Raw genomic sequence first — 56,338 nt, forward strand, 5'->3', positions numbered from 1 at the left:
CGTCAGCCTGAACTGGATGCTGTACGACTTTGGTGGCCGGGAGGCGGGACTCGCGAACGCGAACGCGCTGCTGGAAGCCGCGCGCGCGACGCAGGACGCCACACTGCAGGATTTTTTTGCATCTGCCGCTAAGGACTACTACGCAGCGCAGGCGGCGCTCGGCGAGTTGCAGGCCGCGCAGGACGTGGAAGCCATGACGCGCGAGGGCATGGTGGCGGCGCAGGCGCGCGCGGACAAGGGCGTGGCCCCCATTACCGACGCGCTGCAGGCGCAGACACAGCACGAACAGGCGGTGTTCAGCCTGACAAAGGCGCAGGGTGAGGCGCAGAAGGCGCTGGGCACGCTCGCCTCGGACATGAACCTGCCGCCCGATGTGCCGCTGGAGGTGCCCCCCGTGACAGCGGGCGCGATGACGGGAAAGGCGTTCAGCGAGCCGGTGGCGCAGATGATCCGCGAGGTGGAGGATGCGCATCCGTCGGTGCGGGCGGCGCGGGCGCAGTACGAGGCGGCGCAGGCGAAGGTGAGCCAGACGCGTGCGCAGGGGCTGCCGAACATCAGCCTGGTGGCGAAGTACAGCCAGAACAACCAGCCGCAGAGCCTGGGGCTGGGCCTGGCGACGTTTCCAGCGACGGGGCATGAGGCCTATATCGGCGTGCAGGTGAGCATTCCGCTGTTCGAGGGGTTCGGGCGGCATTACCAGATCGATCAGGCGAAGGCGCAGGCCGAGCGTCAGGCGGATGCGGTGGACGAGGCGAAGCAGAAGGTGGCGCTGGATGTGTGGACGAGCTACCAGACGCTGACCGGTGCGACGCAGAACGCGCAGAACAGCGCGAACCTGATCGACATTGCGCAGCGTTCATACGAGGCGGCGCGCCATCGGTATGACGCGGGCGTGGGGAACATTCTCGAACTGCTGAACACGCAGGCGGCGCTGGCCAGCGCGAAACAGCGGCGCGTTCAGGCACTCGCCGATTGGAATGACGCGAGAGTGGATCTGGCAGCGAAGCTGGGGACGTTGGGGCGGGAGGATTTGCCGTAACAGGAATTGGGGTGGCTCCAGATTAGCCAGGCCATAACCACGCAATTCAATTTGCAGTCCGGAAGTTCCATGGTGGCGGAGCTTCCTTAACAGGTCCGGACATTCGGGCCGCATTTCAACGCTCAACTTGATACAGGAGTATTCATGAGCACGTATAACGTTACGCAACCCAACGTCAAGGTCGCAATGGACAACGCGACGTTCGATGTACAGGCTGGCGCATCGCTCAACCTGACCGGATCGTGGGACACCGTTACGCTCGAGAACGGCACTCAAGGACTCACGATCAACGGCAACGACAACCAGGTCAATGCCGGCAGCATGCCTGCGACTACGGAGATCGACGTGTACGGCAGCGCCAACGCTGTCAACGTGGCATCCCTCGGCGCGTACGCTTCGGTCAACGACTACGGCGTCGGCGACACGTTTACGCTCGGCGCGGGTTACGGCCTCAATCCTAATGGTATGACTTCGTACTTCGACGAAGAAGGCACCAATGGAACCGTTTACGCGCTGCAAGGCGGCGTGTCTATCACTGCCGATGGCGCGGGCGGCACCTATTACGCCAACAACGACAGGTTCTGGCTGACCGGCGCCGTCACTTCGACGATCAGCGGCAACGGCAATGTCCTGTACGGCATGTCGAGCGGCAGCCAGCTCGTCAACCTGAGCGGCACGAACAACACTGTCGCGCTGAATTCGGCGATGCAGGTCGCCACGTCGGGAGGCACGGTGACGGACAACAACAACGTTCTCGTTCTGACCGGCAATATCGCGGCAAGCGGCGTGACGCTGACGGGCGGAGTGGCGTCGGTGCAGCTGGGTAATGGAAACGTGGCGACTTTGTCGGGCGTGGCGTCCGGCTCGCAGATCGAGTATGTCGATGCTTCGGGCCATGCGACGTGGACGACGCTGACGGATTCGGGTCTGAGCCCGGCTAATCAACTGACAGCGGCCATGGCTTCGTATTCGAATGGAGCCGCGGGTGCTTCGTACAGCACCGTCGGGCAGCCGGCTGTCGAGTCGTCGCTGTTCGCCTCCGCGCACCAGTAAGTATGTGATCAAAGCCGGCATGGAGTAAGTATGCCAACCGGCTTTGAAAAGGCGGCGTGCGGCGATGTAGTCTGCGCCGCCTTTATCGTGACGACCACGTGTAGGCATCGCCATAACCGGACGAAAAAAGCCGCCCATCGGTCATCAACCGTGTCGAAGCGGCGTTGAAGGAGCTTTGTCGCGATAAATTCGCAGCGGGCCGATGACGTGGGGCGTGCCGGTGAGCGTGCGGTGCGCTGCCTGACTAGAGGCCACGGCGTAGAAGCTCCGCCGCGACCGGCTTGCAATACCACGCTGGCGCCGAAAGACACAACGTCAACTGCGCGTCGCGGGCTGGCGGAATTTCGCGGCCAGTTCACTTGCGCCGCGTGCGAGCAGCGACACGTCGCTGCCCACGGCAACGAACGTTGCGCCCGCTTCGAGATATTCGTTCGCAATAACCGGATCGGCCGCGAGCACGCCCGCGCCCTTGCCTTGCGCGCGCACCGCGCGAATGCCGTTGCAGATCGCCTCGCGCACCTGCTGCGAGCCCGGTTGACCCAACAGGCCCATCGAAGCGCTCAAATCGGCGGGACCGAAGAACACGCCGTCCACTCCATCCACGTTTGCGATGGTCTCTAGCTGCGCGAGCGCGCTTGCCGTTTCCACCTGGACCAGCACGCACAGTTCTTCCGCGGCGTGATGCAGATAATCGGCCGAGCCGTTCCAGCGCGAGGCGCGCGCGAGCGCGCTGCCCACGCCGCGCACGCCATGCGGCGGATAGCGCGTTGCTGCGACGGCGGCACGTGCCTCGTCGGCGTTCTCGATCATCGGCACGAGCAGCGTCTGCGTGCCGATGTCGAGCAGTTGCTTGACGATGGCGGCGTCGTTGCGCACGGGGCGCACGATCGGGTGCGTGGGGTAGGGCGCAACAGCCTGCAGTTGTGCGAGCGTGCTGCGCAGATCGTTGGGCGCATGCTCGCCGTCGATCAGCAGCCAGTCGAAGCCCGTATTCGCGAGCAGTTCGGTCACGTAGGAATCGGCCAGCGCGGCCCACAGGCCGATTTGCGGGCGGCCTTGCGCCAGCGCGCGCTTGAACGGGTTGGCGGGAAAGGTCATTCGTATGGAATCCTGATCAGACGAAATTGAAGCCGATGCCGCCGAGCGGGCCGTAGTCGGCATGGAACGTATCGCCCGCGCGCGCGGGAATCGGAGCCGTGAACGAGCCGCTCAGTATCACGTCGCCGGCTTCGAGGCGCTCGTCGTGGCGCGCGATCTTGTTGGCGAGCCACGCGACGCCGGTGGCCGGATGGTTGAGCACGGCGGCGGCCAGCCCGCTTTCTTCCACGGCGCCGTTCTTGTAGAGCAGCGCCCCGACCCAGCGCAGGTCCACGTCGAGCGGCTTGACCGGCCTGCCGCCCAGCACGACGCCCGCGTTGGCGGCGAAGTCGGAAATCGTGTCGAACACCTTGCGCGGCGCCCTGGTGTCGCGGTCGAACTGCTCGATGCGCGCGTCGATGATCTCGATGGCCGGCGTAACGTACGCCGTTGCGTCGAGCACATCGAAGAGCGTCACATCAGGCCCTTGCAGCGGACGGTTCAGCACGAATGCCAGTTCCACTTCCACGCGCGGCGCGATGAAGCGGTCCGCGCGAATATCGCTGCCTGCCGGGATGAACATGCTATCCAGCAGCGGGGCGTAGTCGGGCTCGTCGATCTGCGACGAGCGCTGCATGGCGCGCGAGGTGAGGCCAATCTTGCGGCCCTTGATCGTGTGGCCCGCGGCGAGCTTGAGTTTGACCCATGCTCGCTGGATCGCGTAACCGTCGTCTACCGTCATGTCCGGATGCGAGCGCGAAAAATGCCGCAGTTGCGTGCGCGTGCGCTCCGCCTCGTCGAGTTGCGCGGCCAGTTCGCAGATGGTTTGCTGATCTAGCATCGTGAATTCCAGTGCGCTCAGGTTTCGAGCCGCGCGTGCAGGTTGTTGTGTTTCCACGCGCCTTCCTCGCTGAACTCGACGATTTCAAGCGAGAGCGCGAGGCCGTGTGACGCGAAGGCTTGTTCGAAGTGCTGCTTGATCGCGTTAAAGAGTGCGTCGCCGGTCGCCCGGCGTACCGCTTGCGAGCGGCCCGCGCCGATCTTCAGGCAGCCATGCAGGAAGGCATTGCCGGGATTGCCATCGGCAACGAAGTACTGATCGCAGCGCAGCGCGCGCGTGCGAATGCCGCCGAGCGGGTACACGCGCGCGCCGTTTTCGTCGCGTTGCGCATCGAGCACGCGAGCCAATGATTCGCATAACTGAGCGATGCTGTTCGCATCTGCGAGATTCGCGCTGTATTCGAGCGTGAGATGGGGCATCCCTGGCTCCGTTTGGTTAAGCCGGCAGCGGCGTGACGGGCAATATGGCGTTGATCTGGCCGGTGCCGGAACTGCCGAAATACGGCGTGACGACTTCGGCGCGGCCTTCGTAGCGATCCCAGCCGAGCGCGCCGAGCACCATGGCGGTGTCGTGCATGCCGCCTTCGCCCCAGCACTTCTCGTTGTACATCGGCAGCATGGCGCAGAAGGTTTTCCAGTCGCCGCGCTCCCACATCGCCACCACGTTGCGATCGGTCGCTTCGAGGAACGGGTCCCATACCTTGTGCATGAATTGCTCGGCCGTGCCGTTGTTCGCGAAGTGGTGGCTGAGCGAGCCGCTCGCGAGTATCGCCACCGTGCCGTCGTAGCGCTCCTCGATCGCGCGGCGCACGGCGAGGCCGAAGCGCGCACTCGTGGCCAGGTCGTGCCACATGCACCAGCCCGCCACCGAAACCGCGCGGAAATGCTCGTCGCCGTTCATATAGCGCATGGGCACGAGCGTGCCGTATTCGAGGTCGAGCGTCGTTTCGCTGTGCGCGCGCGTCTTCACGCCCAATTCGTTCGCCACGTCGGCGATCAAATGACCGAGCTGCGGATTGCCAGGGTACGCATACGGCATGTTCTTGATGAAGTGCGGCAACTCGTTGCTCGTGTAGACACCCTCGAAGCGAGGCGCACAGTTGATGTGATACTCGCTGTTCACGAGCCAGTGCACGTCGAACACGACGATCGTATCGACGCCCAGTTCGCGGCAGCGTCGACCGATTTCGCGGTGACCGTCAATGGCGGCCTGGCGACAGCCTTTATGCGGGCCATCCAGTTCCGAGAGATACAGCGAAGGTACGTGCGTAACCTTCGCGGCGAGCGCGAGTTTGCCCATTACACGCCCCAATGAGGAATGTGATGCGAGCCGAGCGAAACACACACGTTCTTCGGCTCGAGAAACACTTCGTAGCTCCACGTGCCGCCTTCGCGGCCCACGCCCGAAGCCTTCGTGCCGCCGAACGGCTGGCGCAGGTCGCGCACGTTCTGGCTGTTCACGAAGCACATGCCCGCTTCGACGGCGGCGGCCACGCGCAGCGCGCGGCCCGTGTTCTCGGTCCACACGTAGCTGGAGAGGCCATAGGCGATGTCGTTGGAAAGGCGGATCGCGTCCGCTTCGTCTTCGAAGGGAATCAGGCACGCAACCGGCCCGAAGATCTCTTCCTGCGCAATGCGCATGCGGTTGTCGACATCGACGAAAACAGTTGGCTGAACGAAATTACCCTTCTTGACGGCGTCCGGCAGCGAGGGCGCATCGAGACCGCCGCACGCGAGAGTCGCGCCTTCCTTCGGCCCCAGTTCAATATAGCTGCGCACCTTCGCGAGATGCCCCTGACTGATCATCGGGCCGACGATGGTTTTTTCGTCGAGCGGATCGCCTACGCTGATGCGTTTCGCGCGCTCGATAAAGCGCTGCGCGAACTTCGCGTAGATCGAGCGTTGCACGAGAATGCGCGAGCCTGCCGTGCAGCGTTCGCCGTTGTTCGAGAAGATCATGAACACGGCGGCGTCTAGCGCGCGTTCGAAATCGGCGTCGTCGAAAATCACGAACGGCGATTTGCCGCCCAGTTCCATCGAGAACTTCTTGAGGCCCGCGGCCTGCACGATGCGGTTGCCCGTAGCCGTCGATCCCGTGAACGACACCGCGCGCACGTCGGGATGCGCGACGAGCGGCTCGCCCGCTTCCTTGCCATAGCCGTGCACGATATTGAGCACGCCCGCCGGAATGCCCGCGTCGAGCGCGAGCTGGCCGAGCATCGAAGCCGTGAGCGGCGATAGCTCGCTCATCTTCAGCACGGCGGTATTGCCGAACGCGAGGCACGGCGCGACCTTCCACGTGGCGGTCATGAACGGCACGTTCCATGGCGAGATCAGTGCGCACACGCCGACAGGATGAAACAACGTGTAGTTCAGATGCGTGGAGGTGGGATACGTGTGGCCGTCCACGGCGGTACAGACTTCGGCGAAGTAGCTGAAGTTGTCGGCGGCACGCGGCACGAGTTGCTTGCCGGTTTGCGAAATGGTTTGACCCGTATCCCTCGTTTCCGTTTGCGCGATTTCGGGAACATTCTTCGCGATCAGTTCGCCGAGCTTGCGAATGACCTTCGCGCGCTCGGCGGCGGGCTTCGCGGCCCATGCGGGGAAGGCGTTTTTCGCGGCGCGCACCGCGAGTTCGACCTCCGCCGCGCCGCCACGCGCGACTTCCGCTAGCACGTCCTGGTTTGCCGGATTCACGGTTTCGAAGTAGTCGCGCCCGGTGTGCGCGCGACCGTCGATGAGATGTTCGATTCGCATAGCTAACGTTTTCCGTGTTCGATTCGTTGCCGGGTCAGCGCCCGTAGTCGGCATCGCTCGCGATGGTGTTGACGAGACGGCCCAGACCGTCGATCTCGCATACCACTTCGTCGCCCGCATTCACGTTGACGACGCCTTCGGGCGTGCCGGTCAGGATGACGTCGCCGGGTGCGAGCGTCATGAAGCCGCTCAGATACTCGATGAGTTCCGCGATGCCGGTGACGAAATCGCGCGTGTTGCCGCTTTGCTTTAGCTCGCCGTTGACGTAAGTGCGCAGGCCGAGCGTGTTGACGTCTGCAATATCGGCGGCGTCGACGAACCAGGGGCCCAGCACCGTGCCGCCGTCGCGGTTCTTCACGCGCAGGTTAGGGCGATAGTAATTCTCCAGATAGTCGCGTATCGCGTAGTCGTTCGCGATGGTGTAGCCGGCCACGTACTGCATGGCTTCCTCGCGCTTCACGTTCTGCGCGGTGCGGCCGATCACGACGGCAAGCTCGCACTCGTAATGCATGAACGTGACGTCGGCGGGGCGGCGCGTGGTGCCGCGATGGCCGATCACGCTGCCCGGACCTTTGAGGAATACGAGCGGTTCTTCCTGCTTCGAGAACTGCAACTCCTTCGCGTGCTCAGCGTAATTGAGCCCGAGCGCGAAGATCGTGCCGGGTTCGAACGGCGCGAGCCACACGACCTCGTACTCTTCGCGCACGCGGCCATCGGCGAGGCGCACGCGCTTTCCTTCGGGCATGGCTTCGTGAATCGCGCCTGCGTAGGCAACGCGTCCGCGCATCATGCTGGTTCTCCCTGCGCCGGGCCTGCCGCGACGAATTCGATGCCGAGCGGCGCCCAGTCGCCGATGGCGATCGTTGCGCGCGCACCGGCCTGCACCACGGGCGCGCCATGGGGAACGCCGAGCGTGATGACGTCGCCTGGGGCGAGCGTCATGAAGTCGGTGACATCGGCGAGCAACTGGGCGACACCGCGAACGCTCCTGGCCGTTGTTGCGTTGAAAGCGGCGCCGCCCTCGACATTTACCGCGATGGCAAGCTGATCGGGATCGGCCACATGACGGCGCGCGACCACGGCGGGGCCGATCACGCAGAAGTTGTCGCGCGCGCGAAACCGCACCGAGGGACGATAGACGCTCGCATGCGGCACGCTCAGATCGGCCACGAGCGTATAACCCGCAATGTAATCCAACGCTTCCTGCGCGGCGACGCGTGCAGCGGTGCGCCCGATCACGACGCCGAGCGACGCGCCCACCTGCACGCCATCGCCGCCGGGTACGATCACGCGCGCACGGTGCCCGGCGTGGGTATTGCGCGGCTTCAGGTAGAGAATGGGCGCGCGCGGCGGCGCTTTGTAAGGGGCCGCGTTCACGGCGTCGCCCAGCGCTTCGAGCGCGTGGCGGTCGTTGAGCAGCGTGCCGTAGATAGCGCCGCTCACGGGAGCCCGGCAGCGCGCACCCGCGGCGAGCAGCGCGCGCACGTCAGCGGCGCTTACGTCGCGCGGCAACGCCTCGCCTTCGACGTGCAGCAGATGATCGGCAACGGAAAACATGGCTTGGATTCGCTTCACGGAAACACTAATATGTGAGTGATAGTGCGCTTGCTATGATCCGTCGTCAATCGCCGATGGGAATTTTTCGGGTTTCCCCTGGGGCGCGCTCCTTCCTCGAATTCCTCGTTTAGCTCAAACCGTCATGTCCGATACTTCGCGTCCGACCACTCGCGTTGCGCATCGCAACCTGCCCATGCTGCTGCTGCGCGCGCGCGAAAAAATGATGGAGCGCTTTCGTCCGCTCATCACGTCGCACGGCCTCACCGAACAGCAGTGGCGCGTGATACGCGCGCTCAATGAAGGCGGCCCGCTCGAACCGCGGCAGATTTCCGACTTGTGCACGATATCGAGCCCGAGCATGGCGGGCGTGCTCGCGCGCATGGAGGCGCTCGGCCTCGTGACGAAGGAGCGTTTCGCCGACGACCAGCGGCGCGTGCTCGTCTCGCTCACGAAGAAAAGCCACCAGCTTGTGAAAGCGATATCGAAGGAACTGGAGGCGCGCTACAAGGCGCTGGAAGCGGAGGTGGGGCCGGAGGTGGTCGAGCGCGTGTATCGCGCGATCGACGATCTGCTGGCGGGGCTCGAGGAGTAAGCGCCGGCGTGCAAAGGTGAGGCTTTTCGGGAGCGGTCCGCGCGGATAGTTCGGACCGCGTAAGAGGACCTGGCGCGACTACGAGAGCGCGGCGAATGCCGCGTCGAGTTCGGCGGCGTTCTGTGGACGCACCACGCGTGCGACCTCCACGCCGTCGCGCAGAAAGACGAGCGTGGGCCAGAGCTTCACGCGAAACGAGCGGCCCAGCGGGCGGCCCGGTCCGTCTTCCACCTTCAGGCGGCGGACCTGCGGATTACGCTCGAACGCCGCGCCTATCAAGGGTTGCGCGCCCTGGCAGTAGCCGCACCAGTCGGTGCCGAACTCGACGACGGCGGCCCCGCTGAGCGAGTCGATTTCCTTGCGGGCGGGCGCATTCGTTGCGTAGCTCATCGTGTGATTCCTCGCGTTGGCATCTGCGGACAATTCCATACGATACCGCATCGCGCGTCGTCGTTCAGGCCTCGCTCTTTTTGGCATGCAGATGAAGATTCGCACGAGAGGTGAGCCTTTTCGGGAGTGAGTAGGGCGGCGCTCGTTCACGCACCTTGAACAGCGTTGCGCGAGCACGTAGTTCGTGCAGCTACGTGAAAAAGTACCTTGAAAACAAGGGAAAAACGCGAAATCAGCGTGCGATGCGGTGAGTGCGGCACGCTCCGCAGACGCACTCGAAGCCGCGTGAATCCGTACTCCAAAGCACAAAGGTGAGCGTTTGCGGGAGAGGCGGGTACGCCGGCTTCGGGACGTTGCGAAGCGCGCCGCGGCTTGCGCCGATTCGGCGGGGAAAAACCACTTTAGCCTTGATTTCAAGGCATTTTCTTGCCGCCGCGAGCAACGCGGCGGCAAGCCGTCGCGCCCGCGATCGCTGTGCGCAGGCGGCAAAGGTGAGAAGATTCGGGAGCGCGCTTTGCGGTGCCTCTCGCGCCACGGGGCCTCGAATGGACGCCTGCGCGCGATGGGTATATAACATTGAAAAAGTGCGGAATTCTTCTGACTACTGCTCACCAAGGGAGATCGACATCATCATGACGAGCGACAACACGCAAAAGCAGGACGCTCAAAAGCCTGGCGCCGGTTCATCGCAACCGGATCTGGAAAGTCTGAACGCCGCCTTCAGTCACGTCGACGAAGGCGTGAGGTCCGGCAAGCTCGCGGCGGGCGCGGCCAAGGGCCTCGTATTCAGTCTTGTCGAAACGCTGGGCGCGCTGGTGGGCGACCCCGACCTGCCGCAGCACGCGCGTTCGGGCTACGAAGGATTGCTCGAAGCCGCGCGCGAACTGCGTGCCAAGCTGGAGCACTAATCGGCACGCTCACGCAGCCAGCAGGGCGGCCGCAAGGCCGTCCGGCGCCGTGCCGATGCGTAGCTCCGGCGTGCCGTGCCAGTGCGCGCAACGCTGCAGCGCCCGGCGCAAGTCGGCCACCAGACGGCCGCTCGCGCGCACGCCGGGCTCCAGATGCAGCGACTTCACCTCGAACACCTGCTGCGCGCGATGCGCCTTGGCGTCGATACGCCCGACAAGCCGCCCCCGATTCAAGATCGGCAGTACGAAGTAACCGTACCTGCGCTTCGCAGCCGGCACATAGCACTCCATGGCGTAGTCGAAATCGAATAGCGCCAGCGCGCGCTTGCGATCCCACACCACCGGATCGAAGGGCGAGAGCAGGGTCGTGACCGTGGAGGCGAGCTTGCCGCTCACCGCTTCCTCGACGAGCGCGGCGTGCTCGCGATGCACGAACGCATCGTGTTTCCAGCCTTCCACGCGCACCGGCAGCAACTCGCCCGCGTCGGCGAGCGCGTGCAGCGCGTCGGCATACGGGCGGCGCGGCAGGCGGAAGTAGTCGGCGGCCCAGTCCGCGCGGATCACGCCGAGCGCGCGGCAGGAGCGCAACAGCAGTTCGCGTTCGGCTTGCGCGCGCGGCGGCAGGTCGCGCGCGTCGTTCCAGTGCGGCAGCACGCGCTCGGCCACGTCGTACACGCGCTGGAAGTTGTGCCGCTGTGCCACCATCAGCGCGCCGGTTGCGAACAGCACTTCCAGATGCCGCTTCTCCGGCTTCCAGTCCCACCAGCCGCTGCCCTTGTTGCCTTCCGCGCGCGCAAAGTCGGCGGAACGCACGGCGCCGCCGGCGCGAATGCGCTCCAGAAGTGCGTCGATTTCGTCGCGGTATTGGGCGTGCCAGTCGGCCGCGTATTTCCAGCCCATGCCCGAAGGATCGAGCATGCGGTGGCGCATCAGCCCGTAGTCCTCGATCGGCAGAAAGCAGGCCTCGTGCGCCCAGTATTCAAACAGCCGCCCTTGCGCGAGATGGGCGTCGAGCCAGGCCGGCTCGAACGCGCCAATGCGGCTGAACAGCACGAAATAAGGACTGCGCGCGACCACATGAATCGTGTCGATCTGCAACTGCGCCATGCGGCGGATCGCGTCGAGCACGTCGTCTTGCGTGGCCTTGCGGCGCGGCGGCGCGAGCAGCCCCTGCGCCGCGAGGTGCAGCGTGCGCGCCGCCGTGAGCGGCAGCGTCAGCGAAGAAGAACGGACTTCGGCAACCGTAGGCGCTTGCGCAGCGTCCTCGCCGCGCTCACGCATGGACGCCCGCAGCCACCGTCACCGGCCGCAGCGCAGCCAGCCGTTGATGGATCTGCGCGACGACGGCCGCGCCTTCGCCCACCGCCGCGGCCACGCGCTTGGTCGAGCCCGCACGCGCGTCGCCGATCGCATAGATGCCTTCTACCGACGTCGCGAGGCTGCACGATTCGTTGTCGCCCGTCAGCACGAAGCCGTGCGGGTCGAGCTTCACGCCGCACTCGCGCAGCCAGCCCGTGTTCGGATCGGCGCCCGTGAAGAGGAACAGATGGCGCGAATCGAAATGGTCGATGCCTTCCGGACACGGCGTCTTCAGACGCACCGACGCGAGGCCGCTGCCGTCTTCACCGAGGCCGCCGATTTCGCTGTGTCCATGCACGCGCACGTTCGCGAGCGACGAGACCCGGTCGATCAGATAGCGCGACATCGTCGATTCGAAACCGGCCTTGCGGATCAGCACGTCGATCTGCCGCGCATGCGTGGAGAGATAAACGATGGCCTGCCCCGCGGAATTGCCGCCGCCCACGAGCACGACGTTCTCGTGCTTGCAGAGCTTCGCCTCGACCGGCGAGGCCCAGTAGTAGATGCCGCGCCCCGTATAGCGGTCGATGCCTTCGATGGCGGGCTTGCGGTAGACGGCGCCGCTCGCGATGACCACGGTATGCGCGCGCACGTCGCCGCTGCAGGTTTCGAGCCGGCGCGGTTCTTCATCGCAGTAGAGCTTGCGCACCGACACGGGAATCGCCACGTGCGCGCCGAACTTCTGCGCCTGCACGAATGCGCGGCCCGCGAGCGCCTGGCCCGAGATGCCGGTGGGAAAGCCAAGATAGTTTTCGATGCGCGAGCTGGCGCCCGCCTGGCCGCCCGGCGCGCGCGCATCGAGCACGATGACCGAAAGGCCTTCGGAGGCCGCGTACACCGCGGTAGCGAGACCGGCCGGCCCCGCGCCCACCACGCAAACGTCATAGACACGCTGGCCGTCGAGTTCGGGCAGGATGCCGAGGCACGTAGCCAGTTCGGGCGCGCTGGGATGGCGCAGCACCGAGCCGTCGGGGCAGATCACGAGCGGCAGGTCCTCGCAGCGCGCGGCGAAACGCTCGATGACGCAGAGCATGCTTTCGTCGCGCTCGTCGAGCACCGAATACGGATGGCCGTTGCGCGAGAGGAAGCCTTGCAGCGAAACGAGAGCGGGATCGTTGTGCTTGCCCACGAGAATCGGGCCGCCCGCGCCTTTTTCGATCAGCGAGACGCGGCGCAGGATCAGCGCGCGCACGATGCGCTCGCCGAGTTCGGCTTCGGCGACTATGGCCGCGCGCAGTTGCTCGGGCGGAATCAGGATCGCTTCGACGGGTTCGAGCGCCACGCCGTCCACGAGCGCCGGGCCGCCCGAAAGCTGGCCCACTTCGGCGAGGAAATGGCCGCGCCCATGCTCGACGATCAGCCGCTCGCGGCCGAGTCCGTCGCGCTGGAACACCTTGACCGAACCGGAGAGCAGCACGAACATGCCGGGGCCGGTTTCGCCCGTGCGAAAGAGCAGTTCGCCCGCCGCCCAGTGGCGTTGCTCGCCGAAGCGCGCGAGGCGCGCGATTTCGTCGTCGGAAAGCTCGGGAAACATCTGGTGACGCCGCGTGGAAAGCGACGAGAACGGCGCTTCGGCGGGTTGCGGCTGCGTGTCGGAGTGGCGGCTCGCGGAAGGAAGGTCCGCGGATTCGGGAACCTCGGCTTCGGTGATCGTGCCCATCTGGCGGTTCTCCTCGTGCGGACGGCTCGGGAGCGGGCCGCCCGGATCAGACAGCTTTCGGCGTGATGTTGACGGTGACTTCGGCGTGGGCGTGCACCTGGAGCGACTCGAGCGTGCGGCCGGCGTCGCGCCACGCGTCGAGGCCGCCGAGGAGCGGCACCACGTCGGTAAAACCGGCCTCGACGAGTTTCTTCGCCATCCAGGCCGCGGAAATTTCATTGGGGCACGAGCAGTAGATCACGAGCTTCTGGTCGTTCGGATACTTGCCGACGATCTCGTCGAGCCTGCGCTCGTCGGCGAATAACGCGCCCGGAATGATGTACGGATCGAGCTTGCGCTTTTCTTCCGAGCGAATGTCGAATACCACGGGCGGCGGCTTGCCGGCCATCGCGTTGTAGAGGTCGTCCACCGTGATGCGCGCGTTCGCGAGCTTCTTGAGAAGCTGGCGCCGGCGCTGCCAGCGGTAGGCGCAGTAAAGGAACAGCAGCACGACCAGCACGACGAGGGCGAGACGGCCGAGGCGGCTCGCGCCGCTCATCAGCATGTCGATCTGCGGGGCGAATATCACGCCGATGAGCAGGCCGGTGCCGGACCACAGCGCCGCGCCGATCCCGTCGAAGCCGAGGAACTGTCGGTAGGGCACGCCCATGGCGCCCGCCATCGGCACGGAAACCAGCGACAGCCCCGGCACGAACTTGGCGACGGCGAGCACGCGCACGCCCCAGCGGCCGAAAAAGCGCTCGGTCTTTTTTACGCAGGTGTCGCGCGAGAGCGAGAGCTTGCAGAGCGTCTTGAGCGTGTTGCCGCCGTAGAGGCGCCCGGCCAGGAACCATACGCTGTCGCCCGTCAGCATGGCGACAATGGCGAGCCCGAGCACCGGCGCGACCTGCTGTCCGATCGAACCGGGATGCATGGCCGCCATCGCGCCGAACAACACGAGCGCGGGCATCGCGGGCACGGGCAGCCCGAGCGACCCGGCGAGCACATTGATGAACACCAGCGCAGGCCCGTATTGCGCAATGAGGTCATGTAGCATCGGCTTACTTCCGTTGCGCGTTTAAGCGAGGAAGGGGGAAAGACAGGAGGGTAACGTAAAGATTATGGACGCATTTCGAAGCCGTGCAAGCGTCCCCGCTATGAGCGTGAAAATGCCTGCCAGTGGGCAGGCATGGTGAAAAAAGCGCCGGATTGAAAAGCGCTTAGCGCGTGTGTGATTCCCCGGGCAGCTCGGCGCCTTGGGCGCGAATTGCCGCGATCAGCTCGGCCGGCGTGATTTCGTAACGCACTTCGCGATGGATGCCCGGCTTGCGCTCGTCGACTTCGACCAGCAAGAGGCTTTTGCCGTCGGCCGCCGATTCGAGGCGCAGTGAACGCAGTTCGCGTCCGGTCGCGTCGTCATGCTCGGTGAGCAGGGTCATGTTTCCGGAAGACCCGGTCGTGCGCATTGATATTGTCCTCGTGCGTTGGGTGTTCGAACCATTGTACGGGGTCGGCTGCGCGGCGTGTTTATGCAAGTGAGCGCCGACACACACAGCGAGATCGCCATGCCGCGACCCTGGCCAGCCAGTTTAACGCGACTCGCCGCCGCCAAGCCCGTTTTTGCGCGCGCTGCAACGGGCCATGCGAAATGCGTTGCGCGTTGCACCGCTGTCATGGTTGCGAAGTAAAGCGATGCCAGGCGCCGGCGCATGCAGCAGAAAAAACGGCTCACCCAGGCAGGCCGGGTGAGCCGTTGAAACGCCGTTGTTACTCGGGTCAGCCAACCGGGGTACGGCCTGCTGACGGTTTTCATGGTGCCGCCCGGGCCCCGCACTGTCGAGATGGGACTAACGCCGATCTCTCAGACCAATTGGACGCTACGGGGAAGAGAGGGACGGCTTCGTTGAGCGCGTCGGCCTGTTCGGCGAGGCGCTGCGCCGTGGCGGCGGCCTGCTCGAGAAGGCCCGTCAACTGTGGCACTGGTGATCCGGTTCAGAATTCGAAGTTCACGTGCCGATTTTCCCTAACGACTACACGCGATGAGCTGGTGCAGTACATCGTTACGCCTGGAGCCCAAGCCTACGATGTTGCCGAGCAGACCGCGAAGCTCAAGGCGCGCATCCGGGACACTTGACTCGCGCTTGTGCACCGCCGGGAGCGGGGCGCGAATTCGCCCGTTGCCGCCGCGCTGTGTACCTGGATGAACTCAGTGTGACTCGCTGTCACTTCATCCGGGGCACGACGTCCTCAAGACGAGTCATCGTTGGGTGATTGCTTCGTTATGAAATTGATTCAAGTGACTTGCGGGCTGGCGCGCCGCCGTTGTTGTGCATCAAGCTTTTCGGTGTTTGTGTAACCGGCGCTGCCTCATATGCCCTACTTTCCCGGTGGTGGCAATGGGCGGATGCCTGAAACACTATCCGCCAGTCTGAAACAGGGAGAAGGCATGGCGGCGTTCGATCCATTGTGGCCCGGTATCACGGGCCGTCAGGCGTATCACCTGCAAGTTCCCGGAACGGCCAGCGCATCGGAACTGTCGGTCGTGTCGTTCACGGCCACCGAGGCGATGGGTGAGCCGACCACTGTGATGATCGAGGCAACGCACCCCGAACGGTTGCCCCGTGAGGAATATCTGAATCTCGACGCCGTTTTCACCGTCACGGCGGAAGACGGGAGCCTGAAGAGGTTCTCAGGCTACCTCGAACGCGTCTCGGTCATCCAGAAGACGCACGACCTTACGAAGCATCAGTTTGTCCTCAAGTCGCGTTTCGGACGGCTGGCGGCAGTCACCACGACCCAAACCTATCAGCGTCAGTCGGCACCCGACATTATCCGGGCCGTGCTGCGCCGCCACGGCATCAAGGATCATCAGATGGCGTTCCGCCTGCGGCGTCAGTATCCGGTGCATGCGTGGCGCTTCCAGCACCAGATGACCGATCTGGCCTATGTCCAGATGCTGATGCAGAAAGAGGGCATCTACTCCTTTATCCAGGAATCTGAGTACGGCGATCAGGTCGTATTCGCGGATGACATCGACCATTATCTCTACGACGAACCGCAGCGCCGGGTGCGCTACCGTGAGGCAGCGGGGCTGGAAGCGGGGGGCGTGGAGGCGGTCACGGCACTGAAGACCCACGCGGAGACGGTGCCGCAGTCGTACCTGGTTGCCGACTACAACCCGGAATCGGCCTGGGAGAGATTTAGAGACAGCGCCAACCTCGCTCCGCAGGACCCGACGACGTATGGGCAGCCGTATGTCTATGGAACCCATCACCTCGACCAGACCGGGGCAAAGTGGGAAGCGCAGCTTCGCCACGAGGCGGCACTTGCACGGCAGATCATCTACGAGGGCGAGAGTAACGTACTGGCGTTGCAGTGCGCAAGCGTGCTCGAGACGGATCTTGTCCTGCCCGATGCACCCAAAGGCCAGGTCGCGATCGAGGTCAGGCACAGCGGTGCGCGCGACCAGCCCTATACGAACCGCTTCAGGGCCATTCCCGCTGACCGGCGTTTCCGGCTCCAGCTCAAACCGGAAACCTGGGCTCGTATCCCGGGCACACTCAGCGCGCGGATTTGCAGTCCTGACAAATACACCTATGGCTATCTGAACTCTGTCGGATATTACGTAGTCCGTCTGGATGCTGACTTCGGCATCTGGCCGAAGGGTGGCGAGAGTGTGCCGCTGCGCCTGGCCAAGCCCTTCGCGGGCAAGTTGCAGACCGGTATGCACTTCGTCGCGCTGGACAACGATGAGGCGGTAATCCGATTTCGAGATGGGGACCCTGACAAGCCGGAAATTTGCGGGTTTCATCACCACAGCCAGGCACGCGACCTCATCACGAATGACCGGCGCTGGCTCTCGCGCAACATGATCCGCACGCAGAGCAATAACAAACTGCGATTCGAGGATTGGGCGGGCCAGGAAGGGGCAAAACTTAGCACGGAACACTCGGGCAAATCGCAACTGAATCTCGGTTATCTGGTTAACAACAAACTCGAATACCGGGGTGAGGGCTACGAACTGAGGTCCTCGGGCTGGGGGGCACTTCGCGCAGGCAAGGGCGTCATGGTCACGACCTACGACCGGCCCGCTGCGAGCGGCAAGCAGCTCGACATGCAGGAGACCATCGCCGAGCTTGAGAGCGCACTGGCGACCGCGAAGGCGCTGGCCGGGTCTGCAACGAGCGCGAAGGCGGAACCTGCCGACACGGACGCGCACCAGCAGATGAAGGAGGATCTGGACGGCCTGAAGAAGCCTGGGCTGCTCATGAGCACGCCAGCCTCGGCGGGCATCGTGGCGGGTGGGGGTATCCAGTACGCAGCGCAGGAGAATATCAGCACGGTGGCCGGGAAGAATGCCGACTGGAGCGTGCTGAAACGCTGGACCGTCGCGGGGGGTGAAAAGATTTCACTGTTTGTGCAGAAAGCTGGCATCAAGATTTTTGCGGCGAAAGGCCCGGTCGAGGTGCAAGCGCAGAGCGACGCCATGTCGTTGATCGCAGACAAGGACTTGAGCGCTGCGAGCGTCGACGGCAAGGTCAAAATATCGGCCGCAAAGGAAATCATTCTGGAGTGCGGCGGCGCGTTTATCCAGATGAAGGACGGCAGTATTACCCTGGGCGGCTCTGGCGATCTGTTCCTCAAGACCATTACCGTGCAGAAGCAGAGCAAGGCGTCCATGTACGGCGTCACGCCATGGTCAGTACTCCCGCAGCCGTCTATCTGTCTCGAATGCATGATCCACGCCGCCGAAAGCGGCGCATCTATCCTGGAGCGTTGATGACTCCCGCATCTGTCAATGAGCAACTTCGCAAATACCGCAGATTCCACTACAGCGGCCACGTCCTGGCACTCGTTGACGGTCTCCAGTATCAGCAGCACACCGGCCAGCAACTTACGTCCGAAGATGACGTGGTGGTTTCACTATTCGCGGGCACGAAAGAGATTGCGCTCGCGCACGCGGGACCGTGGTTGATTGACCTGAAGGCAGCGCGCGATCGTATCGCAGACCTTGGAGAACTGGAGCAGGTCCGCCCCGGTGTGATCTGGCTAATTACCTCAGAGAGTCTGGAAAGGCAGGCCGAAAAGCTACGCCCGCACCTGGATATCCGGTTGCCTGACAGACGCTCTGCACTGCTGCGTTTCTGGGATCCCAGGGTGTTGCATGCGCTGAATGCGATATGCCAGGACAAGGCCAGCCGCGCGCTATTCAGGACCGCTCACGCATGGCAATACCTCAACGAAGGACAACGGTTCACGATTAACGACAATGCAACTCACTGATGAGCAATGGAAACTGCTGAAAGTCTATGAAGACCGTAACTACGTGGACTCTATCCGTGGGCATATCGTGCGCGATTACCCCACACTGGCCGACGACCCGACCTTGCGTGAACGGCTCAACGCAGCCTATGCAGAGACGAAACAGTTAGGCTTTACGCATGATGTACCGATAGGCGATTTCCTCTACATGGAGGCGAGCGAACCGGCCTTTTACAAAATGCCGGTTGTAGCTGCTTGGTTGAATAAACCGGGAGTCCCCGCCGAACAGCGCTTTGAAATGCTGCTTCAGGTAACACGAAGGAAACAACAGGACATGAAGGAGAAGCACTGATGGTCGGTATATTTCCACCGGGGCTTGGCGCGGCAGGGCAGGCGCTTGGTCAGGCTGTTGCTACGCCGCTTCCGCTGCCATTGCCTGCCCCCTCTGTCGGGCCAGTTGGCAGTGCGGGCGCGAACGCAGATGGTGGATTGGGTTCGCTCCCACGCGACCGATCTCGTGAACGCGAAAGGTCGTGCAAGTGCCCGCCGGAAAAAGGAGATCAAGTCGAACGCAAGTACGGAATGAGCCCTAAGGCACGGCGCTATCAAGCCCGTATAACTGGAATGGCATACGGAATCGATACAGACGCCAAAGGCCGCGAGACTCGGGGTGGCTGGAACAAGGAGTGGGCGTGGCTTGGAACTGATTTCGATGGCTTCGTGAAGGCACAGTGCCTATTGCAGGAAGCAAAAGATGACTACGATCAGTTCTTGGACGAAGATGATGAACCGATCTTCTGGTTTACGGGGTTCAAACGTATGGCTGATACCATCGCAGAGCAGGCGATAAAGGTGCGAGCTAATCCCCCATCGAAACTGATGTGGTATTTCGGGACGCCTCGTGCAAGAGACTACATGATGCCCACGCTGGTCAAAAATGGCGTCCCTTCTGCCTACCAACCTTGAGATCGAAATGAATCTATTTGCGCAATATAAGGATGCTCCTAATTTACCAAGTGCTGATTTCGAATTTCATCTGCATCGATTAAGACCCGTCATTGATGCGCTTGCGAGTCAAGATGCGATGCTCAAGGAGTGGTATATCCAAGGGGGCACCGCTGAGGAAGCACTTCAGTATCGTGTTTACGGAGACGACCATCAACCTTTGCCTGCGGCCATTGACGAGATGACCAACGAATACAAAGGAAAATCTAGGGACGATCCGAAATCAATTGGAATCTGGAATGGGGTGGCGCAGAGCGATGGTGCTTCATTCATGATTTCCCTCGATGGGGGAGATAATTTTTCTCAGCAATTCGATTTTAATGCAAAAGAAAAGTCGAGGTCATCATCCAGGCTTGGAGGTTACCATTCCGTAGCACAGATTGTTAGGAAGGTTGTGGAGGTATACGCGCCGGCTTATGTTATCTATGGCCCGCGCAAATACTTTACGGAGTCGGTTTTCGATGATCGACCCGGCGTAAGCTGGATGCTCTACCTGCCAGACGTCCTAACACCCGCACAGGTTCCCGAAGCGCGCGCCCTGATTCCGGTCATGCGCGACGGCGCACAACTAGGCACGATCATTGTCAGCGTGACGGATGACGTGTTTGACGTGAACAACCGCGCGCATGTCAAAGTGGCAAACGATATCGAAATCCGCCTTGCAGACCAGGACCTGTTGCCGAGATTCGTTGATCTCTAAGGCTGTGTGCATTGCCCCGCTTTTGCGGGGCTCGTCATTCGGGCGTGAGCCTCGTCTACCGAAAAAAAATCATAGCGCGTGATTCCTGACTGGAAGGGGCAGTCACCATGGCAGAACGAGAAAACGGAAATATCAGTAATCCCGCATGCTTCCATGAGACACCGGTCTTTGTGCTGGTGCAGCCACGTGCAGATGGTTTGCTGGACACAGCGGCGAGTATGACCGCAGGTGGGCGGGCAGTCGTATGCCATCTGTCGTTTGTGCACGCCTTGATTGACTTGGCATACAGGAGCAGTCGGGGCAAGCACTACAGCGTCTGCGAGGCGAGCCTGATCGGTCCTGAAGTATTCACCAACGCTGAGGGGTCGGGATTGATTGCGCAGTTGCGGCTGGCATGGCCAGCGAAGAACCGGAAAGTCGTGCTGGCACAGGATGGCAACACGGCGACCTGTGCATACCTTCTTCGGCACCCTATAGTCATCGCGCCACGAGCGCCGTGGGGGAATCTCCAGGACTCTCCCGCACCGTGTGCAACGCAGCTTTTTCCCCGCACATTGCCCGCGAAGGCGTGTGCCAAGGGATTCAAGGCTGTGGGGGAATACCTGTCCCCAGCTTTTTCCCCATCAACTGTGGACAAGTTCGGTGCCTCCAAAACGTGCAACTTCTCTGTTGTGTGGGGCATTGATGTTTGCGATCAGTGACTTAGGTTCGCTGTCCAGCGGTTGTGCACAGGGCTACCAACAAAAACTGTGGAAAAGCCGGGCGGGTTTCGAGGCCGCCCGCGCTTGCATTGCCGCAATTGAGCACCCAGCGGATTAACCGAAACACATCAAGCACTTGTTACGGTCTTCCAAGGGTTACACACAGGGCTACTCACTAAATTTGTGGACAAGTCGCGGCGCGCAGAACCGTTCGCCTTGCCAACGAACCCTGCCTCGTCAGCCGCGCACGTTTTCGGGATGCGCTATTTCGAACCGGTGCGAAGATAGCCGCCCCCTCTTCTGGCCGCTGGTCCCTGCAATGAAACTTCCCCTGCTATTCAAGTCGCTGTTCGATTTCGAAGCCGAGAACCCCGCGCTCGATGCGGCGCCCGAACCAGTGGCCGAATCCCATCCGCAGCCGCATCCGCGAGTCCAGTCCGTGGAGGTCGAAGAAGCGATTCCCGAGTCCGAGCCCGAACCGCTGCTCGACAGCATCGACGCTCTCGGCAAGATCGTGCTGGCGCTCGACGCGCAGCTTCGCGCGGAGCGTTCCAGGAGCGCTGAACTGCGTAGTTGTCTGAATGACGAGTTGTCGGCGCTCCGAACGGCGCTCGATCGCTAGCGACTTAACCTTGAGTTATGTCGATGTAACCGATTTCAATTGCCACCTCGCCGCGAGGCATGAATACTCGGGGGCGGCGCACGAAGCGCCGAAGGACCATCTGGAGGAGACTAAATGAGAAAAGTTGCAACGCTTGCAGCGGTCGTCGTGGGATGCGCGTATCTCTCGCCAGTAGAGGCGCAAGACGCCACGAGCGCTACCCTCAAAAAAATCCGCGATACAGGCGTGATTTCCCTGGGCGTGCGGGAATCGTCGGTGCCGTTCTCTTACTACGACAGCCAGCAACGCACGATCGGCTATGCGCAGGACATCGCGCTGAAGATCGTCGATGAAGTGAAAAAGGAACTGAAGCTCGACAAGCTCACGGTCAAGGAAATTCCGATCACTTCGCAAAACCGCATTACGCTGGTGCAAAACGGCACGATCGATATCGAGTGCGGTTCGACTACGCACACCAAAGATCGCGATAACCAGGTGGCGTTCACGAACAGCTTCTTTCAGTACGGCGTGCGCCTGATTACCAAGAAGGATTCGGGGATCAAGGATTTCCCCGATCTCGCGGGCAAGACGGTCGTGACCACGGCGGGGACGTCGGAGGACCGGCTGCTGCGCGAGATGAACAACGACAAGAAGATGGGCATGCAACTCATCGCAGCCAAGGACCACGCGGAGTCGTTTCTCAACGTGAAGACGGGGCGCGCGGTGGCGTTTGTCATGGATGAACCGCTGTTGTACGGCGCGCGGGCCAAGGAGGCGGACCAGCAGGACTATTTGATTACCGGCACGCCGCCGCTCTCCGAGGTTTATGGCTGCATGGTGCGCAAGGACGATCCCGCTTTCAAGAAACTGGCCGATGGCGTGATCGCTCGCATGCAAACTTCGGGTGAAGCGGAACGGCTGTACACGAAGTGGTTTACGCAGCCTGTTCCGCCCAAGGGGATGAACCTGAACTATCCGTTGTCGAAGGAGAATCGGGAGTTGTTTGCGCGTCCGAATGATCGGGCGCTGGATTGATCGCATGATCGCTGTTTAGCGACGCGGCCGCGCCCAAGCGGCCGCCGCGCCAACGAGCGCGTGTTTCGCATCCCTGCATGGTTATAAAAATTAGAATTACTAACTAGCTGGCGAGCGTTTCGAAAAAAAAATCCGGCATCGGATGAAATCGATCAGGTGAACCGCCCCAGGCCAACCCGATGAATTCGATCGGGAAATTACCTCTTCCTTCCGATGCGCCGCCTTCCCCAGCGTCGCGCCGAATTGTTGCCCCGATATCAAAACCAATTGAAAGACATGGCAACATGTGGAATGATATCGATTCTCATTATCGCGGAATTTTCCGCGGCCAAACAACAAGACCCAGCCAGCCTTGGCGTCGCTTCCCTCGGTCCTCTCGGGGCGGCCCAGCCAGCCAGTCCACCTGCGTCGTCCGCGCCCTTTGCGCGTCGCACGGCCGGGTCATACGCCTTCACACGGCCCTTATGTTGAACCGGACGCCGCTCGCGAGCGCCCTCGCGCCGACCTTTGCCGTACCTTTCGCTTCGTCCGCACTTGCGCAAGGCGCACCTGTTGCCGCCATTGCGGCAACCGCCGCTTCGGGGCTACCACAATTTTTTGCGACTCTGGAGTGAACATGAGTTTTTTGGATACCGCCGAGATCGACGCGCCGGCAACGCCGCGCGCGCGTCTCGACGCCACCCAACAAGACGAGCGCGCGAAGCGCTCGCGCCGCGCGACTTTCATCAAGTGGCTGCGCAAGGTGCACGGCTGGGTGGGTTTGTGGGGCGCGGCGCTCGGCCTGCTGTTCGGCGCGACGGGGTTCGTGCTCAACCATCGCGCCGAGCCGCTGCATATTTCTCCTGGCGCGCCGCAAGTTTCGACGGTGCAGATTGCCGTGCCGGCCCCCGCGCCCAAAACGCCGCGCGAGTTGGTCAAGTGGTTGCGCTCGCAACCGGATTTGAAGCTGCCCGCCCGCATGGGCCGCGTGCAGAAGGAGCCCGAACACGAGGTGGCGTGGGGCGATCGCAAAATCGTGCAGCCCGAGCATTGGCAAGTGATGTTCACGTCGCCCGGCGAAATTGTGATGGTCGAGTACTGGGTGGGCAACGACAAGTTCACGCTCAAGCGCAACGACAATTCGCTCGTCTCGACGATCACGAACCTGCACAAGGGGGTGGGCATGAGCGTGGGCTGGGTGCTGTTCATCGACAGCTTCGCCGGCGCGCTCATTCTGCTTTCGCTCACGGGCGTACTGTTGTGGACAGAGCTGAACAGGCGCAAGACGGTGGGCGCCGTGTTGTTGTTCGGCTCGATTATCGTGGCGGTGGGCGTGGGGCTGGCGTAATCAGTCCTTCACGCCGCGCTTGAGCAGCAAATACGTGTCCATGATCCATCCGTTCGCCTCGCGCGCCTGTGCGCGAACGCGGACGATTTCGTTTTTCACGTCCTCCAGACGGCCCGACATCAGGATCTCGTCGGGCGTGCCGACATACGCGCCCCAGTAGATATCCAGGTCCTCGCCCGCGAGCTGCGCATACGCGTTTTGCGCGTCGAGCATGACCACGGCGCTTTCCGCGTCCTGCGGAAAACCGCCTTCCGCAAGCCGCCTTCCCGTCGTAATGCTCACCGGCTTGCCGATGAAGTTGAGCGGCACCCGGTGCTTCGCCGCGAGCGCCTGCACGCTGCTAATGCCGGGAATCACCTCGAAGTCGAACGCGAGCCGCGCTTCGGCGAGGATCGAATCGAGAATGCGGATCGTGCTGTCGTAGAGCGACGGGTCGCCCCATACGAGAAACGCGCCGCATTGCCCGTCCGTCAATTCTTCTTCGATCAGGCGTTCGAATACGCGCTGTTTGTCGCGGTTGAGTTCGTCCACGGCGGCCTTGTAAGCGAGGCCTTCGTCGCGGCGACGCTCGGGGCTCGTGGCTTCCACGATGCGATAGTCGTGGTCCTTGATAAAGCGCGCGCAGATCTCCTTGCGCAGCGCGACGAGCTTCTCCTTGGCCGCGCCCTTGTCCATCACGAAGAACACGTCGGCGGCGTTGAGCGCTTCGATGGCCTGTACGGTCAGGTACTTCGGGTCGCCCGCGCCGATGCCGATGATGAGGATCTTTTTCACGTTGCAGTTCCGGAAATGGAGTCGCCAGTGCGGCGCAATGATAGCGCGAGTTCCCGCCCAAGCCATGCAGCGCCCGCTGGCATGGGCAATTTTCTTCAATACGCATGCGGCGCGCGCGTCTACCCTTCACGCTAACTGATCGCCCGTGAAGCGTAGCGAGGAAAACCGTGAGCATTGCCTTGTCGATGGCCGCCTTCGCGCTGGCCACTTCCATCACCCCTGGACCCGTCAACATCGTCGCGCTAAGCGCGGGCGCCCGCTACGGGCTACGCGCGAGCCTGCGCCATGTCACTGGCGCGACCGCTGGCTTCACGTTGCTGTTGCTGCTGGTCGGTCTTGGCATGCACGAATTGTTGGCGCGCCTGCCGTTTCTCACGCGCGCGATCGAATGGGCCGGTGTCGTTTTTCTGCTGTACGTCGCGTACCGCCTCGCCACCGACGACGGTCGCATCGATTCCCCCAACGCGCTGCGCGGTCCCTCGCTGATGGCAGGCGCCGCGATGCAGTGGCTCAATCCCAAGGCGTGGCTTGCCTCCGTGGCGGGCATGGGCTTATATGCGGCTTCCGGCGAGAATGCACTCGTCTGGCAGTTTGCCGCGATCTACTTTGTGGTGTGCTACGTCTCGATTGCGTGCTGGGCCTGGGCGGGCGCGTCGCTGCGTCAGGCGTTGCGCGAACCCTCGCGCGTGCGCTTCGTAAATCGCGGGATGGCGTTGCTGCTGGCGGGCAGCGCGGTTTGGCTCGTGCTTGCCTGAACGCGCGACGACCGCGCTAGCCGCGATATTGGCCCGGCGTTGCGGCAACGAACTGGCGGAATGCGCGCTGCAAATGCGCCTGATCGGCGAAACCGGCCTGCGCCGCGACATCGGCAATGGCGTGCCCGCGGCGCAGTTGCGCGCGACTGAACTCAATACGCCGGTTCACCACATACGCGTGCGGCGTCATGCTGTACCGTTCGCGAAACGCGCGTATGAGATACGAGGGCGAAAGATCGGCGGCGGCGCAAATCTCTTCGAGCTTGAGCGCGCGAGTGTAATTGCCGTCGATGAATTCTGCCGCGCGCGCGAGGCGCTCGTTCGGTTCGCGCGCGCTGGCGGGTGCAGGGTTCAGCGACTGCTGAAGCCTGGAAAAATAAGCCACGGCCGCGCATTCCTTGCGCAACGCCGATTCGTCTGCATCGACGAGCAGTGCGTATAGCGCATTGAGCCCGTCGAACAAGGCGCGCTCCCAACTTAGTGTCTGTTCGAACGGGTGGAAACCTTCGTGCGCGCCGAAGCCCAAATCGTGTTGCAGTTTCGCGAGCCACGCCGTGTCGAGATAAAACATGCGGTAGGCCCAGGGCTCGTCCGCGGCGGGGTTACACGCGTGGACCACTTCCGGGTTGATGACCACCACCGCGCCCGCGCTGATATGCGAAAGCGTGCTTCCGTTCAGATAGGTGCTGCGCCCGCCCGTGACCGCGCCGATCGAGAATGTGCTGTGCGCGTGCCGGCCGTAGCGGACCTTGCGGCCATCGGCGATTGCGCGCACTTCGATGAAAGGCAGGTCTGCGTCGCGCCAGAAATAAGGCTGTGCGTCGGGCGTTTGGCTTTGCGGCATGAGGAACCTCGGGACGATGCTGCGCGAATGAAACGCGCGCAGGCGTTCCATCTTAGCGTAAGGCGAGAAAGGCGGGGGACATGATAGGCTTGGGCGAATCGCGTGGGTCATTCCCTTTCTATTGCCAGGCACTGCACATGAACGAAACGAAGTCAGGAGATATAACGATCCGCCCGCTGAACGAGCACGATGCCGAGGCGTTTCACGCCATGCGTTTGTACGCAACCCAGAACTATCCCGCCGGCGTCGTTCCCACCTATGAAGAAGAATCGAAACGCACGCCCGAAGAAAGCAGGGGCGTGGTGCGCGCCACGGACGACCGCATCGTATTCGGCGCGTTCGCGGGCGACAAGCTCGTGGGAATCACGGGGCTCATGCGCGATCCGCGCCGCAAGCTCGCGCACAAGGGCCTGGTCTGGGGCGTGTTCGTCGATCCCGAATGGCGGGGTGCCGGCATTGCAAGACAATTGATGGACGCCGCCATCGCTCGTGCGCGCGTACTAGGCTTGCTACAGGTGCAACTGGTGGTGAGCGTGTCGAACCCCCGCGCACAGGCGCTTTATCGCTCATGCGGCTTCCTGCGCTACGGCGTCGAGCCGCGCGGCCTGTGCATCGACGGCGAGTACGCCGACGACGAACTCATGGTGCGCTTTCTCGACGGACCGATGCGTAACTGAGCGCGAGCGTCAAGTGCGGCGTAACGCGCCGTGCACTCAGCCGAATCACGCGCAGTCATCATTTCGTCATACCTAAGCGTCGATAATCCACGGCGAATAAATTGGCCAACGTGCCCCGAGCCGCGCAACCATAGCGCGGCCGGCGCGCCCAAGGCTCGGGGATTTCGACATGACCATTCGTCACCGCATCACGTTACTCATCGTCCTGATGTTTGTCGCGTTGTCCGCCATCGGCGGCTACGCGGCCTGGCAGGCACGCCGCAGCGCCACCGACGTCCGCCAGGTGACCCAGGGCGTCGTGCCGAGCGCCCTCGCATCGTCCGACCTCGTTTCGCTCGTCAAGGATGTGCAGCTCGCCACCATGACGCTCGTCTACGCACCCGACGCCACGGTGGCGTCGCTCGCGCAAAGCGAACTCAAGGACAAGGAAGCCGCGCTGCGCGCCGCGCTCGACTTGCAGCGCAAGGCGGCAGCGAGCCACGCGCAGGAGGGCCTCGTTTCGCAGGCGCAGGAAAGCCTCGCGAACTACTTCTCGGCGATCGACGACACCGCGAAGATGAAGGCGAGCGGCAAGAACGAACTCGCGCAGGCGTATCTTTTCGCGAACGTCGCGCAGTATCGCGACGAACTCGAAGGCATCGTCACGACAATGCGCGTGGAAAAGAACCGCCAGAAGGACGACGCGATCCGCACGCTCAACGGCGCGCTCGACACCACGACGAGCGCCATTGCCGGCGTGACGGGCGGCGCGGTGCTGCTGCTCACGCTCATCGGCGCGCTGCTGTACCGCCAGATCACCCGGCCGCTCTCGCGCATGCAGGCCATGATGAGCGAAATCGCGTCGAGCCAGGACTTCACGCGCCGCGTGCCCGTGGCCCGCATGGATGAAATCGGTCATTCGATCGTCGCCTTCAACGGCATGATCGAGAAGATCCAGCATAGCTCCGCGCAACTCAAGCGCAAGACCGCCGACATTCAGGCGATGCTGCAGAACATGCAGCAAGGCATTCTCACGGTGGTGGAAGGCGCGACGATCCACAACGAATATTCCGCGTATCTGGAAGCGATCTTCGAAACCAGCGAGATTGCGGGCGCGTCGCTCATGGATCTCGTGTTCTCGCATACGGACCTCGACGCCGACACGCTCGCGCAAATCGATGCCGCCGTGCACGCGTGCCTTGGCGAAGACGACGTGAACTTCGCGTTCAACCAGCACCTGCTCGTGAACGAAATCACGCGCACGCTGCCCGATGGCCGCGCGAAGGTGCTCGACCTGAGCTGGTCGGCGATCACCGACGAAAACGATGTCGTCGTGCGGCTCATGCTGTGCGTGCGCGACGTGACGGAGTTGCGCGAACTCGCGGCCGAAGCGGGCGAGCAAAAGCGTCGCCTCGAAATGATCGGCGAAATACTCGCGGTTAGCGAGGAGAAGTTCCAGCATTTCGTCGATAGCTCGACGAGCTTCATTCACGAGAACGAGCACATCATTCGCCAGCACGACTGCGCCGATACGAGCGCGATTGCCGCGCTGTTTCGCAACATGCACACGATCAAGGGTAACGCGCGCACGTATAGCCTGCAGCATCTCACGGGCGTCGTGCACGAGGTCGAGCAGCGCTACGACGCGTTGCGCCGCGAAGACGCGAACCACGCGTGGGACCAGCAGGCGCTCATCGCCGATCTGGCGCGCGTGAAGGCGGCGCTCGAGCACTATTCGAACATCAACGAAGTGAGCCTTGGGCGCGGCGCGCGCGCCGCTGGCGCGCAGAACGGCACGGCGCCCCTCACCGTCACACGCGAAGCGATCGAACAGACGCTTCGCATCGTCGATCGCGCCGACGACAACGACCTGCCCGCGCTGCGCGCGATGCGCGCCGAACTGCGCACCACGTTGCGCGCCATCGGCACCGAGCGCGTGGCCGATGCGCTCGCGGGCGTGACCGGCTCGCTGCCCTCGCTGGCGCGGGAACTCGGCAAGGCCGAACCCGTGGTGAATATCGAGGACAACGGTTATCGCCTGCGCAGCGAATCCGCGAGCACGGTGAAGAACGTATTCATGCATCTGCTGCGCAACTCGCTCGACCACGGCATCGAAATGCCGGCGCAACGACGCGCAATCGGCAAGGACGAAGCGGGTCATATCGACATCGACGTGAACGTGCACAACGGCGCGTTGCAATTGACGCTCGCCGACGATGGCAGGGGCCTGGCGCTCGCGCGCATTCGCAGCATCGCAGTAGAGCGCGGCTGGCTTCAGGCGTATGAAGCGGCGACCGACGAAACGATTGCCGCGTTCATTTTTCGTCCCGGCTTTTCCACGGCGGCGAACGTGACCGAAGTCTCGGGCCGCGGCGTAGGCATGGACGCGGTGCGCGATTTCCTCGAACGCGAGGGCGGTGCAATCGAACTGTGTTTCACCGACGAGCACACGGGCGCCGATTACCGGCATTTCCAGACGGTAGTGCGTTTGCCGCAGCAGTGGGCCGTAGAGACGGCGGATACAACACAAGCTAAGCAAGAAGAAGCGCTGGCGGGCTAGCACATGGCGGGGGTGGCAGTGGTCTTACCGTATTTGATGGAAGGCGCGGCGCTCGTCGCGTTGGCGGCCGGCGTGATGGCGGCGTGGCACAAGCGCGTGCAAAAGCAGGCAGCGAACACGGCGCGCGAGCGGAGCGCGGCGCACGCCGGCGCGCTTGCTCAGGCCGAAGCGCGCCATGCGGCGCAGCAGGAAGACGCCGCGCGAGAACACGCGGCGCTGGCTGCGCAGATCGAATCGCTGCGCGCTGAACTCGCGCAGCGCCGGTCCGTGGCCGACGCACTCGAAGCGGCGCTCGCCAGCGAGCGCGCGCAGCGTGACGACGCCATGCAGCACGCGGCGCGCATTGCAAGCGACGCCTTGCGGCTGAAACTCATGTCGTCGACGTTCGAGCGCTGGCACGAGCAGATGATCTCGCTGATGGCGCAGAACAACGACATGCACAAGAAGAACCAGGAGCTGTCGTCGATCGTGAGCCATGTGCTCATCGTCTCGCTCAATGCGTCGATCGAAGCGGCGCGCGCGGGCGCGGCGGGGCGCGGTTTCTCGATCGTCGCGGGCGAAGTGCGTTCGCTCGCCACGCGCTCGCAGGAGCTTTCGAAGAGTTATCGCGACAGCCTGAATCGCAACGACCTCATTACGGCCGCGACGTTTCAGGACATCCAGGCAGGCGGAAAGATGATCGCGGCGACGCTCGCAAGCGTGGAAGCGTCGTCGCAGCAGTTGCACCGGCAACTCGAGGCGACGCGCGCCGGAGCGCAGGCATGATCGGCTCGCACGCTAAGGAAAGCATCGAGCGGATCTTCTTCGCGGCGGCGCGCATGCGTCTCGTGACGGACGCGCTGCACCGTTGCGAAATCGAGCCGCGCGCGGACGAGGCGCCGCAGGGCGAGAACCTGGTCATCCTGACCATTTCGTCGATGCAGTTCCGCCTGCTCCTGCTCCTGCACTTCGAAGACGACGAGCGCATGCGGCGCTACTACGTGGGCGACGCCTCGCGCACGCTCACCGAATGCTTCATGGAGTTCGGCAACCTGTGCTGCGGCGCGATGAACCAGCGGCTGGTCGAGCATTTCCCCGACCTCGGCATGTCCACGCCCTATGCGCTCAGCAGCGGATGCCTGCCCTATCTGCGCGAACTGAAGCCGGATTACGTGCAGTCGTATGCGCTTACGATCGACCATGACGTTCGGCTCGGCGCCACGTTGTGCGTATGCACGCAGGCGCCGCTCGATTTCGTGGCGGGCACGGCTGCCGCCGAGGAGCACGACAGCGCGGGTGAACTCGAACTGTTTTGATCAAAGAGGCGCCCTGTGCGGCGCGAAGGAGAAGAACAACGTGGCAAAAATTCTGGTGGTGGACGATTCGAGCACGGTGCGCGACGAAGTGGCCGGCTTCCTGCGCAAGAACGGTCTCGACGTGGACACGGCGGTGGACGGCAAGGACGGCCTCGCGAAGCTGCGCTCGGACCCGGGCGTCAAGCTCGTGGTGAGCGACGTGAACATGCCGAACATGGACGGTCTCACGATGGTCGAAAAGATACGTGGCGAACTGGCCAATACGGCGGTGAACGTGGTGATGCTGACCACGGAAAGCAGCCCGGCGATGAAAGAGCGCGGTAAGGCGGCGGGCGTGCGCGGCTGGATCGTGAAGCCTTTCAAGGGCGAAGCCGTTCTGGAAACGTTTCGAAAGCTAGCTAACTGATTTCTTGCGGCGCTGCATTTCACCGCATTACATTCCCTAACACCGGCGGCGCATGTTGACGTGCGCAAAGCCGCGAATGTTACGGCGTTAAAAAGCCCAATACATTACCCATTGTTGCCGCGTGATCGCACTGCTCTAATCCGCCGTCCCTTGTGTACGGAGCGCGCGGATGTTTGGCGAATCACAAGCGATCGCAGGCTGGGCTGTTCCGTTGTGGGCACAGCGCGCTCTAGGCGCGCCGCCGCTCGCACTGGAGCGTCAGTGGCTGCTCTCGCAAAGCGGCAACGAGGTGTATCGCGCCTGCATGCCCGACGGCAGTTCTCGCGTGCTGCGAATCAGCCCGCATGCGCGCGCGTTCGTACACACGGGAGCGAATCTCGCCGTACTGCGTGAGCTCGGTTTGCCCGTGCAGACCGTGCTCGCCGAAGGCGCGACGCCAACGGGCGCGGCATTTATCGTGCTTGACTGGCTGCCGGGGCGCGACCTTTATTACGCGTTGCCGGAACTGAGCGGCGCGCAGGCGGCGCGAATCGCGGCGACCGTCACGGATTTCCAGCGCCGCGTTGGCGCGCGCGAGACGCCGGCGCAAGGCGGATTCGGTTGGGTTTCGTCGTTCGGCGCGCGTCGCCATCGCGCGCGCTGGACCGATATCTTCGGAGAGCCCGCGCCGCGCGACGTTCACGTCGAGATGCGCGACCGCCCCGGCGCCACGCCGCTCGATCATTGCCGCGGGCGCCTCGGGTTGTTGCGCGCCTCGCTGGAAGACTACTTCGCCACGCTCGCGCCCGTCTGCTTTCTGCACGATCTGACGATCAAGAACGTTCTTGTTCAGGATGGCGAACTAAGTGGCCTGATCGATTTCGATTCCGTTTGCTATGGGGACCCGCTGATGGTGCCTGGCGTCACGCTTGCGCATCTCGAAGCCGATGTGGGCGAGGCCGGGCGCGCTTACGGCGAAGCGTTGATGCAATGCTGGCGCCCGCAAGGGGCGCAGATGCGCGCGACGGCGTTCTACGCCTCGCTTTGGGCGACGGGCTTTCTCTCCATCGCGCACGACGCGGGCGACGCCGAGCGCGTTCGAGCGCTTGTGCCGGTTGTCGAGCGGTTCCTTTCGCTGGGCGAAGGAGCCGCGTAGATGTCACGTAGAGGTCACGCAGAGGTCACATCGGCAGGGCCCTTCAGGCCGCCGCGAGCGCCGCGTCGGCTGATACGCTCGCCTTCGCGAGGGTCAGCAGCACCGGAATCGACTTCGAAGTCGGCGTGCCCGCGCCATCGGCGACGGACGAAAGCGGCACGAGCGGATTGGTCTCGGGATAGTACGCGCCGAGGCACCCGCGTGGAATGTCGTACTCGACCAGCATGAAGTCCTCGACGCGGCGCTCCACGCCGTCGTCCCACACGCTCGTGATGTCCACGTGCTGGCCCGGTTCGAAGCCGAGCATCGTCATGTCCTCGCGGTTGGCGAACAGCACGCGGCGCAGGCCGTACACGCCGCGATAACGGTCGTCCAGACCGTAAATCGTTGTGTTGTACTGATCATGCGAACGCGTGGTCATGAGCGTCATGAGCCGCGGGCCGTGTTCGGCGCGCGCGCGATGAATGGGCGTATCGAGCGCGATGGAGTGCACGACGAACTGTGCCTTGTTGCTGGGCGTTTTCCACACGCGCTCGCGCGAGGCCACGCCCAGGTGGAAGCCGCCCGGCTGTTTCAGCCGCTCGTTATAGTTCTCGAAGCCGTCGAACACTTTCTCGATGCCGTCGCGGATCTTCGCGTAGTCGGCGGCGAGGTCGAGCCAGTCCACCTTGTCGCTGCCGAGCGTGGCGTGCGCCATGCGCGCGACGATCGCGATTTCCGAAAGCAGGTTCGTCGAAGCGGGCCGGTTCATGCCGTACGAAATGTGCACCATGCTCATCGAATCTTCGACGCTCACGCCTTGCGGCACGCCGTTCTGCAGGTCGATTTCGGTGCGGCCGAGCGTGGGCAGAATGAGCGCGTCGCGGCCGTGAACCAGGTGGCTGCGATTGAGCTTCGTGGTTACGTGCACCGTGAGCGCGCACGCGCGCATCGCTTCCCACGTGCGCGGCGTGTCGGGCGTAGCGATCGAGAAGTTGCCGCCCAGGCCGATGAACACCTTCACGTGGCCTTCGAGCATCGCGTGAATCGTTTCCACGACGTCGTAGCCGTGCTCGCGCGGCGGCTCGAAGTCGTAGGCCTTGCCGAGGCGGTCGAGAAACGCCTGCGTGGGCTTTTCCTCGATGCCGACCGTGCGGTCGCCCTGCACGTTGGAATGGCCGCGCACGGGGCACAGACCCGCGCCGAGGCGGCCGATGTTCCCGCGCATCATCATGAGGTTCGATAGCAACTGGATCGTCGCCACCGAATTCTTGTGCTGCGTGAGGCCCATGCCCCACGTCGAAATGACAGCCTTGCCCTTCACGTAGATATCGGCGAGCTTGAGCACGTCTTCGATCGGCACGCCCGCCTCGGCCACGATGGTGTCCCAAGACTCCGCGCGCAGGTCGGCGGCAAAGGCTTCGAAGCCCACGCAGTGCCCGGCGATGAAATCGACGTCGAGCACGCGTTCGGTGCCGTTCGCGAGCGCTTCGTCGTCGAGTTCGATCGTGCGCTTGGCCACGCCCTTGATGAGCGCGAAGTCGCCGCCCACGCGCGGGCGGATGAACACCGAGCTGATCTGCACGCCTTTGGGCGAAAGCATGTCGAGCGTGTGCTGCGGGCTCGCGAAGCGTTCCAGCCCGCGCTCTTTCAGCGGATTGATCGACACGATGGTCGCGTCGCGCTTCGCGCATTCGCGCAACTCGCCGAGCATGCGCGGATGGTTCGTGGCCGGGTTCTGGCCGAAGATGAGGAGGGTGTCGGCGTGCTCGAAGTCGTCGAGCGTGACCGTGCCCTTGCCGATGCCCACCGTGCCCGGCAGGCCGCGGCTCGTGGCCTCGTGGCACATGTTCGAGCAGTCGGGGAAATTGTTCGTGCCGTACATGCGCACGAAAAGCTGATAGAGGAACGCGGCCTCGTTGCTCGCGCGGCCCGAGGTGTAGAACGCGGCGCGATTGGGGTCGTCGAGCGCGTTGAGATGCTTCGCGATCAGCTTGAACGCGTCGTTCCACTCGATGGGCACGTAGCGGTCCTGCTGCGCGTCGTAGACGAGCGGGTCGGTCAACCGGCCGTGCTGCTCCAGTTCGTAGTCCGATTGCGCCATCAACTCGCTCACCGTGTGCTCCTGGAAGAACCGGGGCGTCACGCGCTTGCTGGTCGCCTCCGCCGCCACGGCCTTCACGCCGTTCTCGCAGAATTCGAACGTGGACGCGTGCTCGCGGTCGGGCCACGCGCAGCCGGGGCAGTCGAAGCCGTCGGGCTGGTTCTGCTTGAGCAGGGTGCGGTAGTTGCCGCCCGTCACCTTCTCCTTGATGAGGTTGATGGCGACCTGCTTGAGCGCGCCCCAGCCGGCGGCGGGGTGGTGATACGGCTCGATGCGACCTTGCGGCTTCTTCATGATGCGGTTGGCTTTTCGTGTTCCAGGGCGGTCTGCCCGACGACTCAAGGCTACTGTGTTCCTGTGCCCCCGGAGATCACAGAAAAACCAAAAGGGAAGGGGTACAGTTGCGGCGTTTTGTCATAGACTTGGCGGAGTCGGCCGCGTGCGTGGCCGCCCTCCCTTTCGCCCGACTGGACTTCGCCCGAACGTGACCCGCTACGAGCAACTCGCCGACGATATCGAAGCCGCCGTGCGCCGCGGCGTGTTCGGCCCGGGCGAACGCATTCTTTCCGTGCGGCGCGCGAGCCAGCAGCACGGCGTGAGCATCAAGACGGTGCTGCGCGCCTATGCGCTGCTGGAAAGCCGCAGCGTGATCGAGTCGCGGCCGCAATCGGGTTATTTCGTTCGGGCGCGCGTGGGCGCGCCGCAAGCGCGCGGCGCGGCTCTCGCGCAGGACGCGCCAGCCGGCTCCGCAAGCAGGCCGCGCCGGCCGGGCGCCTCGCGGCAGCCCGCACCCGCCAACGTCGACGTGAGCCGCCTCGTGCTCTCCACGCTGCGCAGCATCGGCGCGCAGGACGCCGTGCCGCTGGGCTCGCCGTATCCGGACCCCGCGCTGTTCCCCTGGCGGCGCATCAACCAGTACGCCAACGCCATTGCGCGCCGCCACGCAAGCTGGAACCTCATCGACGATCTGCCGCCAGGCAATCCCGAGCTGATCCGCCAGATCGCGCGGCGCTACGCCGAGAACGGCGTGGGCGTCGATCCCGAGGAAATCGTCATCACCGTGGGCGCGACGGAAGCGATCAACCTGAGCCTGCAAGCCGTGGCGAGGCCTGGCGACACGGTGGCCGTCGAATCGCCGACCTACTACGCGATGCTGCACGCCATCGAGCGTCTGGGCATGCGCGCCATCGAAGTGAGCACGCACGCGGATACCGGCATCGACCTGGACGCGCTGGAACGCGTGCTCGCGCGCCAGAAGGTGGCGGCCTGCATGGTGATGCCGAACTTCCAGAATCCGCTCGGGTTTCGCATGCCCGACGCGCACAAGGCGCGACTCGTGGCGCTGGCCGAGGCGCACGATCTGCCCGTGATCGAGAACGACGTTTATCAGGAGTTGTATTTCGGGCAGACGCGGCCTTCCTCGCTCAAGCAGTTCGACACGCGCGGGCTCGTGCTGCACTGCGCGTCGTTTTCGAAGAGCCTGTCGGCCTCGTACCGCATTGGCTGGGCGCTGCCGGGACGCTACCGCGCGCAGGTCGAGAAGCTCAAGTTCCTCAATACGCTCACGACACCCTCGGTTCCCCAGGTGGCGCTCGCCGACTACTTGCGTCACGATGGCTACGACCGCCACCTGCGCCGCGTGCGCCGCTTCTATCGCCAGCAGGCGCGGCTCATGCGGGCAATGGTCGAGCGTTTCTTTCCGGCGGGCACGCGCACCTCGGAGCCGCAAGGCGGCTACGTGCTGTGGGTGGAACTGCCGCCGCGCGTCGATTCGATGCGGCTTTATCAGGCGGCGCTCGCGCAAGGCATTACCATCGGGCCCGGCTACATGTTCTCGATGCGCAACGAGTACCACCACTACATCCGGCTGAATTACAGCTACCCATGGAACGCGCAGACCGAAGCCGCGCTGAAGACGCTAGGCGAAATGGCCGCGAAAATGGCATGAGGAGACAGACGATGAACGCAGACGACGAGCGCGAAGACGCAAATACAGAGGCGGACGGGTCCGGCGTGGATCCGGTGCTGATCGCCGTGCTCGAACAGTTATGGCGCGCCGAGTGCGAGAAACGCGAGCAGCCGGAGCGCCAGGGTCGCGCGTGGTCGCTCGCGAAACTTTCGAAGCAGGCGGGCGTGCCGATGAGCGGATTGCGCAGGCAATTGACCGCGCTCGTGGACAGCGGCCTCGCGGTGACGACGCAGGCCGAAGACGGAACCGGCACGGCGAGTTTGTCGGAGGAAGGGCGGGCGTTTTGTGGCGAGGTTTTCGGCGAGGGCGGCTGAAACGCTTTAAGCTACGCCAACGCCATCCCGCCACGATCATGGACTACATCGACACCCTGCGGATCTTTCGCTCCGTCGTCGAGGCGCGCAGCTTCACGCGCGCCGCGGACATGCACAGCCTCACCACGCCCGTCGTTTCGCGCGCCATCGCGCGCCTCGAAAAACGCCTTGGCAGCCGGCTCTTTCATCGCAGCACGCGTGCGGTGTCGCTCACCGAGGCGGCCGAGCGCTTCTACGAAGGCTGCTGCCGCGTGCTCGACGACCTCGACGCGCTGGAAGCCGACGCAACCGTGCAAACGCGCGAAGCCAGCGGCGTGCTGCGCCTGGTCGCGCACACCACGGCCACGGTCAATCGGCTCGTGCCGCTCATCGCCAGCTTCAAACGCGCGCATCCCAAGGTGACGCTCGACGTGATTCTCACCGAGCGCCCCGTCGATCTCATCGCTGACGGCTACGACCTCGGTCTCGTGCTGCCGTTCATGCTCAACAACGACTCGACCGTCACGCGTCTGCTCGAACGCATTCCGCTCGCGCTCGTCACGACGCCCGCGTATCTCGAGGCGCATTCCACGCCGAAGCATCCCGCCGATCTCGCCAACCACGTATTCGTGCCGATGCCGCCTACCATGCGCAAGCCCACGATCGCGTTTCGCGACGGCGACGAGGACGTCGTCGTGCCGCTGCATCACGAAATCGCTTCGAACAACCCGGAATTCAACCTGGCGATGGTGCTGCAAGGCTTCGGCATCGGCATCCTTCCTACCGCGCTCTTGAAGGACGAACTCGAGGCGGGCAAGCTCGTGACGGTGCTCGACGAGTATCCCATCGTCGACATGCAGATCGAGATTCGCCTCGCGTACACCACGCGCACGCTACTGCCGGCGAAGGTGCGCGCGTTCATCGACCACGCCACGGCGTTCTTCGACGACGTGAGGCAAGAGGCGCCCGCCGAAGCCAACGCGCGCTGAGAAAGTGTGGCCGCGATCAGGCGGAGGCCGCCTCGCGCGCCTGCGAGCGCCACTGCGCCGGCGTCATGCCCACGTGACGCTTGAAGCCGCGCTGAAACGCGGCGTCCGACTGATAGCCCACGAATTCGCCGATCGCGGCCACGCTCTCGTTGCCTTGCGCGAGCATGCGGCCCGCGAGCGTCATGCGGATATCGGTGAGCACTTCGGCGGCCGAGCGGCCGATGGCTTCGTCGAAATGCCGCGCGAAAGTCGCGCGCGACATGTGGCAAAGCGCGGCAAGCTCGGGCAGCGTCCAGGCCTTGCCGGGCGCTTCGAACATGGCGTCGATGGCGGGTTGCAGGCGCGGGCGCTGCGCGAGCGCGAGCAGGCCGCGCGGCGGGGCGTCGCCGGCGCTGGCATAACGCAGCGTGAGCCCGAAGAGCGCACCCGAAAGATGGTTCACGAGCGACTCGCTGCCAGGCGCCCCTTCATAGGCTTCGTCGCGCAACAGCGTGATCAGGCGCACGAGACGCTCGGGCGCTTGCCTGCCGTCGCGCGCGCCATGCACGACGAGGCGCGCGGGCAGATTCTCGCGCAGCAGGCGCTGCGGCACGGCGGGCAGCAGGAAGCGGCCGCATAGCACATCGGCGGTAGCGCCATCGCCCGTGTTCGTTTCGACGGTCACGCCGTTTTCCCGGCGCCTGGCGACAGTGGCGGGCGCCGCGCCGCTGCCGTCGTGCAGCACGTGCGCGCTGCCCGAGGGGAACAGCACGATGTCGCCTGCATGGAGCGCAACGGGCGCGCCGTGCGCGTCCTCGACGATGGCGCTCCCGGCAATCAGCACGTGATAGCGGATCTCGCGCTCCCTGGCGCCGGGCTCGTCGATGCGCCATGGCACGCCGAAATGGCAGCGCACGTCGAGGCGCCCGGCAACGGGCATCAGCGCGAGAAGGCGGCTCAGCAGATCCATGGTGGGCGAGTGAGACGATTGAGCATGAAGTCGCGCCATTCTGGCATTAAAAGCGCAAGGGCGCCCGCCTACACTGCGTCCATGCCATCGACGATGGCAACGCGACACAGACACCCGCTCGCGACCTTGCAACGTTAAAGGAGCCAACCATGTCCCGTCTTTCCGCCATCAAGCCCGAAGCCGCCACCGGCGCCACCGCTGAAGTCTTTGCGAAGATCCGCAAGGCCGTGGGCAAGGTGCCGAACGCGTACGCGACCATCGGCACGCATAGCCCCGAAGCGCTCGGCGCGCTGCTGGATGTCGAGTCCGTAATCGCCGCCGGCACGCTGTCGAAGCCCGACGTCGAAACGATCAAGCTCGCGGTGAGCGAAGTGGCGGGTTGCGACTACTGTCTCGCGGCGCATACGCTGGCGGGCAAGTTCGCCGGGCTCGCGCCGGAAACGATGAAGGCGGTTCGCGCGGGCAACGCGACCGGCGACGCAAAGCGCGATGCGCTCGTGCATTTCGTGCGCGTGCTGGCGACCACGCGCGGCACGCTGCCCGAAGCGGAAGTGAGCGCGATTCGCGAAGCCGGTTATACCGAACGCCAGATCGTGGAAATCGCGCTCGCGGCGGCGTCGATTACGTTCACGAATCTCGTGAACCGCATCAACGACACGACGCTGGATTTTCCGGCCGCGCCGTAACGTACAGGCGCGCGCTTCGCGAGCCGTTGAGAGAAGGCGGCAAAGCCAGCGATCAGATCTGGCGCGAAAATGGCATCATGAGAATTCCAGGAGTCTGACGCTTGGCCGCCGGGTTCTCATGAGACGATATCGATCGCCGCCACCCAACTTTCTGCGTGACCACGCGCATCCCGCCTGGCGCGATATCGCGCTGACGACATTGCCGGTGGCGTTGTTCTGCGCGGTGGTGGTCGGTCTCGTGTTCTGGCTCGTCGACCCCGCGCCGCCGCGCACGATCACGATCAGCGCGGGCCCCGCCGACAGCTCGTTCATGCAGATGGCGCAAGCGTACCGCGCGATCCTCGCGCGCAACGGCGTGAAGCTCAAGATCCTCGAATCGGACGGCTCGGTGCAGAACCTGCAGCGCCTGCTCGATCCGAGGCAACACGTGGACCTCGCATTCGTGCAGGGCGGTGTGGCCGACGGCAAGGACACGCACTCGCTCATGTCGCTCGGCAGCGTGGCTTATTTGCCCATCGTCGTGTTCTATCGCGGCTCGGGCCTCACGCGGCTCTCGGACCTCGACGGCATGCGCATCGCCATTGGCCGCGTGGGCAGCGGCACGCGCGAGCTGGCGCTCAAGCTGCTCTCCGCGAACGGCATCGACCCCGGCGGCAACTCCACCTTCCTGCCGCTCGACGGCATGGATGCGGCCACGGCGCTCGTCTCGGGCCGCGTGGAGGCCGCGATGCTGAGCGGCGACTCGACCACGCGCGCCCTGATGCTGCGTTTGCTCGACATCCCCGGCATCTCGGTGATGAGCTTCGACGAAGCGGCCGCCTATACGCGGCTCTTTCCGTATCTGGACGACGTCGACCTGCCGCCCGGCGTGCTCGATCTGCGTAGACGCCAACCACGCGAAACGGTGCATCTGATCGGCCCGACTGTCGAACTCGTTGCGCGCGACACGCTGCATCCCGCGCTCTCCGATCTGCTCATCGAAGCGGCGGGAGAAGTGAACGGCGCGCCCGGAATTCTGCAGCGCGAAGGACAGTTTCCGAACCCCGCCGTGCACGACTTTCGCGTGAGCGAGGACGCCACGCGCTACTACAAGTCGGGCAAGAGCTTTCTCTATCGCGCGCTGCCGTTCTGGCTGGCGAGCGTGACGGACCGTCTGCTGGTGTTGCTGCTGCCGCTGGCCGTGCTCGTGATCCCCGCATTGCGCACGATACCGGCGCTGTATCGCTGGCGTGTGCGTTCGCGCATTTATCGCTATTACGGCGCGCTCATCGCCATCGAACGCGACGCGCTCAAGCATACGAACGAAGAAGAACGGCGTGCGCTGGTGGAAGAACTCGACGAGATCGAACGCTCGCTCAATACGCTGCGCATGCCGCTCGCATACGCCGATGCGTTCTACGTGTTGCGCGAACACGTGGGTTTCGTGCGTATGCATTTGGGTGCAAACGAGTCGCAATCGCACTCCAGCGCAGTTTGAGGAGTGCGCAGATATTGTTTCGTTCAACGCTGTTTTGGCCTGCATTGATGCACGTCGCGTAACCGAAGTGTTGAAACACATCTTCCATTGACACCTTGAGACTTGCCCCTTTATTTTTGTGTAGTACGCCTAGCGTCCTGGATATCGGATAGTTCGTCAGGACGTATGAAAGGTTTGTGAATGTTCGATTCCTGCACATATCAGAACCATTGTTCGTAACCGGGAGGACTGTAACGTGAAAGCATCCGGTGCAAGCCAGCGTCTTGCGTGGCTCGTGTGTGCAACACTCGCGGGCGCGCCGCTTTTCGTGGGCCCGGCTGGACCCACTGCCGCGCTTGCGCAGAACGCGGCGCATCTTTCGAACCAGCAGCTCGATTCGCTCACCGCGCCCATCGCGCTTTATCCCGACGCGCTGCTCGCGCAGGTGCTCATGGCCGCCACGTTCCCGCAGGACGTGGCCGCGGCCGCCGCGTGGTCGAAGGCCAATCCCAACCTCAAGGGCGACGACGCGGTGAAGGCCGTGGCCTCCGAGCCGTGGGACCCGAGCGTGCAGTCGCTCGTGGCGTTTCCGCAGGTGCTTGCCACCATGGCGTCGAAGCCCGACTGGGTCCAGCAGATCGGCAACGCGTTTCTCGCGCAGTCCAACGACGTGATGGATTCCGTGCAGCGTCTGCGCGTGCAGGCGCAGAAGGCCGGCAACCTCAAGTCGAACGAACAGCAGAAGGTCGTGGTGCAGCCGGCGTCGAGCACCTCCACCACGCAGACCATCGTGATCGAGCCTGCCAATCCGCAGGTGGTCTACGTGCCGACCTATAACCCGACGGTGGTGTATGGCGCGTGGCCGTATCCGGCTTATCCGCCCGTGTACATGCCGCCGCCTCCGGGCTATGCCATCGCGACCGGCTTCGTGGGCGGACTCGCATTCGGCGCGGGCGTGGCCGTGGCGAACTCGTTGTGGGGCGGCTTCAATTGGGATAACCACGACGTGAATGTCAACGTCAATCGCTACAACAACATCAACGTCAACAACCGCATCAACACCAACAACGCCACGGCGAACTGGAATCGCAACGCCAACGTCGAGCGTCGTCAGAACTACAACAACGCGAACCTGAACGGCCAGCGCAACCAGTACCGCGGCTACGACCAGTCGCGCACGCAGGCCATGCAGACCTTGCAGAACCGCACGGGCCAGAACATGAGCGGCAATGCCCAGCAGCGAGTCCAGGGCATCCAGGAAGGCGGGCGGCCGAATGCCAACGGCGGCGGTCCGAACGGCAATCGCGGCAACGAACTCAACAACCGCGGGCAAAACGGCGTGCAGAACGCGAACCGTAGCAACGAGCTGAACAACCGTGGGCAGAACGGCGTGCAGAACGCGAACCGCGGCAACGATCTCAACAACCGCGCGCAGAACGCGAATCGCGACAACGCGTTACGCGGTGCGGGCGACGGCGCCAATGCGCGCCTCGAACAACAACGCGGCCAGCAAAGCCGCGAAGCGTTCCAGAGCCATGGTGGCTTCAACGGCGGCGGTGCAGGCGGGGGCGGTTACCACGGCGGCGGTGGTGGCGGCGGTGGCGGCTTCCACGGTGGTGGGGGCGGCGGCGGGTTCGGCGGTGGCGGTGGTGGCGGACGTCACTTCGGCCGTCGATAACGTTGAATATCATGAGGAGCCTAGAAATGATCCGCATATCCGCACGCCGCCTGCCGCACGATTACGCGCTCGCGCTGGGCGCGGCACTCGCGCTCTTTGGCGCGCCCGCGCTGTTGCCGGTCCAGTTCGGTGGCGCCGCCTACGCGCAAGCTGTCTACGCCACGCCTGAAGCCGCTGCCAACGCGTTCACCGACGCACTCGCGACCAACGACCGCGAGGCCTTAAAGCATGTGCTCGGCAACGATTTCACCGCCTTCATCCCCACGCAGAACATCGGTCAGGACGACATTTACGACTACCTTGGCGCCTGGGCGAAAGGCCACAGCGTCGTGCGCGACGCCACGCCCGTTGCCGGCAAGGCGAGCGCGCACGTGGAGGTGGGCGACAGCGGCTGGACGCTGCCCATTCCCATCGTGCAGTCGGGCAAGGGCTGGCATTTCGATCCGCGTGAGGGCGCGAGCGAAATTCTCACGCGTCGCATAGGCCGCAACGAGCGTGCGGCCATGCTCACCTCGCTCGCGTATGTCGACGCGCAGAACGACTATCGCAAGCTCAACCAGCACTACGCACAGCACATTTTGAGCACGCCGGGCACGCACGACGGTTTGTACTGGCCGGTCGAGCCGGGCGAGACCGAAAGTCCGCTCGGACCGCTCGCGGCCGCCATGCCGGGCAATGCGAAAGTCAGCCCGGAGGAGGGGTATCACGGCTATCACTTCCGCATTCTCACCGCGCAGGGGCCGCACGCGAGCGGTGGCGCGCGCAGCTATCTCGAGAACGGCGATTTGAGCGGCGGTTTCGCGCTCGTGGCCTGGCCGGCGCAATATGGCAAAACCGGCGTAATGAGCTTCATCATCAACCAGGACGGTCAGCTCTATCAGAAGAACCTCGGACCCAATGGCGCGCGCACGGCAGCGGCGATCAAGGCGTTCGATCCCGACTCGTCGTGGCAGGCCACCAAACCTTGAGCGGGAGTTCGCCCTTCACTGGGCGGGCGAACGAAGCTGACCGCGTTCTCTGACAGACGCTCCCTATGGAATTCGGGCACAATCAAGCCACGGCGACGTGGCTGTCGCCTGGGGCGGTCCGAAGCGGGCTTTGGCCAACGGAAGCGGGAGAAGTCGGGCATGCGGCTTGCTCAACCTTCCCCGCACCTCATTCGTGTGGAGATAACCAAATGCAACGACGCAACTTCATGCTGACGGCGGCAGTGACCCTGGCCTCGGGCGGCCTCACGCTCGCAGGCTGTACGACTACCACGGGTTCGAATTCCTCGGCATCGACCAACATGTCCAAACGGCAGTCGATCGACGCCTCTGTGGACGGCACGCTCTCGCGGCTGTATCAGACCGTGAAGGGCTCGCACGAGCTTCTCGCGAAGTCGCGCGGCGTGCTGGTGTTCCCTGAAGTGCTGCAGGCCGGCTTCATCGTCGGCGCGCAGTATGGCGAAGGCGCATTGCGCGTGGGCGGCGCGACCGTGGGCTATTACAGCACCGCGTCGGGCTCGTTCGGGCTGCAGGCCGGCGCTCAGTCGAAGGCGCTCATCTTCGCCTTCATGACGCAGGACGCACTCGACAAATTCCGCTCGACCGATGGCTGGGCAGCGGGCGCCGACGCTTCGGTGGCGCTCGTGACCGTGGGCGCGAACGGCACTATCGACACCAACACGGCCACGCACCCGGTGGAAGCGTTCGTGTTGACCAACGCGGGCCTGATGGCCGACGTCTCGCTGGCGGGCACCAAGGTCACGCGTCTGAATATCTGACGAAGCGGGCTCCGGTAAAAAGCGCCGGATCATGTAAAAAAGGGCAAGGTGTCACACCTTGCCCTTCGTCATTTCTGCGCCGAACGGACGAAACCGCTCAGCAGCCCGTATTCTTCACGCGTTCGACTTCGAGCCCGAACAACGGGCGCAGCCTCGTGCCGAGCACATTGCCCGCGAACGCGCACACGAGCCACAGCCAGCCGTGCAGGCTGCCCGAGACGATGCCACTGAAATACGCGCCGATATTGCAGCCGTAAGCGAGGCGCGCGCCATAGCCGAGAAGCAGGCCGCCGATCACGGCCGCCGCGAGCGAGCGCAGCGGAACGCGCCACACCGGCGCGTAGCGTCCCGCGAGCGAGGCCGCCGCCATGGCGCCGAGCACGATGCCGATATTCATGACCGTGGTGACGTCGTGGCTTGCCGGCGCGGCGAGCGCGGCGGCGTTCGGGCCAGCCATCCAGTACTTCCAGTTCGCCACGTCGACGCCGAGCGTCGCGAAGCCCTTCGCGCCCCACAGCGCAAACGCCGAGGTCACGCCCCACGGCCGTCCCGAGAGCGCGAGCGTCGCGAAATTGAGCACGGCGAGCGCGACCGCGCCGGCAAGTAGCGGCCACGGACCATGCAGCCACGGCGAGGTGTGCGGCGCGCGCGGTTCGTTCACGAGGCGGCCGTGACGGCGCTTTTCGACGACCACGGTGAGCGCCGCGATGAGCGCGAATACCACGAGGTTCAGGGCAATGGCGGGCGCGGCACCGAGTGCGTTCACGAACGAGAACGGCTTCAGTTGCGGCATCGACGTCCAGAACGGCATGTGCGCCGTGGCGACGACGGAGCCCACGATGAAGGCGAGGAGCGTCACGACCATGCGCGTGCTGCCGCCGCCCACCGTGTAGAGCGTGCCCGAGGCGCAGCCGCCGCCCAGTTGCATGCCCACGCCGAACATGAACGCGCCGACGATGACCGACGTGCCCGCGGGCGAAACGAGGCCTGTGACCGGATGGCCGAAGAGCGAGCCCGCCGCGAGCGCAGGGAAGAACAGCAGTACGCCGATGGCGAGCATGACCATCTGCGCGCGCAGGCCGGCGCCGCGGCCATCGGCGATGAACACGCGCCACGCGGACGTGAAGCCGAACGCCGCGTGATAAAGCGTCATGCCGAGCAGCGCGCCGACCACGTAGAGCGCCGCCTGACGCGTGCTCACGGTCTGTGCGAGGTACACGGCGCCGAGCGCGACGAGCAGGAGCGCGATGCCGAGCGGCTTGGGATTGATGGAGTCGAGTGGGCGCGGCGCGCGCGCGAGCGGCGTTGAAAGGTCGGACATGGGAGCGGGGCCGCGAGTCAAGGCGGCCAGAAAAAAGCGGCCAGAAAAAAGCGGCCAGGAAAAACAATCGGTGAAAGCAAAACGATAGCACGAATCGCCAATCGGTCTGACAGAGCCCTCGGGCCCGACTTCCTGTGACCTGCGCCGAGGCGCGAGAAATCGCCGGAAACCGTTTCCAGGCGGGGCTTTCCCATCCATTGGGATGCAGACCTGCCAAACCGCGCGTAGCCCTGCGCGCATCATGGATTTCCCCTATCCAGTACCGCGCGTCGTCTGCCGTTAGGCGAGACGAGGTGCGAAGGCGCTGGGCCGCGCAGGGTCGCACTCGCTGGAAGAGATAAAACGCAACGGAGACCTCATGCTGGGAAATATCACCATTCGCCGTGGGCTTACGCTCGTTATCGGTATCTTCGTCGCGTTTTTGCTGACGGTGATCGGCGTGTCGTATGGCGCGCTCAAGATCACCAACGACAGCCTGCACGACGCCCAGCGCGGCGCGCAGGCGCTCGACGCGCTCAAGACCAGTTCGGAGCGCCTGCTCCAGGTACGCCTCGCGCTCGGCGGCTACGAGACGCTCTTCAGCGTCGGCAAGGCCACGGACGGCTTGCTCGACAAGGCGCACCAAGTGCTCGTGAATTCGAACAAGGAGTTCGCGCTCTACAGCGCCGGCCCGTTCGAGGACCCCGAAGAGGCGCGTCTCGCCCAGGCCGTGAGCAGCGCGCGCGAGGCGCTCGTTTCGCAGGCGCTCGAACCCGAGTACAAATCGCTCGTCGACAACGACTTCAACACCTTCCGCACGATCCAGGGCGAAACCGCTGACCGCTATTACGGCGCCTACGCGAAGGCCATCGACGCGCTCGAGAACTGGCAGACCGCGCGCCAGCAGCAGGACGCCGATACCGCCGCGCAGCGCTTTCGCGTTTCGCTCGTCGTGTTCGGCCTGATCGGCGTGGTGGGCGTGGCGATCGGCGTAATTGCGCGCGTGGGCCTGGCTGCCGCCGTGGTCAAACCGGTGAACCATGCGATTCGCCATTTCGAACGCATCGCCGCGGGCGATCTCACGGTGGACGTGCGCGTACGCTCGAAGAACGAAATGGGCCAGTTGCTGAGCGCGCTGCAGACCATGCGCGACGGCCTCGTGGGCACCGTCTCGCGCGTGCGCGGCAGCACGCACGAAATCACGCAGGGCGCGAAGCAGATCGCGTCGGGCAACGTCGATCTTTCCGACCGCACGGCGCAGCAGGCAGCGGCGCTCGAAGAAACGGCGGCGAGCATCGAGGAGCTTTCAGCGGCGGTGCGCCAGAACACGGATGGCGCGAAAGAGGCGAGCGGTCTGGCCCAGACCGCGCTCGAAACGGTCACGCGCGGCGCAGACGTAGTGGCCCGCGTGAACGCGACGATGAGCGATATCACCGCGTCGTCGCAGAAGGTCGAAGAGATCACGGGCATCATCGAAGGCATTGCGTTCCAGACCAACATCCTCGCGCTCAATGCCGCAGTGGAGGCGGCGCGCGCGGGCGAGCAGGGCCGCGGTTTCGCGGTCGTGGCGAGCGAGGTGCGCAGCCTCGCCCAGCGCTCGGGCACGGCGGCCAAGGAGATCAAGGAACTGATCGCGGCCTCGGCAGCGACGGTCGGCGCGGGCGCGCGCCTCGTGGAGGACGCGCGCCGCACCATGGACGACGCGCGCAATGCGGTGGCGCGCGTGAGCGGGATCATGACCGAGATCGAAACGGCGACGCACGAGCAGAGCGACGGCATCGAGCAGGTGAACCGCGCAATCGCGCAGATCGACGAAGTCACGCAGCGCAACGCGGCGCTCGTGGAGGAAGCCGCGGCGGCCGCGCAGTCGCTCGAATCGCAGGCCGATCTGCTGCGCGAGGCCGTGGCGGTGTTCAACCTGGGCGGCGCGGGTCAGGCCGGCGCGCGCCCCGCGCATGCCGTGGACGCGCGTGCTGCGCTCGGGAGCGCGCCTGCGCTAGCCTGAACCCGGCGTTGCTGGTTGTCCTTGCGGTTGCAAGGACAACTTTCGGCCGCTTTACGCTTTAACCTGAAGTTATACCCCGCGCGCAAATCGCAATTGAGTTCCCCATCGTTCCCGGCGAGACTGGCGGCATAGGCCGCATGGGTTTGGCCGCAAGCGAAAGAGAACGACGGATTATGCGAGTTTGCGTTTTGGGTGGTGGAGTGATTGGCGTGAGCACGGCCTACGCGCTCGCGCGCGATGGACACGAAGTCACGCTCGTCGAACGCCATGCCGACGTGGCGCGCGAAACGAGCCACGCCAACGGCGGCCAGCTCAGCTATAGCTACGTCGCGCCGCTCGCCGATCCGTCGGTGCTCCCCAAACTGCCGCAATGGCTTTTCTCGCGCGACGCCGCGCTGCGTTTCGTGCCGCGCCTCGATCCGCATCAATGGCGCTGGTGCGCCGCGTTCCTGCGCGCCTGCACGCGCGCGCGCAGCCGCGCGACCACGGCGGAACTGCTCGGCCTCGGCTTTCTTAGCCAGCGTCTCATGCACGAAGTGGTCGAGCGCGAAGCGCTTTCATTCGACTACGTGCGCAACGGCAAGCTCGTGGTGTATCGCGACCAGGAAGGCTTCGAGGGCGCGCGCCGCCAGACGGAGTATCAGGCGAACCTCGGCTGCGTGCAGCACGCGCTCGACGGCGCGGCGTGCGTGGCGCTCGAACCGGCGCTCGCGCATATCGGCGGCGAGATCGCGGGCGGCATACATACGCCGGGCGAAGAGGCCGCCGACTGCGATCAGTTCACGCGCGGCCTCGCGCGCGCGGCGCAGCGCGACGGCGTGAATCTGCAACTGGCCACCGAATTCTCCGGACTCCGAACGAAAGGGCTGCGGGTGCTCGCCGCGCAGACCTCGCAAGGCGACATCGAAGCCGATGCCTTCGTGGTGTGCCTGGGTTTTCAGAGCCAGCCGATGCTCGCCTCGCTCGGCGTGCATGTGCCCGTGTATCCGCTCAAGGGCTATAGCCTCACGCTGCCCAACGCGAATGCGCAGGGCGCGCCGCGTGTTTCGGTCACGGACGCGCATCACAAGGTCGTCTATGCGCCTTTGGGCGGGCGCCTGCGCATTGCGGGCATGGTCGATCTCACGGGCATGAACCCGCACGCCGACGACGCCCGCATCGCGCTGCTCACGCGCCAGGCGCGCGAAACGTTCCCCCATGCCGGCGACTACGACGCCATGCAGACGTGGACCGGCATGCGCCCCGCCACGCCGGACAGCAAGCCCGTGATCGGCGCGACGCATTTTCGCAACCTGTGGCTCAACACGGGGCACGGCGCGCTGGGCTTCACGCTCGCGCTCGGCAGCGCGCAACTGCTCGCCGACCTGCTGGCCGGGCGCGAGTTGCCGATAGACGGCGACGCTTTCGCGCCGGGCCGCTGATCACTGCAGCGTCGCGCCTTCCTCGCGCACGACCACGCTCGTACGGCCGTCCACGCTCACCGGCACTTCGCCGCGCACCGTCGCGCGCCGGACGATGCGTCGCGCGTCGCCGTAGTCGTTGATCGCGTAGTGCTGCGTCGCGCGGTTGTCCCAGATCGCGACGTCACCCTCCTGCCAGCTCCAGCGCACCGTGTTTTCGAGCCGCGTGACGTGCTCGTGGAACACCTGCAGCAAATGCGCCGATTCGAACGACGACAGCCCCTTGAGCCGTTGCACGAAGTGGCCGAGCACGAGTGTGCGCTCGCCCGTTTCCGGATGCACGCGCACGACCGGATGTTCAGTTTCATAGAGCTTCGACGTGAAGACTTCGCGATAACGCTTGAGTTGCGCGCTGTCGGCGTTCGCATGCATGGAGGCGTAATCGTAGGCGTTGGTATGCAGCGCCCAGAGCGTGTCGGCGAGCGCGCGCAGCGGCTCGGGCAGGTGCGCATACGCGGCGGCCGTGTTGGCCCACACCGTGTCGCCGCCAAACGGCGGAATCACCACGGCGCGCAGGATCGAGACTTTCGGGTAGGCGTCGACGAAGGTGACGTCGGTGTGCCAGGAGTTGGCGCGCGCGCCGTGCTGCGAATCGAGTTCGAGCAGGCTGCCGCCTTCCACCGAGGGCACCGTCGGGTGCGCGACCGTTACGCCGAAGCGCCGCGCGAAGGCTTCCTGCGAGGCGTCGTCGAGATGCTGCTGGCCGCGGAAGAACAGCACCTTGTGGCGCAGCAGCGCGGCGTTGATGGCGTTGAATGTGGCGCTGTCGAGATCGCCGTGTAGACGCACACCGTCGATGCGTGCACCGATGCGGCCCGCGACCTGGTGGAGGTCGAGCGCGGTATCGGCGTGTCGTGCCGTGCTGGAATGCAGATGCGTAGACGGAAGCTGCGTTTGAACGTCGGACATCGAAAGTCTCCTCGGCTGGACGTGGAACGTCCATTCAAGCAGCGTTGCGAGGAGAGAAGAACTGACGATTTCTGCGAAGCTATGCGCGAGGTGGCGCGCTATGGATAGCAGTATGCGTGATTAGCGCGCGCCAAAAGAAAATGACGCAGACCCGCGAGGGAATGCGTCATTCGCAATGATGCTGCAAGGTACAACTTTTTTTACTGCATGTTCGTTGGTAGGCTCGATTGGATTCGAACCAACGACCCCCACCATGTCAAGGTGGTGCTCTAACCAACTGAGCTACGAGCCTGTCGAGGCGCGAATTATAGAGACACTCGCGCGGGCTTGCAAGCGCTTTTCTCGAAACGGCTCAACGCTTCGTGTTTTCCTCCTGCGCTTCCAGCGCCGTCACCATTTCCCGCGCGGCGCGCTGCAACTCGGGCACGAAGCGGCGAACCGCCTCCACCGGACTGATGGCCTGTTCCAGGTAGATCACGTTCAGGCTCGCGAGCACGCGCCCATGCGTTTCGATAGCCGTTGCGAGCGCACCGATCTTGCGCTGATCCGCCCAGTCGCCGTGGTTGGAGCCGAAGCCGTCCGCGCGCGTCTGGCGCACGAGATTGCGGATAAAGGCCTTGTCGCTCGCGAGTTTTTGCTGCTGCTCGCCGCCCGCACCCGAACGCAATAGCTCCAGGATGTCCTCGCGCTCCGTCTCGGGGCACATCGCGAAGTACACGCGGCCCGCCGCGGTGAGCAGGATCGGCAGGCGGCGGCCCACCATCGCGCGGTGAAACGAAAGCGGGCTGAAGCGGTGCGTGGTCTCGCGAATCACCATGGAGTCGCCGTCGGGCGTCGTGAGGTCCGAGGGCCAAACGGTGCGCTGAAGCATCTGCGCCATGATCGGCGGCGCGATGGTCGCGATCAGTTCGTCGTCGGTGAAGCCTTCGCTCAGGCCGCGCACGTTCATCGTCAGACGAAAGCTGTCGTCGGAAGCGCTGCGGCGCACGAACTTCTCCTCCACCAGCGTTTCGAGCAGACGCCTCACCGTCGTGCGGTGCAGGCCCGTTGCGTCGCTCAATTGCTGGCTCGTGGCGCGCCCGTTCTCCATGGCGTTGAGCGCCTGGAGCACCTGAAGCCCGCGCGCGAGGCCGCGCACGTTTGCATACTTCGTCATCGAAAACGCCTTAAAAATCAATCGTGTGCATTCTATGCACATTTCTCCAAAAATGTTGAGCGCGCATCGGGCGGAACCTAGACTCGCTTCCATTCACCGGACTGCGACAAAGCGTCAGCCGCGTGATCCGTTTTCAGGCATCCCCTGTCAGCATCCGCCGCGGCTCCATAAGCCGCGCGAGAAGGAGACACATGAACACCCCCCTCGCTCACGAGGCGGATACCGTCCGCCCTCGCCAGATCGCCACCGACGTCGCCATCATCGGCGCGGGCCCGGTCGGCCTCATGATCGCCAACATTCTCGGCCTGCAAGGCGTGCGTGTCACGCTCGTCGAGAAGCTCGACCAGATCATCGACTACCCGCGCGCAATTGGTTTGGATGACGAAGCATTGCGCGTGTTCCAGTCCATCGGTCTCGCCGACGCGTTGCTGCCGCACACCACGCCCGACCACTGGATGCGCTTCGTCACGAAAGACGGCCATTGCTTCGCCTCGATCGAACCGCGCACCGACGAATTCGGCTGGCCGCGCCGCAACGCGTTCATCCAGCCGCTCGCGGACCGCGTGTTGTATGAAGGACTCGCACGCGTCGAGCACGTGGAGGTGCTGTTCGGCCATACCGTCAACGCGTTCGAACAGGACACACAGGGCGTGGCGATCGACGTGAGCGACGCGAACGGCGAACGCCGTACGATCCGCGCAGCGTACCTCGTGGGCGCGGACGGCGGCAACAGCTTCGTGCGCCGCGCGCTGAACGTGCCCTTCGAAGGCCGCACGAAGCCGAATCAATGGATCGTCGTGGACGTGCGCAACGATCCCATCGGTTCGCCGCACATCTACATGCATTGCGATCATCAGCGCCCGTACGTGTCGGCGGCGCTGCCGCACGGCATTCGCCGTTTCGAATTCATGGTGATGCCGGGCGAGACGGAAGAAGAACTTTCGAAGCCCGAAAACATGGCCGCGCTGATTCGCAAGGTGGTGGCGGACCCCGACAAGGTTGACTACATCCGCAAGCGTGTGTACACGCACAACGCGCGCGTCGCCGGAACGTTTCGCGTGGACCGTGTGCTGCTCGCGGGCGACGCCGCGCACATCATGCCCGTGTGGCAGGGGCAGGGCTACAACAGCGGCATTCGCGACGCGAACAACCTGGGCTGGAAACTCGCAATGGTCGCGAAGGGCCAGGCCGATGGGCGTCTGCTCGACAGCTATACCGTGGAGCGCCGCGCGCATGCCCGCTCGATGATCCACCTCTCCGAAGTCGCGGGCGATATCTTCGCGCCGGCCACGCGATTCGGCGCGCGCTTTCGCGATACGTTCGTGCGCGGGATGAACGTGTTCCCATCGGTGAAGCGTTATTTCGTGGAAATGCGCTTCAAGCCGATGCCGCGTTACGAAGCGGGCGTCGTGCTGCTGCCGCCGCCGCAAAAAGCGGGCGGTTGGCTCGCGAGCCTGCTGGAGCGCTCGGGCAATTCGGCGCCGGGCCGCCTGCTCGGCTTGATGAGCCAGAAGCGCGACTCGCTGATCGGCCGCCTCGCGTATGGCCGCGATCCGCTCGCGGCTTCGCCCGTGGGCCGCATGTTCATCCAGCCGCGCGTGCGGCTCGCCGATGGCCGCGTGCTGCGCCTCGACGACGCCATCGGCAATGGCTTCGCGGTGCTCGCCTGGGGCGCGGACCCGACCTTCGGCCTCACGCCGCAGGCCCGCGCGTTGTGGGAGCGCCTTGGCGCGCGTTTCGTCTTCGCGAAGCCCGACGTGCAGCTCGAATACGCCGACGACGTGCCCGAGGGCGTGCTCGCGCTCGGCGACGTGCAAGGGCGCCTGAAGGAGTGGTTCGGCCGCTTGCCCGAATCCGTCGTGCTGCTGCGCCCGGACCGCTTCGTGGCGGGCGTGTGCACGCCGCAACAAGTATCGGACGCGATCGTCGAACTGGCGGGCAAGCTCGGCATGACCGAAGCCGCCTTGCGTGAGGCGAGCGCGGTGGCCCCGCAGAGCCGTCCCGCGCGCGGCGTGGCCGTTGCGCGCGCAGCAGGAGCATGAGCATGCCGATTCACCTCGAATGTCTGTCGCACACGCCGCTGCACGGCTATTTCGATCCCGCGCCTGAAGTGGTGGCGCAAGTCGAGCGTGCAGGCCGCGCCGCGCGCGAGCGCGTGCAAGCGTTCAACCCCGACGTGATCGTTGCGTTCGCACCCGATCACTTCAACGGCTTCTTCTATGACGTGATGCCGCCGTTTTGCATCGGCGCGCGTGCGGAGGCGATTGGCGACTTCAACAGCATGGCCGGCACGCTGCCGGTGCCCGAAGCCCTCGCGCACACGCTCGCCGAAAGCGTGCTCGACGCCGATATCGACGTAGCGCTTTCGTACCGCATGCAGGTCGATCACGGTTGCGCGCAGGCGCTGGAGGTGCTCACGGGCGGCCTCGATCGCTACCCGGTGATTCCGGTGTTCATTAACTCCGTGGCGCCTCCCATGGCGACGCTGCGCCGCGCGCGACTGCTCGGCGATGCGATTGGCCGCTTTTTCTCGCGCAGCGACAAGCGCGTGCTCGTGGTGGGTTCGGGCGGCATTTCGCATGAGCCGCCCGTGCCGGAACTGTTCGGCGCGACGCCCGAAGTGGCCGAACGCCTGATTGCCGGCCGCAATCCGCCGGCCGATTCGCGCGACGCGCGCCAGGCGCGCACCGTGGCCGCGGCGAAGTCGTTCGCGGCGGGCGACAGCCCCCTGCATCCGCTCAATCCCGAATGGGATCGCGCGTTTCTGGCGCGCCTCGCGTCAGGCGAATTGACGCCGGTGGACGGCATGACCAACGCGGCCATCACGCGCGACGGCGGCAAGTCGGCGCATGAAATTCGCACGTGGGTCGCGGCGTTCGGCGTGCTGGCGGCTTACGGCCCGTATCGCGCGACGCTCGATTACTACCGCGAAATTCCCGAGTGGATCGCGGGCTTTGCCACGATGCACGCCACGCCCGACGCGGCTTGATGAAACAGTACGGACTCCGGAGAATCAACATGTCAGATTCGAAACTCGTCGCGGCACTGGCCGCGCGCCTGCGCGAAGCCGAAGCGTCGCGCAACGTGATCGAGCCGGTGCGCGGCGAGATCGCTATTGATGACATCGCCACCGCTTATGCAGTTCAGCAAGCCAACGTCGATCTGCGCGTGGCGAACGGCGAGCGCATCGTGGGCCGCAAGATCGGTCTCACGTCGCTCGCGGTGCAAAAGCAGTTGGGCGTCGATCAACCCGACTTCGGCGCGTTGTTCGCTTCGATGGCGTACGGCGACGCCGAAGCGATTGCGCTTTCGCAGTTGATCCAGCCGAAGGTGGAAGCGGAAATCGCCCTCGTGCTGGAGCACGACCTCACGTTCGAAAAGCACACCTTCGTCGACATCCTGCGCGCCAGCGCATACGCGCTCGCGGCCATCGAAGTGGTGGACAGCCGCATCCAGAACTGGGACATCCGCTTCGTCGACACGGTGGCCGACAACGCATCGAGCGCGCGCTTCGTGGTGGGCAGCCGCCCCGTGCCGCTCTCGCAGATCGACTTGACCGCTTGCGCCATGGAACTCTCGCGCGACGGCGAAGTGCTCTCGCGCGGCAACGGCGCCGCGTGCCTCGGCAATCCGCTCAATGCCGCCGTGTGGCTCGCAGACCGCATGGTTCAACTCGGCACGCCGCTGCGTGCGGGAGACGTGGTGCTCACGGGTGCGCTCGGGCCCATGGTCGCCGTGAAGGAACCCGGCACGTTCACCGCGCAGATCGAAGGCCTCGGCAGCGTTCGCGCGACTTTCACCGCCTGATACAGGAATTCATATGGCTTCCGAAAAACTCAAGGCCGCGATCATCGGCTCCGGCAACATCGGCACGGATCTGATGATCAAGATCATGCGCAACAGCCAGCATCTGGAGATGGCGGCGATGGTCGGCATCGACCCGAACTCCGATGGTCTCGCACGCGCCGCGCGCCTCGGTGTGGCAACCACGCACGAAGGCGTGGCGGGTCTTACGCGCTTGCCCGTGTTCGACGATATCGACTTCGTATTCGACGCGACCTCCGCTGGCGCGCACGTGAAGAACGACGCGCTGCTGCGCAAGCTCAAGCCGTCGATCCGCGTAATCGACCTCACGCCCGCGGCGATCGGGCCGTACTGCGTACCGGTCGTGAACATCGACGCGCATATCGACGCGCTCAACGTCAACATGGTGACGTGCGGCGGCCAGGCCACGATTCCGATGGTTGCCGCCGTGTCGCGCGTGGCGAAAGTGCATTACGCGGAGATCGTCGCTTCGATCAGCAGCAAGTCGGCAGGCCCGGGCACGCGCGCGAACATCGACGAGTTCACCGAAACAACTTCGAGGGCTATCGAAGTGGTGGGGGGCGCCGCGAAGGGCAAGGCCATCATCGTGCTGAACCCGGCCGAACCGCCGGTCATGATGCGCGACACGGTTTATACGTTGTCCGAACTGGCCGACCGCGAAAAGATCGAGCAGTCCATTGAGGAGACCGTCGCGAAGGTGCATGCCTACGTGCCGGGCTATCGCCTGAAGCAGAAGGTGCAGTTCGACGAGATTCCCGCGAGCGCGCCGCTCAACATCCCGGGCCTCGGCAAGTTCAGCGGCCTGAAGACCTCGGTGTTCCTCGAAGTGGAAGGCGCCGCGCATTATCTGCCCGCTTACGCGGGCAATCTCGACATCATGACTTCAGCCGCGCTCGCCACCGCCGAGCGCATGGCGCAGACGCTGCTCAGCGTACAAGGAGCGTAAAGCGATGAGCAAGAAACTCTATATCTCCGACGTGACGCTGCGCGACGGCAGCCACGCCATTCGCCACCAATACTCGATTCAGAACGTGCAGGACATCGCACGCGCGCTGGACCGCGCGAAGGTGGACAGCATCGAAGTCGCGCATGGCGACGGCCTGCAAGGTTCGAGCTTCAACTACGGCTTCGGCGCGCACAGCGACCTCGAATGGATCGAAGCCGTGGCCGACGTGGTCACGCATGCGCAGATCGCCACGCTGCTGTTGCCCGGCATCGGCACGATTCACGACCTGACGGCCGCGTACAACGCGGGTGCGCGCGTGGTGCGTGTGGCTACGCATTGCACGGAAGCGGATATTTCGAAGCAGCACATCGAATACGCGCGCGAACTGGGCATGGACACCGTGGGCTTCCTGATGATGAGCCACATGACCACGCCGGAAAACTTCGCAGTCGAAGCGAAGAAGATGGAAAGCTACGGCGCGACCTGCATTTATGTGGTCGATTCGGGCGGCGCACTCACGATGAACGACGTGCGCGATCGTTTTCGCGCTGTCAAACAAGTGCTGAAACCCGAAACGCAAACGGGCATGCACGCGCATCACA

54 protein-coding genes and 1 tRNA gene (1 of these 55 cut by a window edge) are annotated in these 56,338 nt (G+C 64.2%); 35 read left to right on the plus strand and 20 right to left on the minus strand.

The features are described from left to right. Both U5768_RS09205 and U5768_RS09210 read left to right on the plus strand, forming a co-directional pair. The coding region (locus U5768_RS09205) for a TolC family protein (RefSeq protein ID WP_322030078.1) at positions 1-1,039 on the plus strand (1,039 nt) is incomplete at its 5' end. A 144-nt stretch (positions 1,040-1,183) separates the two neighbouring features. Then, the gene (locus U5768_RS09210; RefSeq protein ID WP_322030079.1) at positions 1,184-2,092 is read left to right on the plus strand and encodes a hypothetical protein; all 909 of its coding nucleotides are present in this window, start codon (positions 1,184-1,186) and stop codon (positions 2,090-2,092) included. 315 nt (positions 2,093-2,407) lie between these two features. On the opposite strand, the gene hpaI is transcribed toward U5768_RS09210, so the two are convergent. Genes hpaI through U5768_RS09245 form a run of 7 tightly spaced genes read right to left on the minus strand, consistent with a single transcriptional unit; the run spans position 2,408 to position 8,323 of the window. After that, the gene (gene hpaI / locus U5768_RS09215; protein ID WP_322030080.1) at positions 2,408-3,190 is read right to left on the minus strand and encodes a 4-hydroxy-2-oxoheptanedioate aldolase; all 783 of its coding nucleotides are present in this window, start codon (positions 3,188-3,190) and stop codon (positions 2,408-2,410) included. Positions 3,191-3,206: 16 nt separating this feature from the next. Beyond that, complete coding sequence (gene hpaH / locus U5768_RS09220; protein WP_322030081.1) at positions 3,207-4,010, minus strand: 2-oxo-hept-4-ene-1,7-dioate hydratase; 804 nt, start codon at positions 4,008-4,010, stop codon at positions 3,207-3,209. 17 nt (positions 4,011-4,027) lie between these two features. Then, positions 4,028-4,429 (minus strand): 5-carboxymethyl-2-hydroxymuconate Delta-isomerase, encoded by a 402-nt coding sequence (locus tag U5768_RS09225; RefSeq protein ID WP_322030082.1) that lies wholly within the window; start codon positions 4,427-4,429, stop codon positions 4,028-4,030. 16 nt (positions 4,430-4,445) lie between these two features. Next, positions 4,446-5,309, minus strand: coding sequence for a 3,4-dihydroxyphenylacetate 2,3-dioxygenase (gene hpaD, locus U5768_RS09230; RefSeq protein ID WP_322030083.1), 864 nt, complete (start codon positions 5,307-5,309; stop codon positions 4,446-4,448). Next, positions 5,309-6,766, minus strand: coding sequence for a 5-carboxymethyl-2-hydroxymuconate semialdehyde dehydrogenase (gene hpaE / locus U5768_RS09235; protein ID WP_322030084.1), 1,458 nt, complete (start codon positions 6,764-6,766; stop codon positions 5,309-5,311). The genes hpaD and hpaE overlap by 1 nt, the downstream gene beginning before the upstream one ends. 34 nt (positions 6,767-6,800) lie before the next feature. Further along, entirely contained in the window at positions 6,801-7,556 is a 756-nt protein-coding gene (locus tag U5768_RS09240; RefSeq protein ID WP_322030085.1) for a fumarylacetoacetate hydrolase family protein, read from the minus strand. Beyond that, positions 7,553-8,323, minus strand: a complete 771-nt coding sequence (locus U5768_RS09245; RefSeq protein WP_322030086.1) for a fumarylacetoacetate hydrolase family protein — start codon at positions 8,321-8,323, stop codon at positions 7,553-7,555. Before U5768_RS09245 ends, U5768_RS09240 begins: the two co-directional genes overlap by 4 nt. A gap of 193 nt (positions 8,324-8,516) precedes the next feature. Between U5768_RS09245 and hpaR the strand changes: the two genes are divergently transcribed. Continuing rightward, the gene (gene hpaR, locus U5768_RS09250; RefSeq protein ID WP_322030466.1) at positions 8,517-8,915 is read left to right on the plus strand and encodes a homoprotocatechuate degradation operon regulator HpaR; all 399 of its coding nucleotides are present in this window, start codon (positions 8,517-8,519) and stop codon (positions 8,913-8,915) included. Between the two features lie 78 nt (positions 8,916-8,993). On the opposite strand, the gene U5768_RS09255 is transcribed toward hpaR, so the two are convergent. Beyond that, positions 8,994-9,305: a thioredoxin family protein gene (locus U5768_RS09255; RefSeq protein WP_322030087.1), complete on the minus strand. Its 312-nt coding sequence runs from the start codon at positions 9,303-9,305 to the stop codon at positions 8,994-8,996. A gap of 632 nt (positions 9,306-9,937) precedes the next feature. Between U5768_RS09255 and U5768_RS09260 the strand changes: the two genes are divergently transcribed. Beyond that, entirely contained in the window at positions 9,938-10,213 is a 276-nt protein-coding gene (locus U5768_RS09260) for a hypothetical protein (protein ID WP_322030088.1), read from the plus strand. 9 nt (positions 10,214-10,222) lie between these two features. Here U5768_RS09260 and U5768_RS09265 read toward each other — a convergent pair whose 3' ends face one another. From U5768_RS09265 to U5768_RS09280, 4 genes are all read right to left on the minus strand, one after another. Then, positions 10,223-11,494, minus strand: coding sequence for a winged helix-turn-helix domain-containing protein (locus U5768_RS09265; protein ID WP_322030089.1), 1,272 nt, complete (start codon positions 11,492-11,494; stop codon positions 10,223-10,225). Beyond that, entirely contained in the window at positions 11,487-13,232 is a 1,746-nt protein-coding gene (locus U5768_RS09270; RefSeq protein WP_322030090.1) for an FAD-dependent oxidoreductase, read from the minus strand. Before U5768_RS09270 ends, U5768_RS09265 begins: the two co-directional genes overlap by 8 nt. Positions 13,233-13,278: 46 nt before the next feature. Further along, the gene (locus tag U5768_RS09275) at positions 13,279-14,268 is read right to left on the minus strand and encodes a DedA family protein/thiosulfate sulfurtransferase GlpE (protein ID WP_322030091.1); all 990 of its coding nucleotides are present in this window, start codon (positions 14,266-14,268) and stop codon (positions 13,279-13,281) included. 163 nt (positions 14,269-14,431) lie between these two features. Continuing rightward, positions 14,432-14,677 carry a hypothetical protein gene (locus U5768_RS09280; protein WP_028207914.1) on the minus strand — a complete coding sequence of 82 codons (246 nt, stop codon included), beginning with the start codon at positions 14,675-14,677 and terminating at the stop codon, positions 14,432-14,434. Positions 14,678-15,657: 980 nt separating this feature from the next. Here U5768_RS09280 and U5768_RS09285 point away from each other — a divergent pair. The 9 genes from U5768_RS09285 to U5768_RS09325 all read left to right on the plus strand — a co-directional run bounded on the left by U5768_RS09285 (position 15,658) and on the right by U5768_RS09325 (position 23,842). Continuing rightward, a complete protein-coding gene (locus tag U5768_RS09285; RefSeq protein WP_322030467.1) occupies positions 15,658-17,991 on the plus strand; it encodes a type VI secretion system tip protein VgrG in 2,334 nt (777 codons plus the stop codon). After that, positions 17,991-18,494, plus strand: coding sequence for a DUF4123 domain-containing protein (locus U5768_RS09290; protein ID WP_322030092.1), 504 nt, complete (start codon positions 17,991-17,993; stop codon positions 18,492-18,494). The genes U5768_RS09285 and U5768_RS09290 overlap by 1 nt, the downstream gene beginning before the upstream one ends. Then, on the plus strand, positions 18,481-18,825 hold the full coding sequence (locus U5768_RS09295; protein WP_322030093.1) for a hypothetical protein: 345 nt from the start codon (positions 18,481-18,483) through the stop codon (positions 18,823-18,825). Before U5768_RS09290 ends, U5768_RS09295 begins: the two co-directional genes overlap by 14 nt. A 230-nt stretch (positions 18,826-19,055) precedes the next feature. After that, positions 19,056-19,439 carry a restriction endonuclease fold toxin 5 domain-containing protein gene (locus U5768_RS09300; protein ID WP_322030468.1) on the plus strand — a complete coding sequence of 128 codons (384 nt, stop codon included), beginning with the start codon at positions 19,056-19,058 and terminating at the stop codon, positions 19,437-19,439. 7 nt (positions 19,440-19,446) lie between these two features. After that, on the plus strand, positions 19,447-20,178 hold the full coding sequence (locus U5768_RS09305) for an immunity 52 family protein (protein ID WP_322030094.1): 732 nt from the start codon (positions 19,447-19,449) through the stop codon (positions 20,176-20,178). A gap of 107 nt (positions 20,179-20,285) precedes the next feature. After that, the gene (locus U5768_RS09310) at positions 20,286-20,879 is read left to right on the plus strand and encodes a hypothetical protein (RefSeq protein ID WP_322030095.1); all 594 of its coding nucleotides are present in this window, start codon (positions 20,286-20,288) and stop codon (positions 20,877-20,879) included. 319 nt (positions 20,880-21,198) lie between these two features. Continuing rightward, entirely contained in the window at positions 21,199-21,501 is a 303-nt protein-coding gene (locus U5768_RS09315) for a hypothetical protein (protein WP_322030096.1), read from the plus strand. 114 nt (positions 21,502-21,615) lie between these two features. Continuing rightward, the gene (locus tag U5768_RS09320; RefSeq protein WP_322030097.1) at positions 21,616-22,515 is read left to right on the plus strand and encodes a glutamate/aspartate ABC transporter substrate-binding protein; all 900 of its coding nucleotides are present in this window, start codon (positions 21,616-21,618) and stop codon (positions 22,513-22,515) included. 616 nt (positions 22,516-23,131) lie between these two features. Further along, complete coding sequence (locus U5768_RS09325; RefSeq protein WP_322030098.1) at positions 23,132-23,842, plus strand: PepSY-associated TM helix domain-containing protein; 711 nt, start codon at positions 23,132-23,134, stop codon at positions 23,840-23,842. Here the strand turns inward: U5768_RS09325 and cobF are convergent, their stop codons facing one another. Beyond that, on the minus strand, positions 23,843-24,616 hold the full coding sequence (gene cobF / locus U5768_RS09330; protein WP_322030099.1) for a precorrin-6A synthase (deacetylating): 774 nt from the start codon (positions 24,614-24,616) through the stop codon (positions 23,843-23,845). Positions 24,617-24,783: 167 nt separating this feature from the next. Here cobF and U5768_RS09335 point away from each other — a divergent pair, with 167 nt between their 5' ends. Then, complete coding sequence (locus U5768_RS09335; RefSeq protein ID WP_322030100.1) at positions 24,784-25,371, plus strand: LysE family translocator; 588 nt, start codon at positions 24,784-24,786, stop codon at positions 25,369-25,371. 16 nt (positions 25,372-25,387) lie between these two features. Here the strand turns inward: U5768_RS09335 and U5768_RS09340 are convergent, their stop codons facing one another. Then, positions 25,388-26,215 (minus strand): AraC family transcriptional regulator, encoded by an 828-nt coding sequence (locus U5768_RS09340; protein ID WP_322030101.1) that lies wholly within the window; start codon positions 26,213-26,215, stop codon positions 25,388-25,390. Between the two features lie 137 nt (positions 26,216-26,352). On the opposite strand from U5768_RS09340, the gene U5768_RS09345 reads away from it, so the two are divergent. From U5768_RS09345 to U5768_RS09370, 6 genes are all read left to right on the plus strand, one after another. Continuing rightward, positions 26,353-26,892 (plus strand): GNAT family N-acetyltransferase, encoded by a 540-nt coding sequence (locus U5768_RS09345; protein WP_322030102.1) that lies wholly within the window; start codon positions 26,353-26,355, stop codon positions 26,890-26,892. Positions 26,893-27,061: 169 nt separating this feature from the next. Beyond that, on the plus strand, positions 27,062-29,431 hold the full coding sequence (locus U5768_RS09350) for a HAMP domain-containing protein (protein ID WP_322030103.1): 2,370 nt from the start codon (positions 27,062-27,064) through the stop codon (positions 29,429-29,431). An 18-nt stretch (positions 29,432-29,449) separates the two neighbouring features. After that, positions 29,450-30,196 (plus strand): methyl-accepting chemotaxis protein, encoded by a 747-nt coding sequence (locus U5768_RS09355; protein WP_322030469.1) that lies wholly within the window; start codon positions 29,450-29,452, stop codon positions 30,194-30,196. Further along, positions 30,193-30,726 (plus strand): hypothetical protein, encoded by a 534-nt coding sequence (locus U5768_RS09360; RefSeq protein ID WP_322030104.1) that lies wholly within the window; start codon positions 30,193-30,195, stop codon positions 30,724-30,726. Before U5768_RS09355 ends, U5768_RS09360 begins: the two co-directional genes overlap by 4 nt. A gap of 40 nt (positions 30,727-30,766) precedes the next feature. After that, entirely contained in the window at positions 30,767-31,132 is a 366-nt protein-coding gene (locus U5768_RS09365; protein ID WP_322030105.1) for a response regulator, read from the plus strand. A 169-nt stretch (positions 31,133-31,301) separates the two neighbouring features. Then, entirely contained in the window at positions 31,302-32,267 is a 966-nt protein-coding gene (locus U5768_RS09370; protein WP_322030106.1) for an aminoglycoside phosphotransferase family protein, read from the plus strand. A gap of 43 nt (positions 32,268-32,310) precedes the next feature. On the opposite strand, the gene U5768_RS09375 is transcribed toward U5768_RS09370, so the two are convergent. Next, positions 32,311-34,644 carry an FdhF/YdeP family oxidoreductase gene (locus U5768_RS09375; RefSeq protein ID WP_322030107.1) on the minus strand — a complete coding sequence of 778 codons (2,334 nt, stop codon included), beginning with the start codon at positions 34,642-34,644 and terminating at the stop codon, positions 32,311-32,313. 190 nt (positions 34,645-34,834) lie between these two features. Here U5768_RS09375 and U5768_RS09380 point away from each other — a divergent pair, with 190 nt between their 5' ends. From U5768_RS09380 to U5768_RS09390, 3 genes are read left to right on the plus strand one after another with little or no spacing between them, the layout of a single operon-like run. Beyond that, positions 34,835-36,298: a PLP-dependent aminotransferase family protein gene (locus U5768_RS09380; RefSeq protein ID WP_322030108.1), complete on the plus strand. Its 1,464-nt coding sequence runs from the start codon at positions 34,835-34,837 to the stop codon at positions 36,296-36,298. A gap of 11 nt (positions 36,299-36,309) precedes the next feature. Then, positions 36,310-36,633 (plus strand): ArsR family transcriptional regulator, encoded by a 324-nt coding sequence (locus U5768_RS09385; protein ID WP_322030109.1) that lies wholly within the window; start codon positions 36,310-36,312, stop codon positions 36,631-36,633. 38 nt (positions 36,634-36,671) lie between these two features. Next, positions 36,672-37,601 carry a LysR family transcriptional regulator gene (locus U5768_RS09390; protein WP_322030110.1) on the plus strand — a complete coding sequence of 310 codons (930 nt, stop codon included), beginning with the start codon at positions 36,672-36,674 and terminating at the stop codon, positions 37,599-37,601. Positions 37,602-37,617: 16 nt separating this feature from the next. Here the strand turns inward: U5768_RS09390 and U5768_RS09395 are convergent, their stop codons facing one another. Next, positions 37,618-38,550, minus strand: a complete 933-nt coding sequence (locus U5768_RS09395) for an AraC family transcriptional regulator (RefSeq protein ID WP_322030111.1) — start codon at positions 38,548-38,550, stop codon at positions 37,618-37,620. A 149-nt stretch (positions 38,551-38,699) separates the two neighbouring features. Between U5768_RS09395 and U5768_RS09400 the strand changes: the two genes are divergently transcribed. The 5 genes from U5768_RS09400 to U5768_RS09420 all read left to right on the plus strand — a co-directional run bounded on the left by U5768_RS09400 (position 38,700) and on the right by U5768_RS09420 (position 44,135). Next, the gene (locus tag U5768_RS09400) at positions 38,700-39,236 is read left to right on the plus strand and encodes a carboxymuconolactone decarboxylase family protein (RefSeq protein WP_322030112.1); all 537 of its coding nucleotides are present in this window, start codon (positions 38,700-38,702) and stop codon (positions 39,234-39,236) included. Between the two features lie 118 nt (positions 39,237-39,354). Beyond that, entirely contained in the window at positions 39,355-40,713 is a 1,359-nt protein-coding gene (locus U5768_RS09405; RefSeq protein ID WP_322030113.1) for a TAXI family TRAP transporter solute-binding subunit, read from the plus strand. Between the two features lie 235 nt (positions 40,714-40,948). Next, positions 40,949-42,370: a DUF3300 domain-containing protein gene (locus U5768_RS09410; RefSeq protein ID WP_322030114.1), complete on the plus strand. Its 1,422-nt coding sequence runs from the start codon at positions 40,949-40,951 to the stop codon at positions 42,368-42,370. A gap of 26 nt (positions 42,371-42,396) precedes the next feature. After that, entirely contained in the window at positions 42,397-43,338 is a 942-nt protein-coding gene (locus U5768_RS09415; RefSeq protein ID WP_322030115.1) for a DUF2950 domain-containing protein, read from the plus strand. Positions 43,339-43,547: 209 nt separating this feature from the next. Then, positions 43,548-44,135: a YSC84-related protein gene (locus U5768_RS09420; RefSeq protein WP_322030116.1), complete on the plus strand. Its 588-nt coding sequence runs from the start codon at positions 43,548-43,550 to the stop codon at positions 44,133-44,135. Between the two features lie 97 nt (positions 44,136-44,232). Here the strand turns inward: U5768_RS09420 and U5768_RS09425 are convergent, their stop codons facing one another. After that, positions 44,233-45,456: a YeeE/YedE family protein gene (locus U5768_RS09425; protein ID WP_322030117.1), complete on the minus strand. Its 1,224-nt coding sequence runs from the start codon at positions 45,454-45,456 to the stop codon at positions 44,233-44,235. A gap of 358 nt (positions 45,457-45,814) precedes the next feature. On the opposite strand from U5768_RS09425, the gene U5768_RS09430 reads away from it, so the two are divergent. Both U5768_RS09430 and U5768_RS09435 read left to right on the plus strand, forming a co-directional pair. After that, positions 45,815-47,440 (plus strand): methyl-accepting chemotaxis protein, encoded by a 1,626-nt coding sequence (locus tag U5768_RS09430; RefSeq protein ID WP_322030118.1) that lies wholly within the window; start codon positions 45,815-45,817, stop codon positions 47,438-47,440. Positions 47,441-47,613: 173 nt separating this feature from the next. Further along, positions 47,614-48,861, plus strand: a complete 1,248-nt coding sequence (locus tag U5768_RS09435) for a D-amino acid dehydrogenase (RefSeq protein WP_322030119.1) — start codon at positions 47,614-47,616, stop codon at positions 48,859-48,861. Here U5768_RS09435 and U5768_RS09440 read toward each other — a convergent pair whose 3' ends face one another. The 3 genes from U5768_RS09440 to U5768_RS09450 form a co-directional block, all read right to left on the minus strand. After that, the gene (locus U5768_RS09440; RefSeq protein ID WP_322030120.1) at positions 48,862-49,809 is read right to left on the minus strand and encodes a TauD/TfdA family dioxygenase; all 948 of its coding nucleotides are present in this window, start codon (positions 49,807-49,809) and stop codon (positions 48,862-48,864) included. It lies immediately after the preceding gene. A 215-nt stretch (positions 49,810-50,024) separates the two neighbouring features. Further along, positions 50,025-50,101 (minus strand) — tRNA-Val (locus tag U5768_RS09445). Positions 50,102-50,161: 60 nt separating this feature from the next. Then, entirely contained in the window at positions 50,162-50,965 is an 804-nt protein-coding gene (locus tag U5768_RS09450; RefSeq protein WP_322030121.1) for a DNA-binding transcriptional regulator, read from the minus strand. 191 nt (positions 50,966-51,156) lie between these two features. Here U5768_RS09450 and U5768_RS09455 point away from each other — a divergent pair, with 191 nt between their 5' ends. The 5 genes in view from U5768_RS09455 to dmpG are tightly spaced (at most 29 nt apart) and all read left to right on the plus strand, a layout consistent with a single transcriptional unit that may run on beyond the window. Beyond that, complete coding sequence (locus tag U5768_RS09455) at positions 51,157-53,007, plus strand: bifunctional 3-(3-hydroxy-phenyl)propionate/3-hydroxycinnamic acid hydroxylase (protein ID WP_322030122.1); 1,851 nt, start codon at positions 51,157-51,159, stop codon at positions 53,005-53,007. A gap of 2 nt (positions 53,008-53,009) precedes the next feature. Next, positions 53,010-53,954 carry a 3-carboxyethylcatechol 2,3-dioxygenase gene (locus U5768_RS09460; protein ID WP_322030123.1) on the plus strand — a complete coding sequence of 315 codons (945 nt, stop codon included), beginning with the start codon at positions 53,010-53,012 and terminating at the stop codon, positions 53,952-53,954. 29 nt (positions 53,955-53,983) lie between these two features. Beyond that, entirely contained in the window at positions 53,984-54,772 is a 789-nt protein-coding gene (mhpD, locus tag U5768_RS09465) for a 2-keto-4-pentenoate hydratase (RefSeq protein ID WP_322030124.1), read from the plus strand. A 13-nt stretch (positions 54,773-54,785) separates the two neighbouring features. Further along, positions 54,786-55,736 (plus strand): acetaldehyde dehydrogenase (acetylating), encoded by a 951-nt coding sequence (locus U5768_RS09470; protein WP_322030125.1) that lies wholly within the window; start codon positions 54,786-54,788, stop codon positions 55,734-55,736. A gap of 4 nt (positions 55,737-55,740) precedes the next feature. Further along, positions 55,741-56,338, plus strand: partial view of a 4-hydroxy-2-oxovalerate aldolase gene (gene dmpG, locus U5768_RS09475; protein ID WP_322030126.1) — the 5' portion only. Its footprint extends 428 nt past the window's final position; the window shows 598 of its 1,026 coding nt (coding positions 1-598); it begins with the start codon at positions 55,741-55,743; its stop codon lies beyond the right edge, outside the window.

It is taken from the genome of Paraburkholderia sp. J76, from assembly GCF_905220295.1.
In the GTDB taxonomy this organism is placed as follows: Bacteria; Pseudomonadota; Gammaproteobacteria; order Burkholderiales; family Burkholderiaceae; genus Paraburkholderia.

Bases quoted from the DNA above. Each gene is read 5' to 3' on its own strand.
- U5768_RS09210 (WP_322030079.1), top strand. From the start codon at position 1,184: ATGAGCACGTATAACGTTACGCAACCCAACGTCAAGGTCGCAATGGAC.
- hpaI (WP_322030080.1), bottom strand. From the start codon at position 3,190: ATGACCTTTCCCGCCAACCCGTTCAAGCGCGCGCTGGCGCAAGGCCGC.
- hpaH (WP_322030081.1), bottom strand. From the start codon at position 4,010: ATGCTAGATCAGCAAACCATCTGCGAACTGGCCGCGCAACTCGACGAG.
- U5768_RS09225 (WP_322030082.1), bottom strand. From the start codon at position 4,429: ATGCCCCATCTCACGCTCGAATACAGCGCGAATCTCGCAGATGCGAAC.
- hpaD (WP_322030083.1), bottom strand. From the start codon at position 5,309: ATGGGCAAACTCGCGCTCGCCGCGAAGGTTACGCACGTACCTTCGCTG.
- hpaE (WP_322030084.1), bottom strand. From the start codon at position 6,766: ATGCGAATCGAACATCTCATCGACGGTCGCGCGCACACCGGGCGCGAC.
- U5768_RS09240 (WP_322030085.1), bottom strand. From the start codon at position 7,556: ATGATGCGCGGACGCGTTGCCTACGCAGGCGCGATTCACGAAGCCATG.
- U5768_RS09245 (WP_322030086.1), bottom strand. From the start codon at position 8,323: ATGTTTTCCGTTGCCGATCATCTGCTGCACGTCGAAGGCGAGGCGTTG.
- hpaR (WP_322030466.1), top strand. From the start codon at position 8,517: ATGCTGCTGCTGCGCGCGCGCGAAAAAATGATGGAGCGCTTTCGTCCG.
- U5768_RS09255 (WP_322030087.1), bottom strand. From the start codon at position 9,305: ATGAGCTACGCAACGAATGCGCCCGCCCGCAAGGAAATCGACTCGCTC.
- U5768_RS09260 (WP_322030088.1), top strand. From the start codon at position 9,938: ATGACGAGCGACAACACGCAAAAGCAGGACGCTCAAAAGCCTGGCGCC.
- U5768_RS09265 (WP_322030089.1), bottom strand. From the start codon at position 11,494: ATGCGTGAGCGCGGCGAGGACGCTGCGCAAGCGCCTACGGTTGCCGAA.
- U5768_RS09270 (WP_322030090.1), bottom strand. From the start codon at position 13,232: ATGGGCACGATCACCGAAGCCGAGGTTCCCGAATCCGCGGACCTTCCT.
- U5768_RS09275 (WP_322030091.1), bottom strand. From the start codon at position 14,268: ATGCTACATGACCTCATTGCGCAATACGGGCCTGCGCTGGTGTTCATC.
- U5768_RS09280 (WP_028207914.1), bottom strand. From the start codon at position 14,677: ATGCGCACGACCGGGTCTTCCGGAAACATGACCCTGCTCACCGAGCAT.
- U5768_RS09285 (WP_322030467.1), top strand. From the start codon at position 15,658: ATGGCGGCGTTCGATCCATTGTGGCCCGGTATCACGGGCCGTCAGGCG.
- U5768_RS09290 (WP_322030092.1), top strand. From the start codon at position 17,991: ATGACTCCCGCATCTGTCAATGAGCAACTTCGCAAATACCGCAGATTC.
- U5768_RS09295 (WP_322030093.1), top strand. From the start codon at position 18,481: ATGCAACTCACTGATGAGCAATGGAAACTGCTGAAAGTCTATGAAGAC.
- U5768_RS09300 (WP_322030468.1), top strand. From the start codon at position 19,056: ATGAGCCCTAAGGCACGGCGCTATCAAGCCCGTATAACTGGAATGGCA.
- U5768_RS09305 (WP_322030094.1), top strand. From the start codon at position 19,447: ATGAATCTATTTGCGCAATATAAGGATGCTCCTAATTTACCAAGTGCT.
- U5768_RS09310 (WP_322030095.1), top strand. From the start codon at position 20,286: ATGGCAGAACGAGAAAACGGAAATATCAGTAATCCCGCATGCTTCCAT.
- U5768_RS09315 (WP_322030096.1), top strand. From the start codon at position 21,199: ATGAAACTTCCCCTGCTATTCAAGTCGCTGTTCGATTTCGAAGCCGAG.
- U5768_RS09320 (WP_322030097.1), top strand. From the start codon at position 21,616: ATGAGAAAAGTTGCAACGCTTGCAGCGGTCGTCGTGGGATGCGCGTAT.
- U5768_RS09325 (WP_322030098.1), top strand. From the start codon at position 23,132: ATGAGTTTTTTGGATACCGCCGAGATCGACGCGCCGGCAACGCCGCGC.
- U5768_RS09340 (WP_322030101.1), bottom strand. From the start codon at position 26,215: ATGCCGCAAAGCCAAACGCCCGACGCACAGCCTTATTTCTGGCGCGAC.
- U5768_RS09345 (WP_322030102.1), top strand. From the start codon at position 26,353: ATGAACGAAACGAAGTCAGGAGATATAACGATCCGCCCGCTGAACGAG.
- U5768_RS09350 (WP_322030103.1), top strand. From the start codon at position 27,062: ATGACCATTCGTCACCGCATCACGTTACTCATCGTCCTGATGTTTGTC.
- U5768_RS09360 (WP_322030104.1), top strand. From the start codon at position 30,193: ATGATCGGCTCGCACGCTAAGGAAAGCATCGAGCGGATCTTCTTCGCG.
- U5768_RS09370 (WP_322030106.1), top strand. From the start codon at position 31,302: ATGTTTGGCGAATCACAAGCGATCGCAGGCTGGGCTGTTCCGTTGTGG.
- U5768_RS09375 (WP_322030107.1), bottom strand. From the start codon at position 34,644: ATGAAGAAGCCGCAAGGTCGCATCGAGCCGTATCACCACCCCGCCGCC.
- U5768_RS09385 (WP_322030109.1), top strand. From the start codon at position 36,310: ATGAACGCAGACGACGAGCGCGAAGACGCAAATACAGAGGCGGACGGG.
- U5768_RS09390 (WP_322030110.1), top strand. From the start codon at position 36,672: ATGGACTACATCGACACCCTGCGGATCTTTCGCTCCGTCGTCGAGGCG.
- U5768_RS09395 (WP_322030111.1), bottom strand. From the start codon at position 38,550: ATGGATCTGCTGAGCCGCCTTCTCGCGCTGATGCCCGTTGCCGGGCGC.
- U5768_RS09400 (WP_322030112.1), top strand. From the start codon at position 38,700: ATGTCCCGTCTTTCCGCCATCAAGCCCGAAGCCGCCACCGGCGCCACC.
- U5768_RS09405 (WP_322030113.1), top strand. From the start codon at position 39,355: ATGAGACGATATCGATCGCCGCCACCCAACTTTCTGCGTGACCACGCG.
- U5768_RS09415 (WP_322030115.1), top strand. From the start codon at position 42,397: ATGATCCGCATATCCGCACGCCGCCTGCCGCACGATTACGCGCTCGCG.
- U5768_RS09420 (WP_322030116.1), top strand. From the start codon at position 43,548: ATGCAACGACGCAACTTCATGCTGACGGCGGCAGTGACCCTGGCCTCG.
- U5768_RS09425 (WP_322030117.1), bottom strand. From the start codon at position 45,456: ATGTCCGACCTTTCAACGCCGCTCGCGCGCGCGCCGCGCCCACTCGAC.
- U5768_RS09430 (WP_322030118.1), top strand. From the start codon at position 45,815: ATGCTGGGAAATATCACCATTCGCCGTGGGCTTACGCTCGTTATCGGT.
- U5768_RS09435 (WP_322030119.1), top strand. From the start codon at position 47,614: ATGCGAGTTTGCGTTTTGGGTGGTGGAGTGATTGGCGTGAGCACGGCC.
- U5768_RS09440 (WP_322030120.1), bottom strand. From the start codon at position 49,809: ATGTCCGACGTTCAAACGCAGCTTCCGTCTACGCATCTGCATTCCAGC.
- U5768_RS09450 (WP_322030121.1), bottom strand. From the start codon at position 50,965: ATGACGAAGTATGCAAACGTGCGCGGCCTCGCGCGCGGGCTTCAGGTG.
- U5768_RS09455 (WP_322030122.1), top strand. From the start codon at position 51,157: ATGAACACCCCCCTCGCTCACGAGGCGGATACCGTCCGCCCTCGCCAG.
- U5768_RS09460 (WP_322030123.1), top strand. From the start codon at position 53,010: ATGCCGATTCACCTCGAATGTCTGTCGCACACGCCGCTGCACGGCTAT.
- mhpD (WP_322030124.1), top strand. From the start codon at position 53,984: ATGTCAGATTCGAAACTCGTCGCGGCACTGGCCGCGCGCCTGCGCGAA.
- U5768_RS09470 (WP_322030125.1), top strand. From the start codon at position 54,786: ATGGCTTCCGAAAAACTCAAGGCCGCGATCATCGGCTCCGGCAACATC.